At 33.4% G+C, this 56011-nt stretch carries 49 protein-coding genes (1 of these 49 running past the window's edge); 38 read left to right on the top strand and 11 right to left on the bottom strand.

What is annotated here, in order from left to right; all coding sequences use genetic code 11:
• Positions 1–273 precede the first annotated feature (273 nt).
• From KA909_RS04170 to KA909_RS04140, 7 genes are all read left to right on the top strand, one after another.
• Positions 274–846: a TVP38/TMEM64 family protein gene (locus KA909_RS04170; RefSeq protein ID WP_075108694.1), complete on the top strand. Its 573-nt coding sequence runs from the start codon at positions 274–276 to the stop codon at positions 844–846.
• Between the two features lie 4 nt (positions 847–850).
• Positions 851–1375, top strand: a complete 525-nt coding sequence (gene lepB, locus KA909_RS04165) for a signal peptidase I (RefSeq protein WP_210129985.1) — start codon at positions 851–853, stop codon at positions 1373–1375.
• Positions 1376–1389: 14 nt separating this feature from the next.
• Complete coding sequence (gene lepB / locus KA909_RS04160) at positions 1390–1962, top strand: signal peptidase I (RefSeq protein ID WP_053029760.1); 573 nt, start codon at positions 1390–1392, stop codon at positions 1960–1962.
• Positions 1963–2120: 158 nt separating this feature from the next.
• Entirely contained in the window at positions 2121–5609 is a 3489-nt protein-coding gene (gene addB, locus KA909_RS04155; RefSeq protein ID WP_193839572.1) for a helicase-exonuclease AddAB subunit AddB, read from the top strand.
• Positions 5602–9294 carry a helicase-exonuclease AddAB subunit AddA gene (gene addA / locus KA909_RS04150; RefSeq protein ID WP_210129984.1) on the top strand — a complete coding sequence of 1231 codons (3693 nt, stop codon included), beginning with the start codon at positions 5602–5604 and terminating at the stop codon, positions 9292–9294. The genes addB and addA overlap by 8 nt, the downstream gene beginning before the upstream one ends.
• Before the next feature lie 109 nt (positions 9295–9403).
• A complete protein-coding gene (locus KA909_RS04145; RefSeq protein ID WP_053029751.1) occupies positions 9404–10309 on the top strand; it encodes a fumarylacetoacetate hydrolase family protein in 906 nt (301 codons plus the stop codon).
• A 233-nt stretch (positions 10310–10542) separates the two neighbouring features.
• Positions 10543–10944 (top strand): YisL family protein, encoded by a 402-nt coding sequence (locus KA909_RS04140; RefSeq protein WP_037538693.1) that lies wholly within the window; start codon positions 10543–10545, stop codon positions 10942–10944.
• Between the two features lie 358 nt (positions 10945–11302).
• Here KA909_RS04140 and KA909_RS04135 read toward each other — a convergent pair whose 3' ends face one another.
• Positions 11303–12625: a CoA-disulfide reductase gene (locus tag KA909_RS04135; RefSeq protein WP_193839570.1), complete on the bottom strand. Its 1323-nt coding sequence runs from the start codon at positions 12623–12625 to the stop codon at positions 11303–11305.
• An 80-nt stretch (positions 12626–12705) separates the two neighbouring features.
• Complete coding sequence (locus KA909_RS04130) at positions 12706–13530, bottom strand: Cof-type HAD-IIB family hydrolase (protein WP_053029747.1); 825 nt, start codon at positions 13528–13530, stop codon at positions 12706–12708.
• A 201-nt stretch (positions 13531–13731) separates the two neighbouring features.
• Here KA909_RS04130 and KA909_RS04125 point away from each other — a divergent pair, with 201 nt between their 5' ends.
• From KA909_RS04125 to KA909_RS04110, 4 genes are all read left to right on the top strand, one after another.
• Positions 13732–14040, top strand: a complete 309-nt coding sequence (locus KA909_RS04125) for a metal-sulfur cluster assembly factor (protein ID WP_011276244.1) — start codon at positions 13732–13734, stop codon at positions 14038–14040.
• A gap of 463 nt (positions 14041–14503) precedes the next feature.
• The gene (locus KA909_RS04120; protein WP_193839569.1) at positions 14504–16330 is read left to right on the top strand and encodes an acyltransferase family protein; all 1827 of its coding nucleotides are present in this window, start codon (positions 14504–14506) and stop codon (positions 16328–16330) included.
• A gap of 404 nt (positions 16331–16734) precedes the next feature.
• Complete coding sequence (gene clpB, locus KA909_RS04115; RefSeq protein WP_193839568.1) at positions 16735–19344, top strand: ATP-dependent chaperone ClpB; 2610 nt, start codon at positions 16735–16737, stop codon at positions 19342–19344.
• A 338-nt stretch (positions 19345–19682) separates the two neighbouring features.
• Positions 19683–19931 (top strand): AbrB/MazE/SpoVT family DNA-binding domain-containing protein, encoded by a 249-nt coding sequence (locus KA909_RS04110; RefSeq protein WP_193839567.1) that lies wholly within the window; start codon positions 19683–19685, stop codon positions 19929–19931.
• 315 nt (positions 19932–20246) lie between these two features.
• Here the strand turns inward: KA909_RS04110 and KA909_RS04105 are convergent, their stop codons facing one another.
• On the bottom strand, positions 20247–20447 hold the full coding sequence (locus KA909_RS04105) for a YjzD family protein (RefSeq protein ID WP_053029740.1): 201 nt from the start codon (positions 20445–20447) through the stop codon (positions 20247–20249).
• Between the two features lie 204 nt (positions 20448–20651).
• Here KA909_RS04105 and KA909_RS04100 point away from each other — a divergent pair, with 204 nt between their 5' ends.
• Both KA909_RS04100 and fabF read left to right on the top strand, forming a co-directional pair.
• Complete coding sequence (locus tag KA909_RS04100) at positions 20652–21593, top strand: beta-ketoacyl-ACP synthase III (RefSeq protein WP_053029738.1); 942 nt, start codon at positions 20652–20654, stop codon at positions 21591–21593.
• Positions 21594–21606: 13 nt separating this feature from the next.
• Positions 21607–22851 (top strand): beta-ketoacyl-ACP synthase II, encoded by a 1245-nt coding sequence (fabF, locus tag KA909_RS04095; RefSeq protein ID WP_075109203.1) that lies wholly within the window; start codon positions 21607–21609, stop codon positions 22849–22851.
• 77 nt (positions 22852–22928) lie between these two features.
• Here fabF and KA909_RS04090 read toward each other — a convergent pair whose 3' ends face one another.
• Positions 22929–23306 (bottom strand): DUF3899 domain-containing protein, encoded by a 378-nt coding sequence (locus KA909_RS04090; RefSeq protein ID WP_193839566.1) that lies wholly within the window; start codon positions 23304–23306, stop codon positions 22929–22931.
• 244 nt (positions 23307–23550) lie between these two features.
• Between KA909_RS04090 and opp3b the strand changes: the two genes are divergently transcribed.
• The 10 genes from opp3b (at position 23551) to opp4C (ending at position 35070) form a co-directional block, all read left to right on the top strand.
• Entirely contained in the window at positions 23551–24477 is a 927-nt protein-coding gene (gene opp3b, locus KA909_RS04085) for an oligopeptide ABC transporter permease (RefSeq protein ID WP_053029731.1), read from the top strand.
• A complete protein-coding gene (gene opp3C, locus KA909_RS04080; protein ID WP_193839565.1) occupies positions 24477–25544 on the top strand; it encodes an oligopeptide ABC transporter permease in 1068 nt (355 codons plus the stop codon). Before opp3b ends, opp3C begins: the two co-directional genes overlap by 1 nt.
• 17 nt (positions 25545–25561) lie before the next feature.
• On the top strand, positions 25562–26641 hold the full coding sequence (locus KA909_RS04075; protein ID WP_053029729.1) for an ABC transporter ATP-binding protein: 1080 nt from the start codon (positions 25562–25564) through the stop codon (positions 26639–26641).
• Positions 26634–27578 carry an ABC transporter ATP-binding protein gene (locus KA909_RS04070; protein ID WP_053029727.1) on the top strand — a complete coding sequence of 315 codons (945 nt, stop codon included), beginning with the start codon at positions 26634–26636 and terminating at the stop codon, positions 27576–27578. Before KA909_RS04075 ends, KA909_RS04070 begins: the two co-directional genes overlap by 8 nt.
• Positions 27579–27604: 26 nt before the next feature.
• Entirely contained in the window at positions 27605–29275 is a 1671-nt protein-coding gene (locus KA909_RS04065) for a peptide ABC transporter substrate-binding protein (protein ID WP_210125442.1), read from the top strand.
• A 184-nt stretch (positions 29276–29459) separates the two neighbouring features.
• A complete protein-coding gene (opp4A, locus tag KA909_RS04060; RefSeq protein WP_210125441.1) occupies positions 29460–31172 on the top strand; it encodes an oligopeptide ABC transporter substrate-binding protein in 1713 nt (570 codons plus the stop codon).
• Positions 31173–31218: 46 nt separating this feature from the next.
• Positions 31219–32190, top strand: coding sequence for an ABC transporter ATP-binding protein (locus tag KA909_RS04055; RefSeq protein WP_210129983.1), 972 nt, complete (start codon positions 31219–31221; stop codon positions 32188–32190).
• Positions 32191–32203: 13 nt separating this feature from the next.
• Positions 32204–33178 carry an ABC transporter ATP-binding protein gene (locus tag KA909_RS04050; protein WP_193839561.1) on the top strand — a complete coding sequence of 325 codons (975 nt, stop codon included), beginning with the start codon at positions 32204–32206 and terminating at the stop codon, positions 33176–33178.
• Positions 33175–34137 (top strand): oligopeptide ABC transporter permease, encoded by a 963-nt coding sequence (gene opp4B / locus KA909_RS04045; protein ID WP_210129982.1) that lies wholly within the window; start codon positions 33175–33177, stop codon positions 34135–34137. The genes KA909_RS04050 and opp4B overlap by 4 nt, the downstream gene beginning before the upstream one ends.
• A gap of 24 nt (positions 34138–34161) precedes the next feature.
• The gene (gene opp4C, locus KA909_RS04040; protein WP_142237127.1) at positions 34162–35070 is read left to right on the top strand and encodes an oligopeptide ABC transporter permease; all 909 of its coding nucleotides are present in this window, start codon (positions 34162–34164) and stop codon (positions 35068–35070) included.
• A gap of 55 nt (positions 35071–35125) precedes the next feature.
• On the opposite strand, the gene trpS is transcribed toward opp4C, so the two are convergent.
• Positions 35126–36115 (bottom strand): tryptophan--tRNA ligase, encoded by a 990-nt coding sequence (gene trpS / locus KA909_RS04035; RefSeq protein ID WP_210129981.1) that lies wholly within the window; start codon positions 36113–36115, stop codon positions 35126–35128.
• A 288-nt stretch (positions 36116–36403) separates the two neighbouring features.
• Between trpS and spxA the strand changes: the two genes are divergently transcribed.
• The 6 genes from spxA (at position 36404) to KA909_RS04005 (ending at position 42172) form a co-directional block, all read left to right on the top strand.
• Positions 36404–36799, top strand: coding sequence for a transcriptional regulator SpxA (gene spxA / locus KA909_RS04030; RefSeq protein WP_011276230.1), 396 nt, complete (start codon positions 36404–36406; stop codon positions 36797–36799).
• 328 nt (positions 36800–37127) lie between these two features.
• On the top strand, positions 37128–37847 hold the full coding sequence (gene mecA, locus KA909_RS04025) for an adaptor protein MecA (RefSeq protein ID WP_053029709.1): 720 nt from the start codon (positions 37128–37130) through the stop codon (positions 37845–37847).
• 101 nt (positions 37848–37948) lie between these two features.
• Positions 37949–38908: a competence protein CoiA gene (locus tag KA909_RS04020; RefSeq protein ID WP_210129980.1), complete on the top strand. Its 960-nt coding sequence runs from the start codon at positions 37949–37951 to the stop codon at positions 38906–38908.
• Between the two features lie 64 nt (positions 38909–38972).
• Complete coding sequence (gene pepF, locus KA909_RS04015) at positions 38973–40781, top strand: oligoendopeptidase F (protein WP_193839558.1); 1809 nt, start codon at positions 38973–38975, stop codon at positions 40779–40781.
• 350 nt (positions 40782–41131) lie between these two features.
• Positions 41132–41509 carry a hypothetical protein gene (locus KA909_RS04010; protein ID WP_053029704.1) on the top strand — a complete coding sequence of 126 codons (378 nt, stop codon included), beginning with the start codon at positions 41132–41134 and terminating at the stop codon, positions 41507–41509.
• 15 nt (positions 41510–41524) lie between these two features.
• Entirely contained in the window at positions 41525–42172 is a 648-nt protein-coding gene (locus KA909_RS04005) for a hypothetical protein (protein ID WP_075108380.1), read from the top strand.
• Positions 42173–42235: 63 nt separating this feature from the next.
• Here the strand turns inward: KA909_RS04005 and yjbH are convergent, their stop codons facing one another.
• From yjbH to KA909_RS03990, 3 genes are all read right to left on the bottom strand, one after another.
• A complete protein-coding gene (gene yjbH, locus KA909_RS04000; RefSeq protein ID WP_053029700.1) occupies positions 42236–43033 on the bottom strand; it encodes a protease adaptor protein YjbH in 798 nt (265 codons plus the stop codon).
• A gap of 23 nt (positions 43034–43056) precedes the next feature.
• On the bottom strand, positions 43057–43422 hold the full coding sequence (locus KA909_RS03995; protein ID WP_053030005.1) for a truncated hemoglobin YjbI: 366 nt from the start codon (positions 43420–43422) through the stop codon (positions 43057–43059).
• Positions 43423–43509: 87 nt separating this feature from the next.
• Positions 43510–44091 carry a CYTH domain-containing protein gene (locus tag KA909_RS03990; RefSeq protein WP_193839555.1) on the bottom strand — a complete coding sequence of 194 codons (582 nt, stop codon included), beginning with the start codon at positions 44089–44091 and terminating at the stop codon, positions 43510–43512.
• Positions 44092–44336: 245 nt separating this feature from the next.
• On the opposite strand from KA909_RS03990, the gene KA909_RS03985 reads away from it, so the two are divergent.
• The 7 genes from KA909_RS03985 to fabI all read left to right on the top strand — a co-directional run bounded on the left by KA909_RS03985 (position 44337) and on the right by fabI (position 51451).
• The gene (locus KA909_RS03985; RefSeq protein ID WP_070855082.1) at positions 44337–44684 is read left to right on the top strand and encodes a UPF0738 family protein; all 348 of its coding nucleotides are present in this window, start codon (positions 44337–44339) and stop codon (positions 44682–44684) included.
• 16 nt (positions 44685–44700) lie between these two features.
• Complete coding sequence (yjbM, locus tag KA909_RS03980) at positions 44701–45330, top strand: GTP diphosphokinase (RefSeq protein WP_011276222.1); 630 nt, start codon at positions 44701–44703, stop codon at positions 45328–45330.
• Between the two features lie 12 nt (positions 45331–45342).
• A complete protein-coding gene (locus KA909_RS03975; RefSeq protein WP_011276221.1) occupies positions 45343–46152 on the top strand; it encodes an NAD kinase in 810 nt (269 codons plus the stop codon).
• Complete coding sequence (locus KA909_RS03970; RefSeq protein WP_193839553.1) at positions 46149–47012, top strand: RluA family pseudouridine synthase; 864 nt, start codon at positions 46149–46151, stop codon at positions 47010–47012. Before KA909_RS03975 ends, KA909_RS03970 begins: the two co-directional genes overlap by 4 nt.
• Before the next feature lie 21 nt (positions 47013–47033).
• Complete coding sequence (gene mgtE / locus KA909_RS03965) at positions 47034–48419, top strand: magnesium transporter (protein WP_053029688.1); 1386 nt, start codon at positions 47034–47036, stop codon at positions 48417–48419.
• A gap of 9 nt (positions 48420–48428) precedes the next feature.
• The gene (locus KA909_RS03960) at positions 48429–50273 is read left to right on the top strand and encodes a monovalent cation:proton antiporter family protein (protein ID WP_210129979.1); all 1845 of its coding nucleotides are present in this window, start codon (positions 48429–48431) and stop codon (positions 50271–50273) included.
• A gap of 407 nt (positions 50274–50680) precedes the next feature.
• Positions 50681–51451, top strand: a complete 771-nt coding sequence (gene fabI, locus KA909_RS03955) for an enoyl-ACP reductase FabI (protein WP_210129978.1) — start codon at positions 50681–50683, stop codon at positions 51449–51451.
• A gap of 141 nt (positions 51452–51592) precedes the next feature.
• On the opposite strand, the gene cozEa is transcribed toward fabI, so the two are convergent.
• On the bottom strand, positions 51593–52678 hold the full coding sequence (gene cozEa / locus KA909_RS03950; protein WP_075108384.1) for a lipoteichoic acid biosynthesis protein CozEa: 1086 nt from the start codon (positions 52676–52678) through the stop codon (positions 51593–51595).
• Positions 52679–53195: 517 nt separating this feature from the next.
• Between cozEa and KA909_RS03945 the strand changes: the two genes are divergently transcribed.
• Together KA909_RS03945 and KA909_RS03940 are read left to right on the top strand one after the other, a co-directional pair.
• The gene (locus tag KA909_RS03945) at positions 53196–53957 is read left to right on the top strand and encodes an esterase family protein (RefSeq protein WP_193839552.1); all 762 of its coding nucleotides are present in this window, start codon (positions 53196–53198) and stop codon (positions 53955–53957) included.
• Between the two features lie 179 nt (positions 53958–54136).
• Positions 54137–54646, top strand: a complete 510-nt coding sequence (locus KA909_RS03940; protein ID WP_075108386.1) for a YjcG family protein — start codon at positions 54137–54139, stop codon at positions 54644–54646.
• A gap of 79 nt (positions 54647–54725) precedes the next feature.
• On the opposite strand, the gene ltaA is transcribed toward KA909_RS03940, so the two are convergent.
• A complete protein-coding gene (gene ltaA / locus KA909_RS03935; protein WP_075108387.1) occupies positions 54726–55922 on the bottom strand; it encodes a lipoteichoic acid biosynthesis MFS flippase LtaA in 1197 nt (398 codons plus the stop codon).
• Positions 55900–56011: the 3' end of a diglucosyl diacylglycerol synthase gene (locus KA909_RS03930; protein ID WP_193839551.1), read on the bottom strand. The gene runs 1064 nt beyond the window's last position; the window shows 112 of its 1176 coding nt (coding positions 1065–1176); its start codon lies off the right edge, out of view; its stop codon occupies positions 55900–55902. The genes ltaA and KA909_RS03930 overlap by 23 nt, the downstream gene beginning before the upstream one ends.

The raw sequence follows: 56011 nt of genomic DNA, 5'->3' as shown, positions 1-56011 counted from the left end.
TTGCAAATTCGCAGTAGCTGACTGAACTGAGAAGGCGCTTTAATCAAGCTTTTCTCAGTTCTAGTCATCCTTGCGGGGGTGGGACGACGAATTTAAAAGAATTCTGTTCCACTCCCTTTTTATTATATACCTTTATATTAAAGCTAAGGAATGAGTTCTAACTACTACCTATGACTGATTTGTAACCATAGAGGTAGATTTATAAATGAAACAGTGTACAATATTTCTATGAAATAATGACTGTTAATTCAATAGGAAGGATTTGATGTAACTGTGTTTCATCAAATTGAACAATGGTTTGATTTATTACAAGGTTTTGGTTATTTAGCTGGGTTTATCATATTATTTTTTAGGGCCATTGTACCAGTGCTTCCATTAACATTGTATGTTATTTTATGTGTTCATGCGTATGGCTTTTTAGCAGGTACGATTGTGAGTTGGTTAGGTGTTGTAGCAGGTACTTACACTGTCTTCTTCTTCTGTAGAAAATTTGTGAATGCCAACTTTATGAAACGGATTAAATCAAGACGATCAGTCGAAAGATTAATTCATTTTATTGACAGACAAGGTTTGGTACCTATATTTATCTTGATGTGCTTTCCATTTACCCCTAATACACTTGTTAACTTTGTAGCTAGTTTGTCTCATATTAGAGGTAAATATTACTTTATGATTTTACTTGTTTCTAAGCTTATTTCTATCACATTTTTGGCAATTATGGGAAAAAGTGTAACAACTTTTTTTACACATCCTTTTAGAGCAGTCATGATAATAATGATAACGATAGCATTATGGTTTATTGGTAAGAAAGTAGAAGGCTATTTTATGGGTTCGGACAAGGAGTGACAACGTGCGTAGAATTGCAAGTTGGGTAGTAGCATTACTATTTGCTTGTCTCTTTGTCATTTTTATACAAATGTTCATCATTAAAAGTGCGGTCGTTCAAACTAACGATATGTCTCCCACTTTAAATAAAGGTGATCGCGTCATTGTTAATAAAATAAAAATCACCTTTAACTTATTGGATGATGGTGATATCATCATGTATCGCCAAAATAATCAATTGCACTTTGGTCGATTGGTGGGTAAACCTGGTGAATCTATAGAAATCAGAAATGGTGAATTGTATAGAGATGATAGACAAGTTGACAAATTTTATGCTAAAAATAGAGATATTAATAATTTTGCGATAAGAGATTTACATGATTCTGATGGTGATATTATTCCACCAAATTCATATTTTGTTTTAAATGATAATGGTGATAAACGCAGTGATTCACGTAGATATGGATTAATAGATAAAGACGATATTGTTGGAGATGTTCATTTGAAATATTATCCATTTAAAGAATTTACCTATCAATTTAATAAGTAGATGAGGTGTTAATAGTGAAAAAAGAAATAGTTGAATGGATTGTGGCCATAGCGGTAGGTTTATTACTAGTATGGGTAATGGTAAACTTCGTCGCTAAGTCATATACGATTAAAGGCGATTCTATGGATCCAACATTAAAAGATGGCGAACACGTTATGGTCAATATTTTAGGATATAAAGTTGGAGACATTAAAAAAGGGAACGTTATCGTTTTTCATGCGAATCAACAAGACGACTATGTAAAACGTGTTATTGGCGTGCCGGGAGATAGTGTTGTTTATAAAGATGACAAACTATATGTGAATGGTAAAAAGATAGATGAACCGTATCTTGATTACAATGAAAAGCGTAAACAAGGAGAATATATTACGGGTTCATTTGAAACGAAAGATTTACTAAATGCCAATCCTAAATCCAATGTTATACCTAAAGATAAGTATTTAGTTTTAGGTGATAATCGAGAAGTAAGTAAGGATAGTAGAGCATTCGGGTTAATCGATAAAGATCAAATTGTAGGTAAAGTATCATTTAGATTTTGGCCATTCAGTGAATTTAAGTTTAATTTTAATCCTGACAACGATAAATAAAGGCATTGACTAATGATTTGATTTATACCTATCAGGGCTGGTAATGGAATGTTATAGAGGTTCCAACCAGTCTTTTTTTGTTCACTATTTTAATGCAACAAAACATTTTTAGGAACGTATGTTCTATGTTAAAATGAACTCAAAGGAGTGTGGGAATAATGGAGTTGAACGCATACATAGGTAGAGCCGGGACAGGTAAATCCCATTATATGATTAATAATATAAAGCAACAAATGAAAGATGACCCACTTGGTGATCCGATTATTTTAATCGCACCAACTCAAAGTACGTTTCAATTAGAACAAGCTTTTGTAAGTGACAAGGCATTGAATGGAAGTTTAAGAACTGAAGTGCTTCACTTTGAACGTTTGAGTTATAGAGTTTTTCAGGAAGTAGGGGGATTAACTGAAGAACGATTAACGCAAGCAGCCACTGAGATGATGATTTATGATCTTGTTCAACAACATCAATCTGAACTCAAATTATATCGATCACAAGTGAATTACTATGGATTTAGTGAGAAGTTAAGTGAGCAAATTCAAGATTTTAAGAAATATGCTGTTACGCCTGAACATTTGAAATCCTTTTTGCAAGATAATGGCATAAGTACGAGAACGAAACATAAATTAGAAGATATATCCTTCATATACCAATCTTTTGAGGAACGTATAAATGGAACGTTTATTACCTCAGAGGATAGCTTAAATCATTTTATTGATATTTTGAATCAATCAGAATGGATTAAAAGGTCAGAAATATACATAGACGGGTTCCATAACTTCTCTACATTGGAATATCAAATAATTAAAGCGCTGGTACAAAATGCCAAAAAAGTTACAGTCCTTCTGACAACAGATGGTATTGAAGATCCATTCAGTCTCTTTAGAAAACCATCCGAAGTATTAACCCACTTAAAGGAAATTGCTAATGATTTAAATATAGACTTACAACAACAATTATTTAAACAACAACATCGTTTTAACAACAAAGATTTAATGCAATTGGAACAACAATTTGATGCACTGCAAATTAATCCTGTAACTTATGAAGGTAATATTAATATTTTAGAATCATCAAGTATACGTGAAGAAGTGAATGAAGTGGCTCGCCAAATTATAAAAGATACACGAGATAAGCAATATCGATACCAAGATATCGCTATACTGTATCGCGATGAAAGCTATGCCTATTTATTTGACTCTGTACTTCCACAATATGACATCCCATTTAATATAGATACCAAAAGATCAATGACACATCATCCCATCATGGAAATGGTGCGTTCGCTTTTAGAAGTAATTCAAACGAACTGGAATATGAGTCCGATGATGCGCTTAATTAAAACCAATATTTTGTCTAATCATTTTAAAGATAGTGCGTATTTAATTGATTTATTAGAGAATTTTGTAGTTGAACGTGGCGTTTATGGCAAACGTTGGCTCGATGATAAATTATTTAGTGTAGATAATTTTACTAAAATGGGCCGAAAAGAGCATAAATTGACTGTTGAAGAACGAGAAACGTTTGAGCAAGTCGTTAATTTGAAGCATGATATTATCGATAAAATAGTAACTTTCGAAAAGGCAATGAACGAAGCGGATAATGTAAGAGGATTTGCGACAGCATTTTATGAAACTATGGAGTCATTTGATTTACCAAAATATTTAATGACACATCGGGACCAACTAGATGTCGAGGGTCATCATGAAGAAGCAGAAGAAATTGACCAAATTTGGAATGGCCTTATCCAAATATTAGATGATTTAGTCACTGTATTTGATAATGAAGATATGACACTTAAACGCTTTTTAGAAGTTTTTGATATTGGTTTGGAACAATTAGAGTTTGTTATGATTCCGCAAACACTCGACCAAGTTAGTATAGGGACAATGGATCTAGCTAAGGTAGACAATAAAAAGCATATTTATATGGTTGGAATGAATGATGGCGCAATGCCACAACCTGTTTCGTCTTCTAGTTTAATAACTGATGAAGAAAAGAAAATGTTTGAGCAACAGACACAAGTTGAATTGAGTCCAACCTCAGATATCTTACAAATGGATGAAGCATTTGTTTGCTATATTGCGATGACACGAGGCAGTGACCAAGTTACATTTTCATATAGCTTAATGGGGGCTCAAGGTGAGGATAAAGAGAAGAGTCCGTTTCTTGATCAAATACAAGCATTGTTTAATGGTTTAGAAGTAACGAATATTCACTATAAACATAATGCTCAACCTATTTCTTTAATGGAACATCCGCATCAAACTAAGGTAGCACTATTTGAATCGCTAAAGCGTTGGTTGGAAGCAGAGATGGTTGCAGATATATGGGTAGATGCGTATCAAGTTATGCGAGATAATGACAAATTGAACGATGGTTTAAGTTACTTATTAACAGCGTTGACATATGATAATGAAACGGTGCAATTAGATGAACCGTTGGCAGCATCATTATATGGTTCAACAATTAATGCCAGCGTTTCTAGATTTGAAGGATATAATGACTGTCCATTTAAACATTACGCGAACCATGGTCTAAGATTAAATGAACGCACGAAATATAAACTTGAAAATTTTGATTTAGGTAATATTTTCCATACTGCATTAAAGTATATTTCTGATAAGATTAATGGCGATTTTAAAAATCTTGATAATAAAAAGATTCGCGCATTAACTGTTGAAGCTTTAGAAAATGTATTGCCGCAAGTTCAGTTTAATCTTATGGATTCAAATGCGTACTACCGATATATGTCTAAACGAATTGGTGTTATTGTTGAAAGTACGCTGAAAGCACTACGCTACCAAAATAAAAATACAAAGTTTAAACCGCAACGATTCGAAGCAGGATTTAGAAAATCACCTAAGAACAGTGAAGAACTTATTGCACAACCATTAATTACAGAACAAGGTATTCCAGTTAATATACGCGGACAAATTGATCGTATAGATGCTTATACTAAGAATGATACGAGTTATATAAATATCATTGATTATAAATCATCTAATCCGAGTGCGACATTAGATTTGAAAAAGGTTTATTATGGCAAACAAATGCAAATGATGACTTATATGGATATTGCATTGCAAAATGCCCAAAGACTGGGCTTGTCAAATGAAATTAAACCAGGTGGACTATTGTATTTCCATGTCCACGATGAACGTCTTAACTTTAAAGATTGGGGCGAATTGCAAGATGATGCTTTAACAGAAGATAAACTGGAACAAGCATTTTTGAAAGAGTATAAATTACGTGGCTTAGTTAATAGTGATATGGATGTCGTAGATGCATTAGATATTCGATTAGAAGACATTGGCAAATCTGATATTGTTCCAGTTAGTTTGAAGAAAGATGGAAGTATTGGTAGTAGGGGAAGTAGTGTGGCTGATGAAACAACGATTCATAAATTTATTAAGCACAATAAAGATAATTTTATAAATACTGCTACAAACATTATGAAAGGTCACACTGAAGTTGCACCACTTAAATTTGATGACCAACTCCCATGCCAGTTTTGTAATTTTAAATCTGTTTGTCACGTGGATACGATGATAGATAGTAAACATTATCGTCATGTAGATGAAACAATAGACCCTATTAAAGCAGTACAAGATGTCGAGTTAGAAAGTGGTGATAATAATGAATGATATTCCGATTAAACCTAAAGATGCGCAATGGACAGATGCGCAATGGAAAAGTATATATGCTAATGGGAAGGATATATTAGTAGCCGCTGCTGCTGGTTCCGGCAAAACTGCCGTTTTAGTAGAAAGGATTATCCAAAAAATAATTAGAGACGAAATAGATGTTGATAAGTTACTTGTTGTAACATTTACTAATTTAAGTGCTAGAGAAATGAAACATCGTGTAGATCAACGTATTCAACAAGCTTCAATTGAAGATCCAAGCAATGAACATTTAAAGAATCAACGTATTAAAATTCATCAAGCACAAATTTCAACACTACATAGTTTCTGTCTAAAGATTATCCAACAGCACTATGATGTCATTGATTTAGATCCCAACTTCCGTACTATAAGTGATGTGGAAAATGTACTTTTACTTGAACAAGCTATTGATGAGGTACTAGAAAAACATTATGAAACACCAGATGTTGAGTTTCTTACGCTTGTGGAACAATTATCGAATGACCGAAATGATGATAGTTTTAGAGATTTATTAAAACGTTTCTACAACTTTAGTATCGCTAATCCATCACCATTTGAGTGGCTAGATTCATTAGTTGATATCTATGACAATGAAGATAAACATGTAGCTTATTTGAAAGAATTAGAAAAACTAGCAAAAATTTATATCAAAGCAGCATACCGTACCTTATTAGAAGCGGAAAATAACTTTTTAAATTGTATTGAAGCAGAAAAACATTTAGATGTTATTAAATTAGAAAAATACAAATGTGAAAAAATGCTAGAGGGTAATGTAATAAATTATGAAGAAATTATTAATTACGCTTCTGAAAAATTGCCTACAATTACTAAAAAATTAAAAGACACGAATGAAGACGCAGGTATAAGTGCTCAATTTTTAACAAATGCGAAAGACTTTTATGATGACTATAAAAAGCTATTATTAAATGTAAAAAATAAGTATTTAATGCGTTCTTTTGAAGAATTAAAGGTAGATATGAAGCGTTTAGCACCAAGAATACAGTATCTTGTTCGAATTGTTAAAGATATTATTAATGATTTTGCTGATAAGAAACGTAGTCGTAACGTTCTAGATTTTTCTGATTATGAACACTTTGCATTACAAATATTAACAGATCAAGAAGGAAATGCTTCACCCATCGCTAAAGCATATCGTGACCAGTTTTCAGAAATATTAGTAGATGAATATCAAGATACAAACCAAGTACAAGAAGCTATTATATCTAAAATTAAACGTGGCGATGAGTCTAATGGTAATTTATTTATGGTAGGCGATGTTAAACAATCTATTTATAAATTTAGACAAGCTGACCCAACGCTATTTATGAATAAATATCATCGTTTTACAAAGAATGGTGATGGAACTGGTATGCGTATTGATTTATCTAAAAATTTCCGTTCGCGTAAAGAAGTGCTCGCCACGACCAACTATTTATTTGATCATATGATGGATGAAGAAGTTGGTGAAATTGATTATGATGCTGATGCACGACTTTATTTTGGTGCTACTAAATATTCCGATAAATCTATGCCACTTGAATTACATGCATTAGTTCAAGATAAAAGCAGTGATGCTGATTTAGAAAAATTAGAACAAGAAGCCCGTTATATCGTTGAACAAGTTAAAGATATCGTTGAAAATAAACAGGTATATGACATGAAGACGGAAACATATAGACAGGCGACTTTCAAAGATATTGTCATACTTGAGAGAGGTTTGAAAAATGCACGTAATTTGCAACAGGTATTTAAAGACAATAATATTCCGTTTCATGTAAATAGTAAGGAAGGATACTTCGAACAAACGGAAGTGCGATTAGTCTTATCTTTTTTAAGAACTGTCGATAATCCATTGCAAGATATTTATCTAGTTGGATTGATGAGATCGGTCATCTATCAATTTACAGAAGATGAATTAGCCCATATACGTGTACTCAGTATGAATGATGATTATTTCTACCAATCTATCATGCACTATATTAAAGATGAGGAAGCGCGACCAGCATTAGTTAAAAAGTTACAACGTTTTATCGATGATTTAACAATGTATCAAGCCTATAGTCAGTCACACCCAGTCTACCAACTCATTGACAAATTTTATAATGACCACTATGTTATTCAATATTTTAGTGGTTTAATAGGTGGTAAAGGTAGACGTGCAAATCTTTATGGATTGTTCAACAAAGCAGTGGAATTTGAGAATTCTAGCTTTAGAGGATTATATCAATTCATAAGGTTTATTGATGAATTAATCGAGCGCAATAAAGACTTTGGTGAAGAGAACGTTATAGGACCTAATGATAATGTGGTGCGAATGATGACAGTTCATAGTAGTAAAGGTTTAGAGTTCCCATATGTGATTTACTCTGGACTCTCTAAAAATTTCAATAAAGGTGATTTACGCAAACCACTAATTTTAAATCAAAAATATGGTCTGGGTATTGATTATTATGATTTGGAACAAAATGTGACGTATCCTTCTCTATCATCAGTAGTCATTAAATCAATTACTGAAAAAGAATTAATCTCAGAAGAAATGCGCTTGATGTATGTGGCTATGACCCGTGCTAAAGAACAACTCATTCTTATTGGGACAATTGATAAGGAAGAAGTCTTAGAAAAATATGAACGACTGCCTATTTCAAATAATCATATTGCATTACACAAGCGTTTATCCGCTGATCGACCTTTTGATTTAATTTATAGTATTTTAGCTAAGTATCAATCTTCATCTCTATTACCAGAATATCAATTTGAAAAATCAATTGATCAATTAGATGAAAGTTTACGTCCTTCTGTGGAAATTAAGGTCGTACATTTTGAAGCACTTTCGATTGAAAATAGTGAGTCTGAGCAGGAACGTCGTAGCGTTTCAGATTTAGAGACAGAAGGCTCTCATGATGATGCTTTGAAACAACAAATTAATGATCAACTATCTTTTGAATATCCTTACTTAAAGGATACGAAGAAGCCATCAAAACAATCCGTTTCTGAATTAAAGCGCCAATTAGAAACAGAAGAAAGTGGCACAAGTTATGAAAGAGTCAGACAATATCGTATTGGTGTTTCAACGTATGAAAGACCAAAATTCCTAAGCGCTAATCGCAATCGAAAAGCTAATGAAATTGGTACCTTAATGCATACGGTTATGCAACATTTACCATTTAAAGAAACACGAATGACTGAAACAGAATTAAATGATTATATTGATGAGTTAATCGCAAAGCATATCATTGAAGAGGACGCTAAGAAAGATATTCAATTTGAAGCAGTTATGAATTTTATCAGAAGTGACTTGTATATGACGATTACACAAGCTGATGAAGTATATAGAGAGTTACCGTTTGTTGTAAATCAAGCACGTGTTGACGAAATGCCTGAAGAGGATGAAGATGTATCCATAATTCAAGGAATGATTGATTTAATTTTCTTAAAAGGCGGGCAATATTACTTTGTAGATTATAAGACGGATGCCTTTAATAAACGTAGGGGTATGACGGATGAAGAAATAGGTAATCAACTTCGAGATAAATATAAAATTCAAATGAAGTATTATCAAAATACCTTAGAAACGATTTTGAATTCTAAAGTGTTTGGTTATCTGTATTTCTTCCAATTTGGTCAAATGAGTATCGACGACGGTGACAAACGATCTTCTAATTAAATATCATGCAATTCACTAAATTTCTAAAATTTCAGACATATATATTTGTGGTTTAGCAAAGATTAAAGTTATAATATGTATTAAGATATAGATGAGGAGTTGATACTGAATGAAATTTCTATCATTCAATTATAATGACGCTGAATCTTACGGCGTAAAAGTTAAGCGTGAAGACGCAGTTTGGGATCTAAAAAAAGTGTTTGCACAATTTGGCGAAGGTGACTTCCACCCTAAAACACTATTAGAAGGTTTACAACAAAACCAAACACTTGATTTCCAAGAACAAGTACGTAAAGCAGTTGTCGCAGCTGAAGATAGTGGTAAAGCAGAAGAATTCAAAATCGCTTTCAATGATATTGAATTCTTGCCACCGGTTACACCACCAAATAATGTTATCGCATTCGGTCGTAATTACCAAGATCACGCAAGTGAATTAAATCATGAGGTACAACGTTTATACGTATTCACTAAAGCAGCATCATCATTAACTGGTGATGAATCAACAATTCCAAATCATAAAGATATCACTGATCAATTAGATTATGAAGGCGAATTAGGTATCGTCATCGGCAAATCTGGAGAAAAAATTCCAAAAGCGTTAGCATTGGACTATATTTATGGTTACACAATTATTAATGATATCACTGACCGTAAAGCACAAAATGAACAAGATCAGGCATTTTTATCTAAAAGTTTAACTGGTGGTTGCCCAATGGGACCTTACATTGTAACTAAAGATGAGTTACCAACACCAGAAAATGTTAATATTGTAACTAAAGTTAACAATGAAATTCGTCAAGATGGTAATACAAGTCAAATGATTAATAAAATTGATGACTTAATTGAAGAGATTTCTAAATATGTAGCATTGCATCCAGGAGATATTATTGCTACAGGTACACCAGCTGGTGTGGGTGCAGGATTACAACCACCTCAATTCTTACAACCAGGTGATGAAGTTAAAGTTACGATTGATAATATTGGTACATTAACTACTTATATCGCAAAAGATTAATGACTATTCAACATATAAATAGTCATGACTAGCTCATAATCAGTAACTAACTCAATTGCGATGACGTACACAATACGTCTTTCTTGATTCCATATATTTATATAGGAGTGGTAAATTGAACGCATCATGCGTTTGATGCACCACTCCTTTTATCGTTTAACAATACGTTTGGATATAGATATGATATGATGATTAAGTAAAAAAGTAATCAATAGTATTGGGGGAATTTAGTCTTGTTACATATGCATATTGCAAGTTGGGCATTGACAATTATTTTATATGTAATTGCATTTTTACATATTTCAAAATCACAAGGTCCTACACCTATGTTTAAACCTTTACAAATGGCCTTGAGAGTCTTTATGTTACTTACATTGTTCTCAGGATTTTGGTTGTTAATTCAAGAATTTATGGCTGCTAGTCATGGCGGTGGCGGTAATCATATGTTGTTAACATTGAAGATGCTTTGTGGTATCGCAGTAGTTGCATTAATGGAAGTATCTATTGCGAAACGTAAGAAACACGAAGCAAGCCACGGTTTATTCTGGGCAACAATTATTTTAATCATTATTACTATGGCACTAGGTATTATCCTACCATGGGGTCCAATCAGTAGTCTTTTTGGAATTAGTTAAAATAAGATAAGTGATTCATGAAAGAGGTATGAGTCTAGGACATAAAAATATAATAATGCTACTTTGCAAATTTACAGTAGCTGACTGAACTGAGAAGGCGCTTAAACTAAGCGCCTTCTTAGTTTTAGTCATGCTTGTGGGCGGGGCCCCAACAAAGAGAATTTCACTAAAAAATTCTACAAGCAAAGCAAGCTGGGAGTCGGGGCCCCAGCAAAGAGAATTTCACTAAAAAATTCTACAAGCAAAGCAAGGTGGGAGTCGGGGCCCCAGCAAAGAGAATTTCACTAAGAAATTCTACAAGCAAAGCAAGCTGGGAGTGGACGACGAATTTAAAAGCATTCTGTCTCACTCCCATATTTTATAAATCTCGGGCTTTATAGCCAATCATATTAATCAAATCTTTAGGATGACTATAGGGTGGCGCATAGGCTACTTCAAATTCAGTTAATTCATCAACAGTAATGCCACTCATCATTGCCATTGAAATGACATCAATGCGTTTATCTACGCCTTCTTTTCCAATTGCGGCAGCACGCAATAGTTGACGACGCTCAGCGTCAAAATAAACACGCAAGTGGATATCTGTATTTCCAGGGTAATAACCAGCGTGTGTCCCAGAAGTAATTTCAACCATTTGAGTATCAAACTGAGATAATTCTTCAACTTTAACGCCCACACTTGCTAATGTGTAGTCGAAAAATTTAACAATATTAGTACCTAGAAATCCTTTGAAAGTAATATGATCGTTACCAGCAAGTTGTTCAGCAATGATACTGGCGCCACGATGTGCACCCCATGCTAAAGGAACTTGTGCAGGTAGATTGACATGGCGATAGAAAGAAGTGATGACGTCGCCCAATGCATAAATATTAGGGATATTCGTCTCAAATTTCTCATTAACTGGAATAAACCCTTTGTCATTTAATGCTATGTTTGATGACTCGATGAAGCTTGAATTTGGGTGTGTACCGACACCTTCAATAATTAAATCATAGTCTTCTTTGACACCTGATTTAAACGTTACTTGATGGTCATGAATGCTGATGATTTCTTCATTTAAACGATAAGGTATATGACGTGAATCAAGCTCGTCGAAGATAACTTGATTCATATCTTGGTCCATTAACTTGTTTACTTTTTCAGAACGGTGAATTAATGTAACCTCTAAACCTCTAGTATATAAGTTCTCTAAGACTTCTAATGAAATATAGCCTGCACCAACGACCAATGCTTTCTTAACTTGATGTTGCTCAATAAATTGATCAATTGCATCCGTATCTTCTATATTGCGTAAAGTGAAAATAAAATCATTATCAAAGCCTAATGAATTAGCACCTGCACCTGGACTTAAAATGAGTTTGTCATAACTAGTTTCAAATGTTTCTTTAGTTTCACGATTTAACACTGTGACGGTTTGAGATTTATCATTAATAGCAATCACTTCGTGATACGTTTTTACTGTAATATTTTTCTTCTCTTTAAACATATCTGGCGTAATCGGTAATACATCTTTTCGCTCATTTACAACATTGCCGAGATAGTAAGGCAGGCCACAATTAGCGAAACTCATGTCGCGGTCTTTTTCGAAAATGGTAATTTGACTGTCTTTATCTAAACGACGGATTTGGCTAGCGCAAGTTGCACCACCGGCAACAGCTCCGACTACAATAATCTTTCGCATCGTATATTCCTCCATAAACATATAGTAAAAAAGTGAGACATTAGAAAAATATACATTTGTCTCACTTTATAAATTGATTGTTAACCTTTGTAAGGTATATTTAATTTAAAGAAATCATTTAAATAACGACCGATACCGTCATCATTGTTTGAATAAGTAATATGGTTGGCAATATGTTTTAATTCATCAAGGCCATTGTCCATTGCAATGCCATATTTAGCATATTTGATCATTTCGATATCATTATCCTCGTCTCCGAAAGCGATAATGTGAGAAGATTCGATTCCTAGATAATCTTTGACTTGATCAATCCCACGTGCCTTGCTTATACCACGTTTAACAATTTCAATGACTGGGAACGGTGCACCCCAACGTCTGTGTTCAATATTCTCCGCATAGAAACGCGTAAGCATTTGCTTGATTCTAGGAATGTAAATTTCTTCGGCTTCTACAAGTAAAGATGTGGGCGCTTCGTCTAATTCTTCTAATAAATTACCTGTTTCTATTTTAGGGTTACCCATTGAGAAACCTTCAAATAATCTAGGATCGTGATTATTAATAAAGACATGATCGCGTACCTCAGCAATAATATTTGTAATTTTTGCTTTTTGAAGTGATTCAATCATATTTCTAGCTAAGTCTACATCTAAAACTTCATGGGTCGTTTTAAAATCATCTGATTTAGGATGATGCACATAAGCACCATTGAAGTTTACAATAGGTGTGTCCATATTTAACTCATGGTAATATATTTGGCTTGCACGATAAGGTCGACCAGTTGCAATCATAATTTGATGACCTTGTTTTTTTAAGGTTGTAAGTACTTTTTTAGTATACTCACCAATTTCTTTATTATCATTTAATAATGTTCCATCTAAATCTAAACAAATTAAATAAGGTTTCATATATTTCTCCTTAAGCTACATATCAATAGAATAAAGTTCACTATCATTTTATATCAAATGTCTGTGAAGGTGATACATTAAATCAACGCTATAGTGTCATTATAACGTCTTTAATGGTTTAGTGGTATCATAGCATTTTATTGGCGTTTTGTCGGATATTTGATATATTAGTGTAAAGATAAATAATGAGAGGTGATACTAATGGAAGAGGCATTAAAAGACAGTATCCTAGGTGCACTTGAAATGGTTATTGACCCTGAATTAGGTATTGATATCGTTAATTTAGGTTTAGTATATAAAGTGAATGTTGATGATGATGGTTTGTGTACAGTTGAAATGACACTAACTTCAATGGGTTGCCCACTTGGACCACAAATTATCGAACAAATTAAAACAGTATTAGCTGAAATTCCAGAAATACAAGATACAGAAGTTAATATTGTTTGGAATCCACCTTGGAATAAAGATATGATGTCAAGATACGCTAAAATTGCATTAGGCGTTGGCTAATTAATCGCTTAGAAACAATAGTACACGATGATGATGTACTATTGTTTTTTTATTTTAAATGATCTTAACTTTTTAACGAAATCGTTTCAAAGTCATACCTTCAGTGCGTATAGTGACAAAATGATGTTAATAAATGACATAATTGTAATATAAATTGAATTTGTTTAAGCGTTATACTACAATACATAAGAATTACAATATAAAATGATTTAAATTGTACTTGCATTTATGAAAATTTATAATAAATGCGCCAAATTATATAAAATAATATTATAGTTCAAGCTCAGACATCTAAGTATAAAACTCGATTTAATCATACACATTAAAATATTAAAGAATATTAAGCTAAATCATATTCACTCATGTTGTTGATCATCGGCTTTCGTTTTATCCTGATTTTCAGTGCTTTAGTAATTAATGAATTTATCAAAATTTATTATTTAATAGGGAAAGAATGTGAACAATGAAACAAGATTTTGAAAAAGGGAATCAACGTAAGACTAAAATGCGTTACATGCCTGGTTTAGATGGACTAAGAGCAATTGCTGTCTTAGGTATTATTATCTACCATTTAAACAGGAAATGGCTTACAGGGGGATTCATAGGTGTAGATACCTTCTTCGTTATTTCTGGATATTTAATTACAAGCTTGCTTTTAAAGGAATACGAAGAAAAGGGCATAATAAACCTGAAACAATTCTGGTTACGACGCGTAAAACGGTTACTTCCAGCAGTTGTTGCGTTATTAATTGTCGTTGGAATTGCTACATTAATATTTGAACCACAGGAAATTGTACGAGTTAAACATGACATTATAGCCGCATTATTCTATGTGTCGAACTGGTGGTATATTGCCAAAGATGTTAACTACTTCGAGCAATTTTCATTTATGCCATTAAAACACTTATGGTCACTTGCAATAGAAGAACAGTTCTATTTGTTCTTCCCGTTCGTGTTAGTTATTTTACTCTTAACGATTAAAAAATATCGCAACGTCACTTTGATATTATGGATTATTTCTCTAGCATCTTTATTAGCGATGGTCGTTATTTCTCAACCCAACGTTGGATATTCTAGAGTTTATTTTGGGACAGATACACGCTTACAAACATTATTATTAGGTGTAATATTAGCATTTTTATGGCCACCGTTTAAATTGAAAGCACATCCGCCAAAGGTGTTGCAACGTTCAATTGATGGAATCGGTATAATAGGACTTCTCCTACTGATATACTTATTCTTCACAGTAAAAGATACGAGTTCATGGATTTATAATGGTGGATTTTATCTTATATCAGGTATGACGTTATTCGTTATTGCTAGTGTAGTTCATCCATCTAGCATTTTAGCTAAAGCATTAGGTAATCGCGTATTCGTTTATATTGGTAAACGCTCATACAGTTTATACCTATGGCATTTTCCTGTTATAAGCTTTATACACATCCACTTTGTTGATGGACAGCTTCCAATCTATGTGTATGCTATCGATATCGTACTTACAGTATTATTTGCTGAATTATCATATCGATATGTAGAGACACCGTTTAGACGTGAAGGTTTCAAGGCATTTTCATTCAATCATCTAAAAAGACCTAAATTCATCAGAACGATCATATCAATAATAGCGTTAATACCAATAGTATTAATGTTTATTGGGGTCTTTGACCGTTTTGGAAAAGATGACATTGAAAATAAAGCAAATTCATTTAATACGAATGAGCAAGATAAATATTTAATCAGAATGATGCCTGGTGAAAATATAAAAATCGATGGTTCAAATAGCAATAGTAAAAGTAAAAAACAGGTGTATACCGATATAAGTCCATTACTCATTGGAGACTCAGTAATGGTAGATATTGGTGAGACATTTAAATCTCAAGTGCCTAAAGCAACGATTGATGGTAAAGTAGGTCGCCATTTACAAGAGGCGCTCTCAATTGCAGGCAATTATTCTAACTATAATAAACCTTCAGATAAAGTTGTTTTAGAACTAGGTACTAACGGTGATTTTACAGAGGAAGAATTAAATCAATTAATCAGTAAGTTTGGTAAAGCACAAATTTATTTAGTAAATACACGTGTACCTCGTGATTGGCAAGATAACGTTAATAAACAGCTTGCTAATGCTGCTAAAAAGCATAAAAATGTAACCTTAGTAGATTGGTACCAACGCTCTGCAGGACATCCTGAATACTTCGCACCAGATGGCGTTCACCTTGAAAATAGTGGTGTAAAAGCATTATCTGATGAAATAATTAAAGCGATGAAGAAAAATTCGAACAATAAATAAGATATGCTAAACGTTTGAAACAAAAATAAACAGTTGAGCTATGTAGCTCATGCGTTGTAGCTGACTGAATTGAGAATGCACTTCTTTAATTAACTCAATACTAGTCATTCACGTGAGGCTGAGACGATGAATTCGATAAGAATTCCGTTTCAGTCTCTTATTTAATTTGACGATTATTTGATGTTTATACTTGAAGGAACTGTGATAAAACATAGCATAAAAGCGCTTTATTAAGCGCGTCAAACATGCATGTACAAGCTATTTTAGAAAAATAAAAAAGTTGAGTATAACTGTTGATTAATCATTTAAGAGGGTCTATAATGTAATTAAGGTCAAAGAAAGTCAAAGTCAAAAAAGAAGAAGTACTTGACCTTGCTCTTATCAAATCAATAGGGGTGAAAAATTTGGATATTAATCAAATGACATATGCAATTCAAGGTGCATTACAAAAAGCCATTGAATTGAGTAAAGAAAACGAATTACAAAACATTGAAATCGAAGCAATTTTAAAAGGAACTTTAGAAGAAACTGATAGTTTATTTAAAAGTATATTAGAACGCGCAAATATTGATACAGATAAATTAAATCAAGCATATAACGAAAAATTAAAAAAATATCCCTCAGTACAAGGAGATAATATTCAATACGGACAATATATTGGTTCAAAAGCGAATGAATTATTAAATAAAGCTGAATCATACATGAAAGAATACGAAGATGACTATATCTCAATGGAACACGTCCTACGTGCTGCGATGGATATCGATGACACAACAAAACAGATTGTTGGAAATAAAGAAGAAGTTGTAAAAGAAATTATAACTAAAGTTAGAGGGGGAAATCATGTGACTTCACAAAATCCAGAAGTAAATTATGAAGCTTTAGAGAAATATGGTCGTGACTTAGTTGAAGAGGTACGCCAAGGTAAAATGGACCCTGTTATTGGTAGAGATGAAGAAATTCGTAATACCATTCGAATTTTAAGTCGTAAAACGAAAAATAACCCAGTCTTAATTGGTGAACCAGGTGTAGGTAAAACAGCGATTGTTGAAGGCTTGGCACAACGTATTGTACGTAAAGACGTACCTGAATCATTATTAGATAAAACAATTTTCGAATTAGACTTAAGTGCCTTAGTTGCGGGTGCGAAATTTAGAGGTGAATTCGAAGAACGTCTTAAAGCAGTGCTTAAAGAAGTGAAAGAGTCTGATGGACGAATCATCTTATTCATCGACGAAATTCACATGTTAGTTGGCGCAGGTAAAACAGACGGCGCAATGGATGCCGGCAATATGTTGAAACCGATGTTAGCACGTGGTGAGTTACATTGTATCGGTGCTACTACTTTAAATGAATACAGAGAATATATTGAAAAAGACTCTGCATTAGAACGTCGTTTCCAAAAAGTAGGCGTAAGTGAACCAGACGTAGAAGACACAATTTCAATCTTACGTGGTTTGAAAGAACGTTACGAAGTATATCACGGTGTACGCATTCAAGACCGTGCTTTAGTAGCAGCAGCTGAATTATCAGATCGCTACATTACTGATAGATTCTTACCTGACAAAGCCATCGACTTAGTCGACCAAGCTTGTGCCACAATTCGTACTGAAATGGGTTCAAACCCAACTGAATTAGATCAAGTGAACCGTCGTGTCATGCAATTAGAAATTGAAGAAAGTGCATTAAAAAATGAATCTGATAATGCTAGTAAACATCGTTTAGAAGAACTACAAGAAGAACTTTCAAATGAAAAAGAAAAACAAGCATCATTACAATCTCGTGTTGAACAAGAAAAAGAAAAAATCGCAAAAGTACAAGAAAAACGTGCTGAATTAGACCGTAGTCGTCAAGCTTTAGAAGATGCACAAACTAAAGGCGATCTTGAAAAAGCAGCTGAATTACAATATGGTACCATTCCTCAATTAGAAAAAGAGTTAAAAGCATTTGAAGAAGCATACCAAGATGAACAAGGTGATAGTGAACGCATGATTCGTGAAGTCGTTTCTGACGAAGAAATTGGCGACATTGTGAGTCAATGGACTGGTATTCCAGTTTCTAAATTAGTTGAAACAGAAAGAGAAAAATTATTAAGTTTAAGTGATATTTTACACGAACGTGTGGTAGGTCAAGATAAAGCGGTAGACTTGGTATCTGATGCTGTTGTAAGAGCACGTGCAGGTATTAAAGACCCTAATAGACCAATTGGTAGTTTCTTATTCTTAGGACCAACTGGTGTAGGTAAAACTGAATTGGCTAAATCATTAGCTGCATCATTATTCGATTCTGAAAAACATATGATTCGAATTGATATGAGTGAGTATATGGAGAAACACTCTGTTTCTAGATTAATTGGTGCTCCTCCAGGCTATGTTGGTCATGATGAAGGTGGTCAATTAACTGAAGCGGTTAGACGTAACCCATACTCAGTAATCTTGCTTGATGAAGTTGAAAAAGCACATAGTGATGTATTCAACGTGTTACTTCAAATCTTAGATGAAGGTCGTTTAACTGATTCTAAGGGACGTAGTGTTGACTTTAAAAACACAATTATCATTATGACTAGTAACATCGGTTCTCAAGTATTACTTGAGAATGTCAAAGATACAGGTGAAATTACTGAAGACACTGAAAAAGCTGTAATGGATAGCTTACATGCTTTCTTTAAACCTGAAATCTTAAACCGTATGGATGATATTGTATTATTCAAACCATTATCTGTTAACGATATGAGTATGATTGTTGATAAAATTTTAACTCAATTAAATATTCGTTTAATGGATCAACGACTTTCTATTGAAGTTTCTGATGACGCGAAAAAATGGTTGGGTGAAGAAGCTTATGAACCACAATTTGGTGCAAGACCATTGAAACGTTTTGTACAACGTCAAATTGAAACACCATTAGCACGTATGATGATTAAAGAAAGTATGCCAGAGGGTACTTTAATTAAAGTAGATTTAGATGGCAACGATGCGTTAACTTTCGATGTGCAAAAGCCTAAAAATGAATAATGAATGATTATGGGAAACCTAGAGAGTGTGATGCGCACTTTCTAGGTTTTTTTGTGAAGTTTAGTGTGTTTCTAGATAGTGTTGGGTTCGCTTGCCCTAGGCATGGCTTAAGCCAATGGTTAGTAAGGATAAGCAATTCATCACTTTAGAAGCCTTTTTCAAAGTCTTGTAGATTGTGATGAATTGCTTTTTAATTGTAGTTTTGTCTTAAGCTGATGCTATTCCTAGAGGCGTCTCACCCACACTATTTGAGAAACAATATGTAAGATAACAAAACATATGCTTAAGTAAGTACATTTTATATATAATATTAAGCAAAAAGAAAAGGGCAATCTAAAATGAATTCCGCAAAAGTGTTTAAAAATGGTAATAGTCAAGCAATTACTTTAAATAAACATATTTTAAAGCAAGCTGATTTGGAGATTGGTGATGATTTAGATGTATATGTCACTAATGATGGAAAGGTTGTATTTTCTAAAAAGGAACTATCAATAAAAGAACAAATTCATAATTATTATAAAAATGGAGGTATATATATTGAAGATGAAATAGATTATGGACAAGATGTAGGTAAAGAAAAGTGGTAAGTCAGTTTGAATAATAAAGATTGATTTTAACCCTGTAAATGGAATTGGAAAAGGTAAGGTATAGGACCTGTTTAAGTATAAGTAATATTTAAATTAATCATTATACTGGGATAATTTGGGTAATGACTATTACAAGTAGAAAGCAACGTTACTTTTCGGACATAGTGGTGAAAACCAGATTAGCATTATTGATGGGGGCTGAAGGGCATCCAGAAGTAGTTTAGGTGCTTTATTATCAAATTAAAAAAGCGATAAATGAAACAGTGTACTTGTTTCACTTATCGCATTTGTTTCTTTAATAAACATGCTATGTTATTAAATATGTCTGTTACCTTGGCGGGTAAAGTCATCTGGTTTTATCATTGCACCTAAAATAGCAATAACAATTGTAAAGACAACTGCTAGAATTAATGGCGTAATAAAGTTTAATGATCCACCGCCATTTAAACTATTCAATACAAAGTTAACCATTTGTAATAGGATGACTGCCCAAATAAAAGTTACGAGGTATTTCATACCGATGACCTCCATAATTTATATACTTCCATTTTAATGTAAAGTAGTCGTTTTGTATAGAGATAGTAAATAACTGATTATACTTTGTACTTTTTTATTTATTAGAAAATCATCATCTTGAAAGGGTAACTACTTGAGTAGAGATAAAAAAGTGTGTTAAATTAATACCTGGTATTAAAAATTGAAGTAAGAAGGTGTACGTTCATGAACGTAGGTATAAAAGGATTTGGTGCATATGCACCAGAGAGAGTCGTTGATAACGCTTATTTCGAAAGTTTTTTAGAAACTTCAGATGAATGGATTTCTAAAATGACTGGTATTAAAGAAAGACGTTGGGCAAGTGAAGAGCAAGATACATCTGATTTAGCATTTGAAGCTAGTAAAAAAGCGATTGAAGATGCAGGACTCACACCAGCTGATATAGATATGATTATTGTGGCAAGTGCTACTGGAGATATGCCATTTCCATCAGTTGCCAATATGTTACAAGAAAAATTAGGTACGCGTAAAGTACCTACTATGGATCAATTAGCAGCTTGTTCTGGATTCATGTATTCAATGATAACGGCAAAACAATATGTTCAATCAGGCGACTATAAAAATATACTTGTAGTCGGTGCAGATAAATTATCTAAGATAACAGATTTAACAGACCGTTCAACAGCCGTTTTATTCGGTGATGGTGCTGGTGCAGTAGTTATTGGTGAGGTTTCAGAAGGCCGAGGTATCATTAGCTATGAAATGGGGTCTGACGGTACCGGTGGAAAATACTTATACTTAAATAAAGATACTGGTAAACTAGTTATGAACGGACGAGAAGTCTTTAAGTTTGCTGTAAGAATTATGGGTGAAGCGTCAACGCGTGTTGTTGACAAGGCAGGACTAAAATCTGATGATATTGATATGTTTATTCCTCACCAAGCAAACATTAGAATTATGGAATCAGCACGAGAAAGACTTGGTATAGAGAGAGAAAAGATGAGTGTATCTGTTAATCGCTTTGGTAACACATCTGCTGCCTCAATACCATTAAGTATTTCACAAGAATTAGAGAATGGAAGAATTAAAGATGATGACACACTCGTGTTAGTAGGTTTTGGTGGTGGCCTAACATGGGGCGCTATGGTTATCAAATGGGGTAAATAGGAGGATTTAATGTATGACTGAGAATAAACGAGTTGTAATTACTGGTATGGGTGCATTATCACCTATTGGCAATGACGCCCAAACAAGTTGGGAAAATGCCTTAAAAGGTGTTAATGGTATCGATACAATTACTAGAGTAGATACAGAAGATTATAATGTTCATTTAGCAGGTGAACTTAAAGATTTTAATATTGAAGATCATATCGAAAAGAAAGACGCACGCCGTATGGACCGTTTCACTCAATATGCGGTAGTTGCAGCACGTCAAGCAGTTGAAGATGCTAAGCTAGATATCAATGAAGAAACTGCTAATCGCATTGGTGTATGGATTGGTTCAGGCATTGGTGGTATGGAAACGTTTGAAACAGCGCATACGACGCTTCAAAAGAAAGGGCCTAGACGTGTAAGTCCATTCTTCGTACCAATGTTAATTCCTGATATGGCAACTGGTCAGGTATCGATTGATTTAGGTGCAAAAGGACCAAATGGTTCTACAGTTACAGCATGTGCAACAGGCACTAACTCTATTGGTGAAGCTTTTAAAATCATTCAACGTGGCGATGCAGATGCGATGATTACAGGTGGTACAGAAGCGCCGATTACGCATATGGCACTTGCAGGATTCAGTGCTAGTAGAGCATTATCTACGAATGATGATAAAGAAACAGCTTGTCGTCCATTCCAAGAAGGCCGCGATGGTTTCGTAATGGGTGAAGGTGCCGGAATTTTAGTGCTTGAATCATTAGAATCTGCACAAGCGCGTGGTGCTCAAATCTATGCTGAAATTGTTGGTTATGGTTCAACAGGTGATGCTTATCACATTACAGCTCCAGCACCTGAAGGCGAAGGTGGCTCACGCGCAATGCAAGCAGCACTTGATGATGCGGGTATTGAAGCAAAAGATGTTCAGTATCTAAATGCACATGGTACGAGTACGCCTGTTGGTGATATGTATGAAATTAGAGCAATCAAGAATACATTTGGTGAAGCCGCTAATCATTTAAAAGTTAGCTCAACTAAATCAATGACTGGTCACTTATTAGGTGCTACAGGTGGTTTAGAGGCTATCTTCTCAGCATTATCAATTCGTGATTCTAAAGTTGCACCAACGATTCATGCTAATACACCAGATCCTGAATGTGATCTTGATATTGTTCCAAATGAAGCGCAAGATTTAGAAATTACTTATGCAATGAGTAATAGCCTTGGCTTTGGTGGTCACAACGCAGTATTAGTATTTAAAAAATTTGAAGATTAATAACATAAAATAGCGAGACTGGGACGACGAATTTTAAAAGAATTCTGTCCCACCCTCGCTATTTTTTTGCCTTTTTATCAATAAAAAATGGAAATGATGATTGTTAATACAAAGTATAAGCTATTGATGATTAGCGCAGGAAAAATCCATGATGATATAAAATAAACCTCTTTTTTGACTTGTGAAGGATTAAAAAACGCATCATGTTCCATTGTCTTTTTCTTTGCACGTGGAGACATTTGATAACGAATACGTCGAAAACCATAACTTGTAGCATCGAAAATGCCTTCTTGAACTAATAAAATAATGAAAACGAGTATAAAGACTATAAGTGATAGATAAAATAATGTATTTATGTATGAAATAAAGGAATGGTTAGAAAAGATTAACCAAATTATCAATGTAATCATAGGAGTACTTAACAACCAGAGCCCCCAACTTTTTTTATGTTTCATTTGTATACCCCCTGATGAAGTTAATACTAGTTTAACGTATTCGTATAAAGAATAATATCTTAAATCTAAAACATAAGATTATAATATCAAAACAGTAAAAAGAACATTTATTTTACAATTCAATTTTTAAATATTGTGAAAATTATATTGCAATTGTATGAAAATTGTATATATAATATTACTAAATATTTCTGAAAATTTTGAAGGGAATGTTAATTTTGAAAATTTAAAAGGGGGCGGAGTAATGACGCGATATGTTTTAAAACGATTGGGGTACATGTTTTTGTCGCTGTTTATTATTATTACGATTACATTTTTCTTAATGAAAATGATGCCAGGTTCACCGTTTAATGATGCAAAATTAAGTGCTGAACAAAAGGCTATTCTTAATGAAAAATATGGATTAAATGATCCGGTTGCCGTTCAATATCTTCATTATTTAAAGAACGTTGTAACAGGGGACTTTGGTTATTCATTCCAGTATCATAATCAACCGGTATGGGAGTTAATTAGACCGAGATTGATTCCATCAATGGAAATGGGTATTATCGCTATGATTATAGGTATAATTTTAGGTCTAATCCTTGGTATTGCAGCTGCAACTAAGCAAAATACATGGGTAGACTATACAACTACTGTGATTTCAGTTATCGCTGTATCCGTACCATCGTTCGTTTTAGCCGTACTTCTTCAATATGTTTTTGCAGTGAGATTAAGATGGTTCCCTGTTGCTGGTTGGGAAGGAATTGCTACAGCTGTATTACCTTCACTTGCACTATCTGCAGGGGTTATGGCAACAGTAGCAAGATACATACGAGCTGAAATGATAGAAGTTTTAAGTTCGGATTACATATTATTAGCAAGAGCAAAAGGGAATTCTTCTTTGCGTGTGCTATTTGGGCATGCATTAAGAAATGCACTCATACCAATTATTACCATCATAGTACCGATGTTAGCAGGAATTCTAACAGGTACGTTAACCATTGAAAATATATTTGGTGTTCCGGGATTAGGGGACCAATTCGTAAGATCGATTACGACAAATGACTTCTCAGTTATTATGGCTACAACGATTTTATTCAGTACTTTATTTATTGTTTCAATCTTTATCGTAGATATTTTATACGGAATCATTGACCCAAGAATTCGTGTACAAGGAGGTAAAAAGTAATGGCAAATGATAAATTTGAAAAGCCATTTGATGATCATTCAAATGCGGCTATGACACATACCTCTGAAGGCATTGCAGCTTCTGATTTCGTAATGAGAGAGCTTGATTTAAATAGAGAACCAGAAATGCAAAGAGAAAGTAAAAACTTCTGGCAAGATGCCTGGACCCAATTAAAAAGAAATAAATTGGCTATTGTAGGATTAATCGGATTGGTTTTAATTGTTATTATGGCTTTTATTGGTCCTTTATTAAGTGATCATGATTATGCCGAACAAGATGTCTCAAGACGAAATTTACCTGCTAAGATTCCAGTATTAGATAAGGTACCTTTCCTTCCATTTGACGGAACAGGCGCAGATGGAACAAACGCATATAAAGATGCAGACGTTAAAGAAAATTTCTGGTTTGGTACTGATCAATTAGGTAGAGATTTATGGACACGTACATGGACAGGTGCTCAAATTTCATTATTTATCGGTGTAGTAGCTGCAGTACTGGACATTTTTATTGGTGTTGTATATGGTGCAATATCCGGTTTCTTCGGAGGACGGGTAGATAATATCATGCAACGTATTCTAGAAATTATTGCATCTATTCCTAACTTAATTGTCGTAATTTTATTTGTACTCATATTTGAACCGTCTATATGGACAATTATCTTAGCCATGTCGATTACCGGATGGTTAGGAATGAGTAGGGTAGTTCGTGGGGAATTCTTAAAGTTAAAAAATCAAGAATTTGTGATGGCATCAAGAACATTAGGTGCATCAAAATTCAACTTAATTTTTAAACATATTTTACCAAATACGTTAGGCGCAATTGTTGTAACTTCAATGTTCACAGTGCCAAGTGCCATATTCTTTGAAGCATTCTTAAGCTTCATTGGGATCGGTGTACCAGCACCACAAACATCACTTGGTTCATTAGTTAATGATGGACGTGCTATGTTATTAATTCATCCACATGAATTATTTATTCCTGCAACAGTATTAAGTTTGCTCATCTTATTCTTTTACTTATTTAGCGATGGTTTACGCGATGCATTTGACCCTAAGATGCGTAAATAAAAAAGGAGGCAAAGGTTATGTCAGAAAGAGTTTTAGAAGTAAACGACTTGCATGTTTCCTTTGACATTACGGCAGGGGAAGTGCAGGCAGTTAGAGGTGTAGATTTTTATTTGAACAAAGGAGAAACGTTAGCAATAGTAGGCGAGTCTGGTTCGGGTAAATCCGTAACGACAAAAGCAATCACTAAATTATTCCAAGGGGATGTTGGAAGAATAAAAAAAGGGAAAATTGATTTCTTGGGCGAAGATTTGGCCGTCAAATCTGAAAATGAGCTTATTAAATTACGTGGTAAAGACATTTCAATGATATTCCAAGATCCAATGACATCGCTTAATCCAACGATGCAAATTGGTAAGCAAGTTATGGAACCACTTATCAAGCATAAAAATTATAATAAGGCGGACGCTAAAAAACGTGCGCTAGAAATATTGAATTTAGTAGGATTACCTAATGCAGAAAAACGTTTCAAAGCGTATCCACATCAATTCTCTGGTGGGCAAAGACAAAGGATTGTTATCGCAACAGCTTTGGCTTGTGAACCGAAAATATTAATCGCTGATGAACCAACAACTGCCTTAGACGTTACTATGCAAGCACAGATATTAGACTTAATGAAAGAATTGCAACAAAAAATTGATACTTCAATTATATTCATAACACATGATTTAGGTGTTGTAGCAAATATTGCAGATAGGGTTGCTGTCATGTATGGCGGACAAATGGTGGAAACGGGGGATGTAGATGAAATCTTCTATGATCCAAAGCATCCATATACTTGGGGATTACTATCATCTATGCCTGATTTAACTACGAGCAATGATACAGAATTAATTGCAATTCCAGGGACACCTCCTGATTTACTACATCCACCTAAAGGGGATGCATTTGCTCGACGAAGTCAATACGCTTTAGATATTGATTTCAAACAAGAACCACCATGGTTTAAAGTATCACCAACTCATTTTGTTAAATCTTGGTTATTAGATGAAAGAGCGCCTAAAGTAGCACCACCAGAAATGGTGATGAAGAGACAGCGCCAAATGCCTAATAATTACGACAAACCACGTCAAGTAGAAAGGGTGTCGTTCGATGGATAAGAATAATGAAATATTATTAGAAATTAAAAATTTAAAACAATATTTTAATGAAGGTAAACGAAATGAAGTAAGAGCCATAGAGGACATCTCTTTTGACATTTATAAAGGAGAAACACTAGGGTTAGTTGGAGAGTCAGGATGTGGTAAATCAACAACAGGAAAGGCAATTATTAAATTAAATGACATCACTAGTGGAGAAATTTTATATGAAGGTCAAGATATTCAGAAAATTTCTAAACGTAAAGATTTATTGAAATTCAATAAAAAAATTCAAATGATATTTCAAGATCCATACGCATCTCTTAATCCTAGGTTAAAGGTAATGGATATCGTTGCTGAAGGCATTGATATTCATAAATTAGCTAGTGGTAAAAAAGATCGTAAACGACGTGTATATGATTTGCTTGAAACAGTAGGTTTAAGTAAGGAGCACGCAAACAGGTATCCTCATGAATTCTCAGGTGGACAAAGACAGCGTATTGGTATTGCACGTGCGTTGGCCGTTGAACCAGAATTTATCATTGCGGATGAACCAATTTCAGCGCTAGATGTATCGATTCAAGCGCAAGTTGTTAACTTAATGTTGAAACTACAACGAGAACGAGGTATTACTTTCTTATTTATTGCACATGACTTATCTATGGTTAAATATATTTCAGATCGTATCGCAGTGATGCATTTTGGGAAAATTGTAGAGTTGGGTTCTGCCGATGAAATATACTATCATCCATTACATGAATACACTAAATCATTGTTATCAGCGATTCCACAACCCGACCCAGATAGTGAAAGAACACGTAAACGTGTAGCATACAAAGATGATGAATCTAAAAATAGTGAGCGAAGCCTTCAAGAAATTAGACCTGGCCATTTTGTCTTTGTTACTGATGAAGAAGCGGCTCAATTAAAAGAACAGCATCTAACGCAAAGCGTTTAATACTGGGGAAGGAGGATGAAATTGTTATGAGAAAAATTAACTTCAAAGTGATTTTAGGTTTAATTGTAACTACTTTACTATTAAGTGCATGTGGTAAAGGTGGTGGATTATATGATGATAGTGGGCAAACATATCGAGTTGCCACTTCTTCAGATATAAATACACTTGATTCAACGCTAGCTACAGATACAGTTTCATTTACAATCTACAATCAAGTATTCGAAGGGTTATATTCACTTAATGGTAAAGATGAAGCTGTACCAGGTGTCGCAAAAGGACAACCTAAAAAGTCAAATGGTGGAAAAACGTGGACAATTAAATTACGTAAAGATGCAAAATGGTCTAATGGGGACCCGGTAACGGCACATGATTTTGTATTTGCATGGCGTAAAGCTGTTGATCCAAAAACTGCATCAGAATATGCATACATAATGTACGATTTGAAAAATGCAGAAGATATTAATTTAAATAAAAATGGTAAGAAACCTAAAGATTTAGGAGTAAAAGCATTAGATGATTACACATTACAAGTTGAGTTAACAAAGCCAATTCCTTATTTTCAACAAATGTTAGCTTTTGGTACGTTTATGCCACAAAATGAAAAAGTAGTAAAAAAATATGGTAAATCTTATGGTACTACTGCTGATAAAACTGTTTATAATGGTCCTTTTAAAATTGATAAGTGGGCTGTAGAAGATAAAATTATGTTAACTAAAAATAATGATTATTGGGATAAAAACCATGTTAAATTGGATAGAGTCAACTATAAAATATTGAAAGATACACAAGCTGGTGCCTCATTATACGATACAGGTTCTGTTGATGTCGCAGGTATAACTTCTGAACAAGTAGACAAGTATAAAGATAGTCCAGCGTTATTCAAACGTTTATTAGCATCTACATTCTTTTTGAAACTAAACCAGAAAGAACAACCAGAATTTAAAAATAAAGACATGAGATATGCGATTGCTCAAGCAATTAATAAAAAGGACTACGTTAATGAAGTGCTTGGTACAGGTGCAAAACCGTTTGATGGCTTTACTGCACGTGGAACAGCTAAAACACCAGATGGCAAAGATTATGCTGATACTGTAAATTCACCACTAAAGTACGATCCTAAAAAAGCAAAAGAACATTTAGAAAAAGCGAAGAAAGCACTAGGTAAAGATGAATTTACCTTCACATTAAATACTGAAGATACACCAGATTCTAAAATTTCTGCGGAATTTATTAAATCTCAAATTGAAAATAATCTACCAGGAGTAACGGTAAAAGTTAAGCAATTACCTTTTAAACAAAGAGTTCAAGCTGAATTGACGATGAATTACTCAATGTCATTATCAGGTTGGGGACCAGATTATCCTGATCCAATTACTTTCTTAGATACGATGACAACAGGAAACGCTCAAAACAACACTGGTTGGAGTAGTAAAGAATATGACAACTTATTAAAAAAAGCGAACGGTAGTTTACTACAAAAACCAAACGAGAGATTTGCTGCTATGCGCCAAGCTGAGGAAATTTTCTTAAATGATGCACCTGTAGCACCAATTTATCAAAAAGGTGCTGCTTCATTAAGAAATCCACAATTAAAAGGTATTGAGTATCACCAAATTGGTGGAGATTATTCATTAAAACATGCATATATGGACAAATCAATTGATAGAGAAACTGGTAAGAAAAAGAAAAATGAATAAAGCGTGTCAAAATGCAGCCTAGCTACGAATGAGATAGTTAGGTTGTATTTTTGTGGGAAATTTAAATTAATTGAAAGTTAATAATTAAAATGTTATCTGAAAATTCTAAAATTTAACTTGTTAATTTTTATTTTAGAAGTAAAATAAGAAAAACATCTTAGAATCAACAGGAGGATTGATGTGAGTGAAAGTCATTGGTAAATATTTAATACTCTTACTAGTAGCAGTATTAGTATTGAGTGCATGTGGAAAAGGAAAACAGGATGAAAATTCAAAGGATATGTCAAAAACAGAAACATCTAATCACAAAGGTGGAGTATTAAACGTAGGTTTAAATGCTGCTCCTTCAGGAACACTGTCATCTGTGTTGAGTTCAGATGCTTCAGACTCAGCAGTCGAAGCTTATTATAATGAATCATTAATTAAACTAGATAAAAATATGAAACCTAAACCATTTATTGCTTCATGGAAAGATATTGATCCAGGTAAGAAGATTAAATTTACAATTAAAAAAGGCATTAAATGGCAAGATGGTAATGAGTTTAAAATTGATGACTGGATTTATACGTTAAATGTTTTAGCAGACAAAGATTATGAAGGTAGTTATTTCCCTATCGTTGAAAACATCGAAGGTGCTAAAGAAAAACATGAAGGCAAAGCGGACACGATTAGTGGATTGAAAAAACTAGATGATTATTCTATGGAAGTTACTTTTAAAGAGAAGAAAGTAAATTATCTTGAAGGCTTCTTTGCTGGTCCATTATTAAGTAAAAAATATTTAAGTGATGTAGCAGTTAAAGATTTAGCGAAATCAGATAAAATCAGAAAACATCCAATTGGTATTGGACCTTATAAGGTGACAAAAGTTGTTCAAGGTGAAGCAGTTCAATTAGAGAAATTTAATGATTATTGGCAAGGTAAACCAAGTTTAGACAAAATTAATTTAAAAGTTATTGATCAAACACAAATTGTGAAAGCTATGAAAAATGGCGAAATTGATATGACTGATTCTACTACAGGTAGTATTGCTCAAGAAGCTAAAAAATCTGGAGATGGAAAACTTAAAGTATTATCAACACCAGGTACAGACTATTCTGTTATTGGTTTTGTATCTCATGATTATGATAAAGAGAAGAATAAAACTGGTGCAGAACGTCCTAAATATAAAGAAAAAGAACTTAGACAAGCAATGTTATATGCAATTGATAGAAAAAAATGGATTAAAGCATTTTATCAAGGTTATGGTAAAGAACTAAATAGCTTTGTTCCATCTATCCATTGGATTGCAGCCGATCAAAAAGACTTAAATAACTATAGTTACGATCCTGAAAAAGCTAAAAAAATGTTAGATAAATTAGGATATAAAGATAGAAATGGAGATGGCTTCAGAGAAGATCCTAACGGTAAACCTTTTGAAATTAACTTAAAACATTATTCAGGCTCAAACCCTACATTTGAACCTAGAACTGCGGCTATTAAAGATTTCTGGGAAAAAGTAGGATTAAAAACGAATGTAAAAATGGTTGAGTTTGGTAAATATAACGATGATTTAGCGAGTGCTTCTAAAGATATGGAAGTATATTTCAGAACATGGACAGGCGGTTCTGATCCAGATCCTTCAGATTTATATCATACGGATAGACCACAAAATGAAATGCGTACTACCGATAAAACATCAGATAAATTATTAGATGATGCGTTAGATTTTAATAAAGTTGGTAATAATGATAAAAAACGTAAAGATATTTATCTACAATGGCAAAAACATACTAATGAAGTTCTTCCAGCATTACCAATTGTTCAATTAGATACTATTACAGTAGTCAATGATAAAGTGAGAAATGTTGATATCTCAATTGGCTCAGATAAGGATTTATATCAAATAACTAAAGAATAAAAGATGAACCTCGACTTTAGTCGAGGTTTATTGATTGGAGTAAAGCATGAATCGTTATTTATTAGAAATAAATGAATTAGAAACATCTATTAATATCAACAATAACTGGTACCCTACAATTGATCAAATTTCTTTTAAATTAAAAAGTAATGAAACACTTGGAATTGTTGGAGAATCTGGATGTGGCAAATCAATCTTAAATAAGTCAATTGTAAAACTCTTACCAGAAAAAATATCTAAAATCACACACGGTAAAATGATATTCGACGGTAAAGCGCTACAAAATGCTAGTGAAAGTGAATACCGAAAAATTAGAGGGAAAGATATCGGTATGGTGTTTCAAGAGCCTATGACGGCACTGAATCCTGTATTTAAAATCAAAAATCAATTAATAGAACCTATTATTTTACATTTACATAAAACGAAAAAAGAAGCATATGTGTTGGCTAAAGAATTGTTACAACAAGTAGGGATAGCTCGAGTAGAAGAAGTACTAAATAGCTATCCGCATCAATTATCCGGTGGGATGCGACAAAGAGTGATGATTGCGATTGCAATTTCTTGTAACCCAAAATTATTAATTGCTGACGAACCGACTACAGCGTTAGATGTAACGATACAAGCACAAATTCTTGAATTACTAAAAAAATTACAGCAAAAAAATAACATATCAATTATTCTGGTTACGCATGATTTAAGTGTCGTATCGGAATTTTGTGATAAAGTCATCGTCATGTACGCTGGACAAATTGTTGAATTTGGGGAACTACATCAAATTTTAAATCATCCTAAACACCCATATACTAAGAAATTACTTCGTACAATTCCAAAGTTAAATGAAAGTGTAGAGTATTTAGAAGTGATTGATGGCATGGTACCCAGTATAACTGAGTTTAATAAAAATCAATGTCGTTTTGCGAATAGATGCGAAGTCAGAATGGAATTATGTAACCAACGAGAACCAAAACTTATGAGTAGGGATGGTAGTCAAGTACGCTGTCATCTATTAGACCAATAGAGGGGAAGAAAAAATGGATAACATCTTAGAAATACAGAATTTAAAAACATATTATCCTATTAAATCAGGACTTTTTAAACCAACACAATACGTTAAAGCAGTAGATGATGTTTCTTTTACAATTAAAAAAGGACAAACATTTGGTTTAGTAGGAGAATCAGGATGTGGTAAGTCAACGCTTGGAAAATCTATCGTTCGATTAGAAAATATAACATCGGGTGAAATTAAAATTAATGATGTTGATATTACGCAATTAAATGGGAAAAAATTACGAGAAGCGCGTAAAAATTTTCAAATGATATTTCAAGACCCCTATGCTTCGTTAAATCCAATGCAAATGGTTGGAGATATCATAGGCGAACCGTTACAAAATTACCATGTAGTTGATAAAAAGAAACTTAAAGATGAAGTAATGTATTTATTAAACTGCGTAGGGATGAGTGAGGATACGTATTACAAATATGCACACCAATTTTCAGGGGGACAAAGACAGAGAATAGGTATAGCTAGAGCGCTAGCAATTAGACCAAAACTTATTGTAGCTGATGAACCTGTGAGTGCCTTAGATGTATCTGTTCAGTCTCAAGTATTAAATCTTATGAAAGATCTACAAAAAGAATTTAATTTAAGCTATTTATTTATAGCTCATGATTTGAGTGTAGTGAAACATATTAGTGATGTGATAGGTGTTATGTACTTAGGACATATGGTGGAAATCGCAGATAGTACTGAGTTATATAAAAATCCACAACACCCTTATACTAAGGCTTTAATTTCGTCTATACCCCAATTTAATCAGGCTAAGGGAAATAGAATTATTTTGAAGGGAGAATTACCATCTCCAAGTAATCCACCTAAAGGATGCCCATTCCACACTAGATGTCCGATTGTACAAGATAAATGTCGCGAGCAAGGACCGAAACTAGAAGAAATAAAATCACAACATCATGTTGCTTGCTTCTTTACTGAAAGGGTGAATGCGAAATGATAAAACTCATCTTAAAACGATTTCTTTTAATGATACCATTATTGTTTTTGATATCAATCGTGGTATTTAGCTTAGCAATAATTCAACCAGGTGATCCTTTTAGTGGACAATACAACCCTCATGTTAAGCAAGAGGCAATTGCCGCTCAGAGAGAAAAATTAGGTCTCAATGATTCTATACCAACGCAATATGTCAGATGGATTGAAAATGTAGCACATGGTCATTTAGGAGAATCTATTAAATATAAGCGACCAGTATTTGATTTAATTATTGAACGCTTGCCTAATACAATATTGCTTGGTGTTGTATCTCTAATAATTACATATATATTATCGTTTATTCTAGGAATTGTTTCAGGAAGATATGCATATTCAATAGGAGACTATACTATTCAAGTTTTTAACTACGTTATGCTGGCTATTCCTTCATTTATTGCGGGTGTATTTGCAATTTATCTATTTGCATTTCAATTCCCGATATTTCCTTTTCAAGGGTCAGTCAATATTAATCTTCAAGAAGGAAGTTTTGCATACTATTTGAGTAAGCTCTATCATACGATTTTACCTGCTTTAACGTTGGGATTATTATCAACTGCCGGTTATATTCAGTATTTAAGAAACGATATTATTGATAATGCTAATAAAGACTATGTTTTAACTGCTAAAGCAAAAGGTTTATCAATGAATAAAATTTATAATAAACATATTTTGCGTAACTCATTAATTCCAATCATTACGTTTTTAGGAGCTGATATTGTAAGTATCTTAGGCGGCGCGGTTATTACTGAAACAATTTTTTCTTTTAATGGTATTGGTAAATTGTTTTTAGAATCAGTAACTGGGCAAGATTATCCATTAATGATGGCGTTAACGTTATTCTTTTCATTTTTGGGGTTATTTGGAAATCTTATATCTGATATAACTTATAATTTTGTCGATCCTAGAATTCGTAGTAATTAAAATGAGAAGAGGTAAAGGTAAATGATGACCAAACGACGTAATCACTTAAAAACTGTAAAAAAAGCATCTTCACCTACAAAGATTGCCTTACACAAATTTGCCAAGAATAAAATTGCTATGGCATCATTAGTATTTTTAATTTTAGTAGCCATTATATCAATTATTGCACCATTATTAGCACCGTTGCCTATTAATCAGCAAGATTTATTAAATATCAAAGGTGACATGACTTCTCAAAATATATTAGGAACCGACTCCGGAGGTAGAGATAATTTCAGTAGATTATTATTTGCAGGAAGAATGTCGTTGACAATTGGATTAGTTTCTACGATTGGTATGCTAGTAATTGGGATAGCAATAGGTGTCATATCAGGTTATTTTGGAGGCATACTTGATACCCTATTAATGCGTGTCACTGAATTTGTAATGCTTTTTCCGTTTTTAATTTTCGCAATCGTTTTAAATGCTGCGCTTGGTGATAAAATTAAAAATCCATACGGCTCAGCGATTATTTTAGTAGCAGTTATTATCGTTCTTAGTTGGGGAGGTATTGCTAGATTAGTACGTGGGAAAGTCATGCAAGAAAAAGAAAATGAATATTTCTTAGCTGCGAAATCGATTGGTACGCCCACACATAAAATTATTTTAAAGCATTTATTACCTAATATTTTAAGTGTAGTTATTGTGCAAGCTACGTTAACTTTTGCAGGAATGATTGTAGTAGAATCTGGTTTGAGCTTTTTAGGATTTGGGATTAGTAAATCCATTCCTTCATGGGGGAACATGTTAAGTGATGCACAAGAAGGCGACATTATTAGTTCTAAGCCCTGGATATGGATGCCCCCTGCACTAATGATTATGTTTACAATACTAAGTATTAACTTTGTTGGTGAGGGACTTAAAGATGCATTTAACCCTAAAGGGAGAAAATAACTAAAAATAGGTAATAAAAAAGTGAGATGAGTTAAGTCATCTCACTTTTTTATTATTATCGTTTACGCCCTAGTCCCATAGCGCGTTCTATTTTTTTCAATGTTTTGAATGAGGCTTTTTGGGCTTTATCACGACCATGATCTAGTATTTCATCTAATTTGTCTGAATGATAAAATTCATCGTATTTCTTTTGGAAATCAATTAAGAAATCTTTGACGATTTCTGATAAGTCGGTTTTGAATTTTCCGTATCCTTCATTTTCGTATTTAGCTTCTAAATCTTTAATAGATTCATTTGTTAGGCTAGAGTAGATTGTTAATAAATTTGATATACCTGGTTTGTTATCTCGATCAAATTTAATAATGCCATCTGAATCTGTTACAGCACTTTTAATCTTCTTAGCAGCCACGTTAGGTTCATCTAGTAATGAAATAAAGTTTTTTTGATTGTCATCACTTTTACTCATTTTCTTAGTTGGATCTTGTAAACTCATTACACGGCCACCTACTTTAGGCATGCGAATTTCTGGCTTAACTAGAACGTCATTATAACGACTATTAAAGCGTTCAACTAAGTTTCGAGTTAATTCCATATGTTGTTTTTGGTCTTCACCAACTGGAACAATGTTAGTATTGTAAATAACAATATCTGCAGCCATTAATGGTGGGTAAGTTAGCAGTCCAGCTGGAATACCATCAGTTCGCTTTTGAGCTTTATCTTTATATTGAGTCATACGTTCAAGTTCACCCACGCTTGAGATTGTTGTGAGCATCCAACCAGCTTGTACGTGTGCTGGGACTTCAGATTGTATAAATAAGGTCGCTTTTTCCGGGTTGATTCCTGATGCTAAATAAATAGCTGCAAGTTGACGTATTTGTTTACGCAACTTGATTTTATCTTGCGGCACTGTGATTGCATGTTGGTCAACAATGCAAAAATAACAATCGTAATCATTTTGTACATCAGCAAATTGTTTCAATGCGCCAATATAATTACCAATTGTGGGTATGCCACTAGGTTGAATTCCTGAAAATAATGTCTCCATATTAGATGCCTACTTTCTTAGTTTTAATTCATATTATTTAAATTATAACAGTATTTCTTTAAAATGTAAGTTATGTTAGTATGTAGTTATACGTTAATTCTAAGCCTTTAAAGTTAGGTTTTTAGAAAATTTGAGATTTCTCAGAAAAATTAGGATTTTCTCATTTAATTTTAATGTTAGATAGTTATACTTACATTGTAAGGTTAAGAGGACTAAATAAACGATTATTTCTTAATCAATAAATTTAAAAATAATGAATAATATTCATTCAATAGGAGAGTGAGATGTATGGTAACATTATTTACTTCACCAAGTTGCACATCTTGCCGTAAAGCGAAAGCATGGTTACAAGAACATGACATTCCATATACGGAGCGTAACATTTTTTCTGAACATTTAACAATTGATGAAATCAAACAAATTTTAAAAATGACTGAAGACGGAACTGATGAAATTATTTCTACTCGTTCTAAAACATACCAAAAATTAAACGTTGATATTGATTCTTTACCATTACAAGATCTTTATGCAATCATCCAAGATAATCCTGGACTTTTACGTCGTCCAATTATTTTAGATGAAAAACGTTTACAAGTTGGTTATAACGAAGATGAAATTAGACGTTTCTTACCTAGAAAGGTTCGTACTTTCCAATTACAAGAAGCGCAACGTCTTGTAGATTAATTTTAAAATTTAATTGAAGATTATAATATTATGAAGAGACTGGGACATAATTAATATAATGAAGCTATTTTGTAAATTTGCAGTAGCTGACTGAACTGAGAAGGCGCTTTAATTAAGCTTTTCTCAGTTCTAGTCATCCTTGCGGGGGTGGGACGACGAATTTAAAAAGAATTCTGTTCCACTCCCTTTTTGTAACTCTAAAAGGGAATATGTTAGTATATATAACGATTATAAAATAGTTAAATTTAATCAAACAAATAAATTGTAATTTCCATCACGTTCTAATACAATATGGTTACTATTCATCGACTGTAAGGAGTGAGATGATATGAGAATAGAACGCGTTGATGACACAACAGTCAAATTATTTATAACTTATAGTGATATTGAAGCTAGAGGATTTAGTCGTGAAGATTTATGGACGAACCGTAAAAGAGGCGAAGAATTCTTCTGGTCAATGATGGATGAAATCAATGAAGAAGAGGACTTCGTAGTTGAAGGCCCACTTTGGATACAAGTACATGCCTTCGAAAAAGGTGTGGAAGTTACGATTTCTAAATCTAAAAATGAAGACGCTATGCATATGTCAGATGAAGATGCGAATGAACAGTTTGAAGAACAGGTTAATGAATTACTTGCAAATACATTGGAAAATGAAGACAGTATTGAAAACTTATTCGAACAAAGAGCGCAACAAAAACAAGCGCATAAATCTGAACAAAAGCAAACGAAACAACGATCTAATATTAGAACAGTTATTGTTAAATTCGATGATTTAGAACAAGTGATAAGTTATGCTTATCATCATAATTTATCAACTGATGAATTTGAAGATTTATTATATATGAATGATAATAAATATTATTATGCTGTTCACTTTGATGAAACAGTGAGTCAAGAGACTATTAATGATAGTTATAGTCAAATGTTAGAATTTGCATATCCAACTGATAAAACTGAAGTGTATTTAAACGATTATGCTAAGATTATTATGAGTCATAACGTCACTGCACAAGTCCGTCGTTATTTCCCAGATACGGTTGAATAATGAAAGGTTTTTACCGAGGCAATAAATATTGCTTCGGTTTTTTGTGTTGAGAAGTAAAATCACCATCTCAAACGTTTAATCTTATGAGGTGAGTGAAATTTATGTTAATGGCTATAAATCAACAAGGCGAGCAAGTATATGCGCATCGTGCAAAGCAACAAGACAGTTATTTTTGTCCACATTGTAGATCACAACTATTGCTAAAACGTGGCACAAAGAAAATCCCGCATTTCGCGCATAAAGTGGATAGCGTAAGTTATTGTGCGAAGCAAGAATCGGAACAACATTACTTTGTAAAGTGCTTCATTGCGAAGATGTTATCACAACAGCATTATCACGTTCAAATTGAGCCTTATTGCCAGACGATACAACAATTTCCAGATATACTAGTCAACTTAAAATTTGTCATTGAAATTCAATTTTCTAGAATAACTATAGAAGAAATCTTAGAACGAACAAAGGGGTTTAAACAACTGAATATGGAAGTCATTTGGTTGATTAAAGATTGTCGATATCATAGAGGAAGGCTATATCTCAATTCATTTCAAGCACATTTTATACATCCAATTAACAGGTGTTTATATGTATGGAATCATGAGAATAAGTGCATTGTTTTATATAGTCAAATTCAGCATATTGGTGGCAAACAATTTATCGCAAAACAAACAGTCATTGAAATCAATGAATTAGTGAATCAGATTAATATAATGTCTCCACCATATCAACACATTTTCAAGCTAATGAAATCTGAAATACATCATTACTTGAATCAATGTAGAAGACAAAATTCTGTCCTTGAACCTTCTTTAAGTGCAATGTATCAATTAAGGTTGTCAGATGAAGCTGTTTATCGTAACTTCGGATACATATTCCCTTATCAACTCTACATTGAGAATCATCCAGTTCAGTGGCAATTACAATTGGAATTATTGAATCAACAAGAACGTGATGTGCATCAGTGTTTAAAAGACTTTCTTAAATTTAGACAGATGTACCTTAACATTATTTCTATGGATCATGTTGTCTCAGAACTCATTAATCATTACAGGAAATATAGTTAAAACGTGCAATTCAAAGGGAATAATGAGAAAATTATACCATTAGTTATTATAGGAGGTTTACTATATGAGTCAACAATTAACAAGAGAAGAGCAAGAACGTAAATATCCAAATGATACGTGGGATTTAACAACAATTTTTGAGAGTGATGAAGCTTTCGAAGCCGCATTAAAAGAGGTTGAAGGTTATCTAGGTAAAGAAGAACAATTTAAAGGACACTTAGGTGATAGCTCGGAAACGTTATACAATGCGTTATCATTAGAAGATGAAATTGGTACTAAACTTGAAAAAGTATATGTATATGCACATTTAAAACAAGACCAAGACACATCAAATGATAAATATACTGGTTTTGAATCACGTGCGCATCAACTTATCATTAAAATAAGTTCAGCATGGAGTTTCTTAGTACCTGAAATACTTCAAATTGATGAAGATAAACTACAAACTTTTATTAATGAGAATAATGATTTAAAACGTTACGAATTTGACTTGAAATTGATTAACGAAAAACGACCACACATTTTAGATGCAGAACAAGAAAGATTATTAACTGAAGCACAAGATGCATTATCTACACCAAGTAATGTATATGGTATGTTCAGTAATGCTGATTTGGAATTTGAAGATGCGGTCGATAAAAATGGTGAGAAACATCCATTAACGCAAGGCACTTTTATTAAATATTTAGAATCAGATGATCGAGTATTACGTCAATCTGCATATAATAATTTATATAAAGCATATGGTGCTTATAATAATACGTTAGGATCAACTTTAGCAGGTGAAGTTAAGAAGAATGTGTTTAATGCACGTACACATCATTATAAAACTGCGCGTGAACGTGCGTTAAGTAACAACCATATTCCTGAAGAAGTGTACGATAATTTGATTAAGACCGTGCATAAATATTTACCATTATTACACAGATATACGAAATTAAGAAAAGAATTATTAAATATCGACGACTTAAAAATGTACGATTTATACACACCTATGGTCAAAGATGTTAAATTTGAAATGCCTTATGAAGAAGCGAAAGAATGGATGCTTAAAGCGTTAGAGCCAATGGGTGAAACATATCTTGATGTTGTTAAAGAAGGTTTAAATAATCGTTGGGTAGACGTATATGAGAATAAAGGTAAACGTTCAGGTGGTTACTCATCTGGTGCGCACTTAACTAATCCGTTTATTCTATTAAACTGGTCAGATACTGTCTCTGACTTATATACATTAATTCATGAGTTTGGTCATTCAGCACATAGTTATTTCAGTCGTAAATATCAACCATCAAATTCTAGTGACTATTCAATCTTTGTTGCTGAAGTTGCATCAACTTGTAATGAAGCGTTATTAAGTGATTATATGGATAAACATTTAGATGATGAACGTCGTTTATTATTGTTAAATCAAGAACTTGAAAGATTCAGAGCGACTTTATTCCGTCAAACAATGTTTGCAGAATTTGAGCATAAAATTCATCAAATTGAAGAAGCGGGTGAACCATTGACGGCAACACGTATGAATGAGGAATATGCTAAATTGAATCAACAATATTTTGGTGATGTTGTTGAAACAGATGACAATATTAGCAAAGAATGGTCACGTATTCCTCACTTCTATATGAACTATTATGTATATCAATATGCAACAGGTTATAGTGCCGCACAAAGTTTAAGTCATCAAATTCTTACTGAGGGTAAACCAGCTGTAGATAGATATATTAATGAATTCTTGAAAAAAGGAAGTTCTAATTACCCAATTGAAATTCTGAAAAATGCAGGTGTGGATATGACATCTCCAGAACCTATTGAGCAAGCTTGTGAAGTTTTCGAGCAAAAATTAGATGCGTTTGAAAAGTTAATGAAAGCTTAAAATAACTGTATACGTTTACAATATGGCAAGTTTGTGACAATTTAAAAATAAGGGGACTTTATTATTGAAACACCTATTTTACCGTGTTATATTATGAACATGAAATTAATCACATAACAAACATACCCCTTTGTTTGAAGTGAAAAATTTCTCCCATCCCCTTTGTTTAGCGTCGTGTAATCAGACACGGCGTTTTTTTTATACTTTTTTAATAACCATCTCAGTTTATTATCTCTTAATTTATAAATAGTTTTATTCCCTTTTCTATCATATGATGATTTTTAATATTAATTTGTTAAAATTAAGTTGTGATTTAATTTTATATTTAATCAATTTGAAAGGGGATATCAATGAAAAAATTTACTTTGTTATTGTCTATGATTTGCTTAACAATCGTTTTAGCTGCTTGTGACGATGGGGAACAAAAGGAACCATCAAATGACAGTAAGAAATCAGAAAAATTTGAGTATGTATATTACGAAGTCTTAAATGATGGTGATGAAGATTCGCCTAATGTTGAAATTAAATATAATGATAAAGAAAAGCACCCACATATTGAACGCACAAGTTTAGATCATGTTTATGAACATATATTAAGCGATGGTAATGAAAAACCTTACATCATTAAAGATGGTAAAAATATACATGTCTATCGACCACCGTATATGACTTATGGCGATGATGATGTAGAAGGAAAAGTAATTTCAAAAGATCAAGTAACTAAATAGGAGGGTGACGACTTAGTGAACAAAATAGTAAAGTTGATAAGTTGCATTAGTATTGTGAGCTTACTTTATATGTTTGAAATGCCACATCATCAGCTACATGCTACAACTTCAAATGGTGGCACATCAAGTAGTTCATCGTCTTCAAGTTCAAGCAGTGCATCTTCAAGTAGTGCAGCAACTAGAACGACATCGTCTTCAAGTTCATCTATGAATCGCTCTAGTGCAGTTAACGCTTCTCGTGCATCAAGACTGTCCAGCCAACGTGCTGCAGCGCAAGCGTCTAAAACGAGTAATATAGCTCATAATACTAAAGCTAAAAACACATATCATTCAAGTCGCTACAATCATCAAACACGTGCACTTTTAAATCCTAATTACAAATATAGTCCAAATGCTTCAGTACCATCACAATTTATGGCAACAAACTTCTATAACAATTGGCTATTTTATTATATGATTGCTAATTCATCTCAAGAACATAAACATAGCGTTAACTATCAAATGAATATGTTAAAACATCAAATGAAAGCTAAAGAGACATTATATACAGTGACTATTAAGACAAAGCAGGGAGATAGAGTTGTTGTGTTGCCAAAGCATCAATTTGATAAGCTTCAAAAAGGAAGTAATGTGAAAATAAAAAATGGGGTTGTACAACCTTAATTAAGTTAAACAATCAAAAAAACAACCAATCAAAGCGACTCTGCAATGATTGGTTGTTTTTAATTAAATTCTAGGCATTTTTGATTGCCAAAAATCGCCTTCAGGATATTGAAGTTTTTCAACTTTTTGTTGTAACGCCAATTTTTTTAGTTCTTTGGTCAATAACTTTTCGGGCCACTCGTAAATGGTTAATAATTCTTCCATAGTGACAAGTTGTTTCTTTTGAATATATTCCTCAATTTTTGGTGGAAGATTTTTCTCAATTGGGGTACCCATTAATTCGTTAATGATGTAAGTATATATATGATATGGATATAATCCTTCGACTTTGAGTCCTTCCTCATGAACATCTTCACTGAAAAATACAAGTGAAGGAGCCTGTTCAATTTCCATTTCTCGAGCAATGTGTAAATCTATTTTTAAACTTTCAGTTAGTTTGCGCTTTTGTAGATCTTCTTTAAATTCATTGTAATCTAAACCTGCGTTGATGATACAGTCACAAATCATCTCTTCCGTAATAATATCCTTCTTAGGGATGATTTCATTTTGCATTAAATGTATAAAACGCTCTGCTCTTAAACGCCCTTGTAATTCAGCGGCTTTATAAGCTAAGGCGATATTATCAAAATCAGAGGTACTTTGAGCTTGGCACTTAGTAAGTACTTTCAATGAAGGGTTTAGAATATGTCTGATACGGATATATTGATTATATTCAATTCTTAATTTAGAAATAATCGCTGATAATTTAAAGCAATCTGCATTAAACGGATCGAAAAATGAATAAATTTCAATTTTATTTACAGGTGACAGATTAGCATCTTCACGACTTTTATTGTCTACGATTTTTAGTTCTTCAGCCATGTTTTACTCACCTTCAATTATATTTAGGAATTTACCATGTGATTTGCGGTTAGACGTAATCGTTCATATAAGTAATCTCCGACGCCAGCTGGAAATTGCGCATCGGTTATTGCAATATGCATATTTTCTAACCATGCATCTCTTTCGTAAGTTGTTATTTTAAATTCCATGTGTCTCTTTTTTAACATCGGATGTCCGTGTTCTTCAGTATATAGGTTTGGTCCACCAAGAAATTGAGTGAGAAATTGTTTTTGTTTTCTACTCGTTTCGGCAAAATCCCCAGGAAACAAATGATTGATTCTATCATCTTTTTCGACTAAGGAATAGAAATGATCAATCATATTGTAGAGCGCTGTTTCACCTATAATATCGTATGGCGTTTTAGACATAATATCACCAATTTCCATTAATATATTACTAATATAACATGAATTTTTACATTTAAAAGTAATTTGACTTTTTACAATGACGTTGGATTAGTTCTCAATTTGATTCTTGTAATCGAAGAAACGTTGTACTTTATTTTTAGGTACAGTGTGTTCAAGATTAAATTCATTTAATAGCTTATTAAATTTCTGCAAGCCACTGTTATAATCATTAACTTCAAATTCTAATTCATAATCAACCTTGTCGAAATAATCACTTCTATCTAATACTAATAATTCATCTTGATAAGTTGTTTCCAGACGCGCTGTTGTTAGTGCACCTAATATAGTGAGTTCATTGTCATTAACACCGTATGATTCAATAATGTCTCGAATATCATGCGGTAATGTGTGCGTGGATATCACATCACCAGTGTTTGGATGATACGTCACCATATGATTGTATTCCATTAAACCTACTTCGGCTGGTACTTTTAAGGTCATTTCGTATGTATCATTTTTAACGCGAATACGTAATGCTGACTTATGATTACGTAATGTGAAACTTGGCGTATCAATATAATAGTTTGTTTGAGTAAAAGGTTCTTTATGTTCGAAAAATGCATGCTTAAATTTATCGTACACGTCTTTATTTAGTAATTGTTTGAATTCAATTTCATTATTTGTAGCCATAACTAGCACCTCGAAATCCATTTATTGTAATACATTATGACTGAGTTGTATCAAAATTTAAAGTAATTAAAGTTGTGTGAAATAAGTAAATATGAGCAAAAAAGTATAGATTTTAAAATGATGTGTCTAACGGCGACGTAACGGCGTTAATTGAACAGGACTAAACGATTAATAAGTGCATTTCAAACGTGTGTTATGCAGTTGAATTATGTTAAACTAGTAAAGAATAATAAGGAGGAACAAGCATGCGTATTTATGTAAATGAAATTAAAATTAAAGACGATGGCATTTATTGCTACTCAGAAGATCCAACTGATGGGTTAGTAGAAGTAGGGCAAATGCTTGTTGATAGTGATAATTATGGATTTGCCTACTTATTAGATGATGGACAATCGTATGATTACTTGATTTTCGTTCAAGAAACATGGTCCATGTTGCATGAGAATAGAGGCAAGAAATTAATTGTAAACGATGAATTGGAATTAGAACATTTTCAAGAGGAATTAGATTATATCCTTGAGAATGTTGAAGGAAATAATAACTATGGTAAGGAGTTTGTTTCAGCTGTTGAAGAAACTTTTGACCTAAAGTGAAGCGGAGTGAAACAATATGAATCAATGGGATCAATTTTTAACACCATATAAACAAGCCGTTGATGAGTTGAAGGTAAAATTAAAAGGTTTGCGTAAGCAATATGAAGTTGGAGAAGATGCTTCACCCATTGAATTCGTTACTGGTCGAGTAAAACCAATTACGAGTATTATTGATAAGGCGAATAAAAGGGGTATACCATTTGATCGACTACGTGAAGAGATGTATGATATTGCCGGTCTAAGAATGATGTGTCAATTTGTGGATGATATCGACGTTGTGGTTAATATGCTTAGACAGCGCCAGGATTTCAAGGTAATTGAAGAACGTGACTATATTAATAATACGAAACAAAGTGGTTATCGTTCATATCATGTGATTATTGAGTACCCAATTGAAACGCTAAATGGTCAGAAAGCTATTTTAGCGGAAATCCAAATTCGAACATTAGCGATGAATTTCTGGGCTACCATCGAACATACACTTAGATATAAATATGACGGTGATTATCCAGCAGAAATTCAGCATCGTCTTGAACGTGCAGCAGAAGCGGCATATCTTCTAGACGAGGAAATGTCTGAGATTAAAGATGAAATTCAAGAAGCACAGAAATATTATTCTCAAAAACGTGCAAAAAAACATGACTAATGAGGTGTGGGGATGCGTTATACAATCTTGTCAAAAGGTGATTCGAAATCTAATGCATTAAAGCATAAAATGATAAATCATATGAAAGACTTCCATATGGTAGAAGATGCCGTTAATCCAGAAATAGTGATTTCGGTAGGTGGAGATGGAACGTTGCTCCAAGCTTTTCACCAATATAGTCATATGTTGTCACAGGTGGCGTTTGTCGGTGTACATACAGGCCATTTAGGGTTTTATGCTGATTGGTTGCCTCATGAAGTGGAAAAATTAATTATCGAAATTAATAATTCTGAATTTCAAGTCATTGAATATCCATTGTTAGAAATTATTGTGAGATACAATGACAATGGTTATGAAACACGTTATTTAGCTTTAAATGAAGCAACGATGAAGACTGAAAATGGATCGACACTCGTTGTGGATGTAGGTATTCGTGGAAAACAATTTGAGCGTTTTAGAGGGGATGGATTATGTATTTCAACACCATCAGGTTCTACTGCCTATAATAAAGCATTAGGTGGTGCGTTAATACATCCTTCACTTGAAGCCATGCAAATCGCTGAAATTGCTTCTATCAATAATAGAGTTTTTAGAACAGTGGGGTCACCACTTGTTTTGCCTAAGCATCATACATGCTTAATCACACCAGTTAATCACGACACGATACTTACCACAATTGATCATGTGAGTTTAAAACATAAAAATGTCAATGGTATCCAATTTAGAGTAGCGAACGAGAAAGTTCGATTTGCTAGATTTAGACCATTCCCATTCTGGAAAAGGGTACATGATTCATTTATAGAGAGTGAAGATGGTCGATGAAATTTGTATATAAGATTCAGCATAATGAACTGCTTAAGTCTTTTTTACAGCGTCATCAATACTCTAAAAAGACAATTAGCGCCATTAAACTTAATGGCGCTTTAATTATTAATAATAAGCATGTCACCGTAAGGAAAATGATGATGCCGGGTGATGAATTAACCATTGAGTTGCCTGAAGAAATACCTAGTGCGTATTTAATACCTTCTAACAACCCTGTTGAAGTGCTATATGAAGACGACTATTTAATTATTGTTTCTAAACCGCATCATTTAAATAGTACACCATCAAGAGAACATCCACATGATAGTTTGATAGAACGCGTATTGTACTATTTGAATGATGGACAATTTATGCATTCGGTGATTGTACCGCATATTGTTACACGTTTAGATCGTAATACTCGTGGCATTGTTGTATTTGCTAAGTATGGGCATATCCATCATTTAATGTCGATGATGGCTCTAGATAAACGATATATGTGCGTGTGTTATGGTCAAACGTCAATCGATGGTGTGATCGAAGCGCCAATTGCAAGAGACAGTCAAAGTATTATCACTAGGAAGGTAGATAATTCGGGGAAATACGCTAAAACATCGTATAAAGCGATTGCGCATAAACCTAATGCGAGCCTATGTGAAATTAAATTACATACCGGGCGTACACACCAAATACGCGTTCATTTTAATTATATTGGGCATCCACTTGTAGGCGATGATTTATATGAGGGAAGTCATCCTACTATTCATACGCAATCTTTACAATGCTATAAAGTGACATTCATACATCCGATTTATAATAAAGAGATTGAGATAGAGATAGATTATAAATGGCTAGACAAGATATATACAGAATTATAATAAGATTTGGAGGTGCTGACGTTGTCATTAGAAACAGAAAATAATGACTATAACAATGAGGAAGTCTATAACCAAAATTTGTTAGACGAGTTATTAATACAAGATGATATTGATCGTTTTAGAGAAGAATTTCTAGCAATGCATGAATATGAACAAAGTGAATACTTTGAAGATACAACGAATGAGAACAGACAAAAAATATTTGAATTTTTATCACCACAAGAAGTTGGGGAATTCTTTGAACAATTAGAGATTGATGATGAAGCATATGAGGACCTCTTTGATACGATGAATGCGCATTATGCGAGTAAAGTATTAGAAGAAATGTCTTCCGATAATGCCGTAGACATTTTAAATGAGCTGTCAAAACCGAAAGTAGCTAGCTTGTTAACATTAATGAATCGTGAAGATGCAAATGAAATTAAGCATCTATTACATTACGAAGAAGATACAGCCGGCGGTATAATGACGACGGAATATATTTCGCTTGATGTGAATACACCGGTTAAAGAAGCATTGATGTTAGTAAAAGAACAAGCACCAGATGCCGAAACAATTTATGTTATTTTTGCCGTAAACACGGACGGACAATTAGTTGGTGTATTATCTTTAAGAGATTTAATCGTAGCAGAAAATGATGCTTACATCGAAGATATCATGAGTGAACGTGTCATTAGTGTTAATGTAGCTGATGACCAAGAAGATGTAGCACAAAAGATGAGAGATTATGACTTTATCGCTATGCCAGTTATTGATTATCAACAACATTTATTAGGTATTATTACAATCGATGATATCTTAGATGTCATGGATGAAGAAGCGAGTGAAGACTACTCACGTTTAGCCGGGGTATCTGATATCGACTCAACGAATGATTCTGTTGTCAAAACTGCGACTAAACGACTACCTTGGTTAATCATACTTACATTTTTAGGAATGATTACTGCCACAATATTAGGAAGTTTTGAATCAACATTATCACAAGTTGCGTTGTTAGCAGCATTTATACCAATTATTAGTGGTATGTCTGGGAACTCTGGTACGCAATCATTAGCGGTGTCTGTACGTAATATTTCAACTGGAGAAATTGATGAACAAAGTAAATTTAAGGTTGCTTTAAGAGAAGCGGGAAGTGGCTTACTATCAGGATTAGTGTGTGCCACTGTCTTATTTATTATCATCGTTGTCATTTATAGACAACCATTTTTAGCTTTAATTGTAGGTGGCAGTCTGACTATTGCGATGACAGTTGGTACATTAGTTGGTTCTATGATTCCATTGTTTATGAATAAATTGAATATTGATCCAGCTGTAGCCAGTGGACCATTTATTACAACGATAAATGATATTGTAAGTATGTTAATTTACTTTGGTTTAGCAACAACATTCATGTCATATTTAACATAGGGGGACAAAATGGAGTTTTTTTCACTAGTTATTGTAGTTCTAGCAGCTTTTTTAACACCAATTATTATCAATAGGCTGAACATCAATTTTTTACCAGTTGTCGTAGCTGAAATTATAATGGGGATTATTATTGGTCAGTCTTTTTTAAATTTAGTACATAAAGATAGTATGCTGAACATATTGTCAACTTTAGGGTTTATCTTTTTAATGTTTTTAAGTGGTCTAGAAATTGATTTTAGTACGTTTAAAAAGGATAAAAGAAATCGACAAGGTACTAATAAGCATGAAAAGAATGTACCAAGTCATCTTAACTTAGCCTTAACTGTGTTTGCTTTTATCATGATTATTTCTGTTATATTAGCGTACGCATTCAAATGGTTAGGGCTAGTAGATGATGTCTTGTTAATGATTATTATTATATCAACGATATCACTAGGTGTTGTCGTACCGACATTGAAAGAAATGAATATCATGCGTACGACCATTGGTCAATTTATATTGTTAGTGGCCGTATTAGCCGATTTAGTAACAATGGTACTGTTAACTATATACGGTGGTATCAATGGTAGTGGTAATGGTTCTGTTTGGCTTTCAGCAATTCTGCTTGTCTTTACGGCCATTTTCTATATATTAGGTGTTGTATTTAAGCGTATGAAATTTTTACACCGTTTGATTGGTGGCACAACACAAATTGGTATCAGAGCAATATTTGCCCTTATCATTCTTTTAGTCGCACTTGCTGAAGGGGTAGGCGCTGAATACATATTAGGCGCATTCTTAGCGGGTGTCGTTGTATCTTTACTGAAACCAGACGAAGAATTAGTGCATACGCTCGATTCATTTGGATATGGGTTCTTTATTCCAATCTTCTTTATTATGGTGGGTGTTGATTTAAATATTCCGTCATTAATTAAAGAACCATCACTATTATTAATCATTCCAGTATTAATTATCGCTTTTATTATTTCGAAATTAATTCCAGTTTTCTTTATTCGACGATGGTTTGACAGCAAGACAACAATAGCATCAGCATTTTTATTAACGTCAACACTATCATTAGTCATTGCCTCTGCTAAAATTGCAGAACAATTAAATACGATATCATCTGAAATGTCAGGCATACTTATTTTAAGTGCGATTATTACTTGTGTGTTTGTACCAATTATTTTCAAGAAAATGTTTCCAATTCCCGATGAAGCTAATCGTAAAATTGATATTGCGTTAATAGGTAAGAATCAGTTGACGATTCCAATTGTGCAAAATTTATCACCACATCTTTATAACGTGACCTTATATTATCGTAAAGATTTAGGGGATAAACATAATTTATCGGATCATATAACTGTGGTTGAAATCGCGCACTATGAGGAACACCTCTTAGAAAGATTAGGATTATTCAATCAAGATATTGTAGTTTGTTCTGCTAATGATGATAGTCTTAACCGAGAAGTCGCTAAATTAGCTAAAGCACATGATGTTAAGCGTGTCATTTGTCGATTAGAAAACAGTAATGAAGATGAAGAAATGAAAGGTGAAGGTATTGAAGTATTCAGTAACTTCATTAGTAATAAAATCTTCTTACAAGGCTTAATCGAAACACCAAATATGTTGAACATTTTAAGCAATGTGGAAACATCATTATATGAAATTGAAATGTTAAATCATCAATATGAAAATATTCAGTTACGTAATTTCCCATTTGGCGGTGACATTATCTTTGTACGAATTATCCGTAACAATGAATCCATCGTCCCTCATGGTGATACACAATTAAGGTATAAAGATAGACTTATCGTAACGGGCTCGAAAGAGTACGTTGATGAATTAAAATCAGATTTAGAGTTTTATTATTGATTGAGTGGAATCAACAATTGATTATGAGGTCGGAACAAAGATATTTAGTATTTGAGAAGAACCGAGTGATTTGCAAAATTGTTTCTCAAACGTTGTAGGGTGTGAAAGTACTCAGCTTGCGCTACTTGTAGAATTGCTTATAGGAAATCGCTAGCCAGGGGGTAACTCCGCCGTTAATCCTCATTTTTGAGTGGCTAAAGCAAAATCACTATTTAAAATAACGCGTTCTAAGTTTAGCTTTTCCAAAGTACAATCTTTATATTTCCGCCTCTTTTCATCTCATAAGGTAATAATATTGCTTTATAATTGTTGAGTAAGAATGGTAAAATAATAACGTTAGATTAGTCTACATTGTTAATACAGTGAGATTAAGATATAAAAAATCGATGATTAAGGAGTTATTTCGAATGATTAATCTTGAAAATAAAACCTTCGTAATTATGGGTATTGCTAATAAACGTAGTATCGGATTTGGCGTTGCAAAGGTATTAGATCAATTAGGGGCTAAACTTGTTTTCACGTATCGTAAAGACCGTAGCCGCAAAGAATTAGAAAAATTATTAGAACAATTAAATCAAGAAGATCCTAAACTATATCAAATTGATGTTCAAAAAGATGAAGATGTAGTCAATGGTTTCGCGAAAATTGGCGAAGAAGTAGGCAATATTGATGGTGTATATCATTCTATCGCTTTTGCTAATATCGAAGATTTACGTGGCCGTTTCTCAGAAACATCAAGAGAAGGTTTCTTACTTGCTCAAGATATCAGCTCTTATTCATTAACAATTGTTGCACATGAAGCGAAGAAATTAATGCCAAATGGTGGTAGTATTGTTGCAACAACATATCTTGGTGGCGAATTTGCTGTTCAAAACTATAACGTTATGGGCGTAGCGAAAGCAAGTTTAGAAGCGAATGTGAAATATTTAGCCTATGATTTAGGTTCAGATAATATTCGTGTCAATGCGATCTCTGCAGGTCCAATTCGTACATTAAGTGCTAAAGGTGTCGGTGGCTTCAATACAATCCTTAAAGAAATTGAAGAACGTGCACCATTAAGACGAAATGTAGATCAAGAAGAAGTAGGTAAAACAGCTGCTTATTTATTAAGTGATTTCTCAAGCGGTGTGACTGGAGAGAACATTCACGTAGATAGTGGTTTCCACGCAATAAAATAATGAGTATATTTAATATGGGAGCGGGACAACGAATTTATTTTAAATTCTGTCCTGTTCTCTTTTTTTCTAAAAAAGGGAGTAGATTTGAATTCGTAATAAATTCAAACCTACTCCTAAAATATATTATACATTTGTATCAAATTAATCTTTGACGTCGCTATTCGCTTTATCAATAATACGTTGACGATATTTAAAGACATTGCTTGCGACGGTCTTAAGTACTGCATAAAGAGGGACGGCAATTAAAATAAGTGTAAAGCCACCTAAATCTCCTGCAGCTAAAATAACGACAATGATAGTAAGTGGGTGAATACTCAAAGATTTACCCATAACATTCGGCGTAATGACGTTACCTTCAAGTTGTTGCGCGATTAATGTCACCACACAAACCCAAATAAATGTAGTAGGGCCATCAATAATACCTAGTATGCCTGCAGGTGCAAAAGATAACCATGGTCCTAAGAAAGGAATTAAGTTAGCTACACCGGCAAATAGTACTAATAAAGGTGTGTAAGGTAAGCCTATAATTGTATAACCAATATATAAAATAACCCCTAGGATAACACTCACTGTCACTTGTCCTTGAATGTATGATTTTAAAGTGAAGTTTAAATCTTTCATTAAATCGACTACAAATACTTTACGCTCTCCTTTGAAAAATTTAGCAAGCGCAGGAATAAATTTTTCATGATCTTTTAACATGTAAATTAAGAAGAACGGTACCATGATAAGTAAGAAGACAGTTGAAATAAATGACGTAATGTAAGAGAATGAGTTGGCTAAAATACCTGTCAAACTGTCACTCATTGATTTAACAGCTGAATTAATTCTATCTGTTACGTCACTTGGAAGTTTATCCATTTGAGTAAGTGAGAAATTAACAATCTGTTCAGCCTCTTTTTGTAATGATGGTGCCGCTTTAATTAAGCTGTTCACATTCGAAATAATGATTGGTGCTATAAATGCGACAACGATTGCAATGATAGCAATTAAACCAATAAAGATGGTTGTAATACTTGCCCAACGTGGGAATCCCCACTTTTCAAGAATATTTTGAAAAGGTAAGCAGATATAAAATAAAAATCCGCTAATCATAAATGGAAGAAACACAGAACCAATAATGGTTACAATAGGTGCAAAAACGCTTTGTACTTCCATAAACAATTTAATTAGCACGAACAAGATAATTAGGGCAATACCTGTTCGAAACCAAACTTTGTTAAGCATATGCTTACGTCCTCCTATTTTCATTTGTTCACTATTTATTAAGTATATATCAATTAAGACATGTTAAAAAGGGAAATTTTAACTGCAAGAAATACACAGAAATCCATCACACTTAAATTCAGATACGTAAACCAAACCTTCAACAAACCTAAAACAACACCACAACTTTCAAACTAAAATACGGTGGGGCCCCAGCACAGAGAATTTCGCAAAGAAATGCCACAAGCAAAGCAAGCTGGGGTGGGGCCCCAGCACAGAGAATTTCGCAAAGAAATTCCACAAGCAAAGCAAGCTGGGGCGGGCCCCAGCACAGAGAATTTCGAAAAGAAATTCCACAAGCAAAGCAAGCTGGGGGAATGGAGATCCTAGCCTATCCGTATTAAATCGTCTTCTTTCCCTAATAACTATGATTAAATTACCAAATTTCATGAATATGAAACATTTGTTTTTTCAGAGATTTAAAAGTCATCGTGAACTTGATACAATGAGTATATTCTATTTAGGGGGCGTCAATGTCATGTCGAATTTTAAAGCAGGCAAAATTAATAAACATATCTTACATAGTCATATCTTAGAAAGAGATGTTACATTATCAGTATATTTGCCTGAAGATTATTCTGAACTATTCAAATATCAAGTCATTATTTGTTTTGACGGGTTAGATTTTTTAAGATTTGGAAGACTTCAGCGTGAATATGAACGTTTAAGAAGAGAGGATGAAATTCAACGCGCGATTATTGTCGGTTTCCATTATGAAGATGTTGATAAGCGTCGAGAAGAGTTTCATCCACAAGGAAGTAGAAGTCAGAAGACGGTACAAGCCGTAGGTAAAGAGTTGCTGCCATTTATTGATAATACGTTTCCAACATATAAAGTAGGAAACGCCAGAATTTTAATGGGTGATAGTCTTGCAGGCAGTATAGCACTATTAACCGCATTAACATATCCAACCATATTCAGCCAAATTGCAATGCTTAGCCCACATTCAGATGCTACAGTTATAGATAAATTTAATCATTGCATACAGTATAATGAATTATCTATTTGGCATGCGATAGGGTTAGAAGAGGAAGATTTTGCCTTACCAACAACGGGGGAACGTGCGAACTTTTTAACACCGAATAGAGCGCTTGCAGATGTGATTAAAGATAAGGGCGTGACCTACCATTATTTAGAGTTTGAAGGCGGGCATAATTGGAAATCTTGGAAGCCATTATTACCAGATGTACTAACGTATTTTCTTGGTGATGAAGTAACGGCACCATCAGATGAAGTTTAATTCGTTTTATTAGGAAAAGGGGAATCAAGGGTATAGTGTCAGTTTGTACAATGATTTTTTGATGATGCGAAATGAAATATTTAATTATTGTAAACCTTTTCAAAAAATTCTGCTAACTAATAACGTAAAATATAGAATTTTGCTATAATGGTAATATGTTAAACAAAGGAGGAATTTAAATGAATATAGGATTAGCATTAATTCCGTCAAAATCATTTCAAGATGAAGTGAACGGTTATCGTAAACGTTATGATACTGAATATGCACGTATCATGCCTCATATCACGATCAAGTCACACTTTGAAATCAATGATGATGAATTAGATTCAGTAAAAGAAGAAGTTAAAAAAAGATTAGAAGGTTTTAAACCAGTTGAAGTGCATGCAACAAAAGCTTCAAGTTTTAAACCAACTAACAATGTGATTTATTTTAAAGTTGCTAAAACAGACGAATTAGAACAGCTTTTCAATTTATTTAATACTGAAGATTTTCATGGTGAAGCGGAACATCCATTTGTACCGCACTTTACAATTGCTCAAGGTTTAACAAGCCAAGAATTTGAAGATATATTTGGTCAAGTAGAATTAGTAGGGGTAGACCTTAAAGAAAATATTGAAGAACTTTCATTGTTACGCTATGACGAGGAAGAAGATAAATGGAAAGTGATTGATACTTTCAAATTAGCGTAATTGTAAATAATAATAAGCAAAATAAAATCTAGTTAACGTACATTATTTGCACGTTAACTAGATTTTTTAGTGTTTTATGTTAAATACGATTTACTTTGCCTCGGTGCTTAATAAAATAAATGCCGTAGAAAATAGCCAATATTAAAAAGATCGCGGCAGAAAAGTAAAATGTATTACTTAGCCCGTTAGAAAATTGAGCAATTAAACCACCAAATAAGGGACCAATCATAGAGCCAAAGCCTTGAACGCTGTTGAAGACGCCCCAAGTTTCCTCTTGTTCAGCGGGGTCAATTTGTCCTGCCATAAATGTATTCCATGCTGGTAATAATATGCCATACATTAATCCTATAAATATTGCTACGATCCATACAACAACAATATTGGTTACTAGTGATAAACCGAAGATAAATGCTGTAAATAGTAAAAAGCCTACAAAAATAACGGCATACATAAATCCTTTACTATTTTTATCGATAATTTTAGATAAGAATAGCATTGAAATCGCACAACCTGCGCCACCGATAGCAATGGCAACGGTATACTCAATTGTGCTAACACCAACTACCTTAGTCGCATATGTTGGTAGTATAGGTAACAATGCTGAGATAGATGCACCTTGTAACAAAATGCCCGGGAATAATACCAAATGGCGCTTCATAACATTGACAATTTGTCCTAATTGTTCACTTACAGGTTTCGTATTATAATTTGTTAATTTAACGTCAACAAAATAATACAACACCCATGCAATAACTACGACGAGTGACATCATAAATGCAAATCGAGTTGGATGTATTTTAACTAATACATTCATAAACGCCCAACCAACAAGTAAACCTAACAACCAAGAAAAGTAGACATAACCCATTTGTTTGCCACGCTGTGCTTCTTCTACACTTGATAACATGATGACCCATATAGGGCTAACTGCGATACCTAGCATGATTGCACTAATAATGATTACTATAGGATTAGCTGGAAACCAAATGACTAAGAATAAACTCATAAAAGCTAATAAAAATCCAAGGGTTAATACTAGCTTAGTACCAAATTTTTTTAAGAGGAATCCAATGATAAAATTTGTTGCTGCATCGGATATAAAGTGAATTGATAATGCCGCTGATGTTACTGCTACTGCAATCGAAGTAACGGTTGGTAAGTAATTGACGTAACTTAATACATACATACCTCTTGCAAATTCCATTAAGAATAAAATAACGAGCATTATCTTAAAGTTTTTACTAATTCCTTTACTACTTAACGAAGAATTTGGCATACAAAGGTACCTTTCCGTAAATTTCCTGTTGTTGTGATGAACTGTCCAGGATATTTAGTAAATCGGTACATAATCTATAAGTTGAATGA

This window comes from Staphylococcus sp. GDX8P54P, from assembly GCF_017893165.1.
GTDB classification, from domain to species: Bacteria; Bacillota; Bacilli; order Staphylococcales; family Staphylococcaceae; genus Staphylococcus; species Staphylococcus borealis.
This window is presented reverse-complemented; position numbering and strand designations above follow the sequence as displayed.

Bases quoted from the DNA above. Each gene is read 5' to 3' on its own strand.
- yjbH (WP_053029700.1), bottom strand. From the start codon at position 43,033: ATGGCTGAAGAACTAAAAATCGTAGACAATAAAAGTCGTGAAGATGCT.
- KA909_RS03940 (WP_075108386.1), top strand. From the start codon at position 54,137: ATGAATATAGGATTAGCATTAATTCCGTCAAAATCATTTCAAGATGAA.
- ltaA (WP_075108387.1), bottom strand. From the start codon at position 55,922: ATGCCAAATTCTTCGTTAAGTAGTAAAGGAATTAGTAAAAACTTTAAG.
- spxA (WP_011276230.1), top strand. From the start codon at position 36,404: ATGGTAACATTATTTACTTCACCAAGTTGCACATCTTGCCGTAAAGCG.
- KA909_RS04125 (WP_011276244.1), top strand. From the start codon at position 13,732: ATGGAAGAGGCATTAAAAGACAGTATCCTAGGTGCACTTGAAATGGTT.
- cozEa (WP_075108384.1), bottom strand. From the start codon at position 52,678: ATGCTTAACAAAGTTTGGTTTCGAACAGGTATTGCCCTAATTATCTTG.
- KA909_RS03990 (WP_193839555.1), bottom strand. From the start codon at position 44,091: ATGGCTACAAATAATGAAATTGAATTCAAACAATTACTAAATAAAGAC.
- KA909_RS04105 (WP_053029740.1), bottom strand. From the start codon at position 20,447: ATGAAATACCTCGTAACTTTTATTTGGGCAGTCATCCTATTACAAATG.
- KA909_RS03975 (WP_011276221.1), top strand. From the start codon at position 45,343: ATGCGTTATACAATCTTGTCAAAAGGTGATTCGAAATCTAATGCATTA.
- KA909_RS04090 (WP_193839566.1), bottom strand. From the start codon at position 23,306: ATGAAACATAAAAAAAGTTGGGGGCTCTGGTTGTTAAGTACTCCTATG.
- KA909_RS04135 (WP_193839570.1), bottom strand. From the start codon at position 12,625: ATGCGAAAGATTATTGTAGTCGGAGCTGTTGCCGGTGGTGCAACTTGC.
- fabI (WP_210129978.1), top strand. From the start codon at position 50,681: ATGATTAATCTTGAAAATAAAACCTTCGTAATTATGGGTATTGCTAAT.
- trpS (WP_210129981.1), bottom strand. From the start codon at position 36,115: ATGGAGACATTATTTTCAGGAATTCAACCTAGTGGCATACCCACAATT.
- KA909_RS04010 (WP_053029704.1), top strand. From the start codon at position 41,132: ATGAAAAAATTTACTTTGTTATTGTCTATGATTTGCTTAACAATCGTT.
- KA909_RS04130 (WP_053029747.1), bottom strand. From the start codon at position 13,530: ATGAAACCTTATTTAATTTGTTTAGATTTAGATGGAACATTATTAAAT.
- KA909_RS04100 (WP_053029738.1), top strand. From the start codon at position 20,652: ATGAACGTAGGTATAAAAGGATTTGGTGCATATGCACCAGAGAGAGTC.
- KA909_RS03945 (WP_193839552.1), top strand. From the start codon at position 53,196: ATGTCGAATTTTAAAGCAGGCAAAATTAATAAACATATCTTACATAGT.
- KA909_RS04075 (WP_053029729.1), top strand. From the start codon at position 25,562: ATGTCAGAAAGAGTTTTAGAAGTAAACGACTTGCATGTTTCCTTTGAC.
- opp3b (WP_053029731.1), top strand. From the start codon at position 23,551: ATGACGCGATATGTTTTAAAACGATTGGGGTACATGTTTTTGTCGCTG.
- addB (WP_193839572.1), top strand. From the start codon at position 2,121: ATGGAGTTGAACGCATACATAGGTAGAGCCGGGACAGGTAAATCCCAT.
- KA909_RS04065 (WP_210125442.1), top strand. From the start codon at position 27,605: ATGAGAAAAATTAACTTCAAAGTGATTTTAGGTTTAATTGTAACTACT.
- KA909_RS04110 (WP_193839567.1), top strand. From the start codon at position 19,683: ATGAATTCCGCAAAAGTGTTTAAAAATGGTAATAGTCAAGCAATTACT.
- KA909_RS04145 (WP_053029751.1), top strand. From the start codon at position 9,404: ATGAAATTTCTATCATTCAATTATAATGACGCTGAATCTTACGGCGTA.
- addA (WP_210129984.1), top strand. From the start codon at position 5,602: ATGAATGATATTCCGATTAAACCTAAAGATGCGCAATGGACAGATGCG.
- KA909_RS04050 (WP_193839561.1), top strand. From the start codon at position 32,204: ATGGATAACATCTTAGAAATACAGAATTTAAAAACATATTATCCTATT.
- opp3C (WP_193839565.1), top strand. From the start codon at position 24,477: ATGGCAAATGATAAATTTGAAAAGCCATTTGATGATCATTCAAATGCG.
- mecA (WP_053029709.1), top strand. From the start codon at position 37,128: ATGAGAATAGAACGCGTTGATGACACAACAGTCAAATTATTTATAACT.
- yjbM (WP_011276222.1), top strand. From the start codon at position 44,701: ATGAATCAATGGGATCAATTTTTAACACCATATAAACAAGCCGTTGAT.
- pepF (WP_193839558.1), top strand. From the start codon at position 38,973: ATGAGTCAACAATTAACAAGAGAAGAGCAAGAACGTAAATATCCAAAT.
- KA909_RS04070 (WP_053029727.1), top strand. From the start codon at position 26,634: ATGGATAAGAATAATGAAATATTATTAGAAATTAAAAATTTAAAACAA.
- KA909_RS03970 (WP_193839553.1), top strand. From the start codon at position 46,149: ATGAAATTTGTATATAAGATTCAGCATAATGAACTGCTTAAGTCTTTT.
- opp4C (WP_142237127.1), top strand. From the start codon at position 34,162: ATGACCAAACGACGTAATCACTTAAAAACTGTAAAAAAAGCATCTTCA.
- KA909_RS03985 (WP_070855082.1), top strand. From the start codon at position 44,337: ATGCGTATTTATGTAAATGAAATTAAAATTAAAGACGATGGCATTTAT.
- opp4B (WP_210129982.1), top strand. From the start codon at position 33,175: ATGATAAAACTCATCTTAAAACGATTTCTTTTAATGATACCATTATTG.
- KA909_RS03995 (WP_053030005.1), bottom strand. From the start codon at position 43,422: ATGTCTAAAACGCCATACGATATTATAGGTGAAACAGCGCTCTACAAT.
- fabF (WP_075109203.1), top strand. From the start codon at position 21,607: ATGACTGAGAATAAACGAGTTGTAATTACTGGTATGGGTGCATTATCA.
- KA909_RS04120 (WP_193839569.1), top strand. From the start codon at position 14,504: ATGAAACAAGATTTTGAAAAAGGGAATCAACGTAAGACTAAAATGCGT.
- KA909_RS03960 (WP_210129979.1), top strand. From the start codon at position 48,429: ATGGAGTTTTTTTCACTAGTTATTGTAGTTCTAGCAGCTTTTTTAACA.
- KA909_RS04055 (WP_210129983.1), top strand. From the start codon at position 31,219: ATGAATCGTTATTTATTAGAAATAAATGAATTAGAAACATCTATTAAT.
- KA909_RS04020 (WP_210129980.1), top strand. From the start codon at position 37,949: ATGTTAATGGCTATAAATCAACAAGGCGAGCAAGTATATGCGCATCGT.